Raw genomic sequence first — 57,671 nt, forward strand, 5'->3', positions numbered from 1 at the left:
AACTTGAAAGTGGATGGTCACATCCAATCAGATATGATTATTATGAAGGTGAACAAATTTACATTAAATTTAACAAGGAAGCAGCAACGGCAATTAATACTGAGTGACTTAAACAAAATTTAAAATTAAAGTTGATTCCGTATAATAGTAGTTCATCACAAGCACAAAAAGAAGAAAAAGAATTAATTTCAGTTACAGAATATAGTGAAAAACAAGAAGGTCAATTTAATTCAAATCTCACCCTTTCAGACCTAAAGTGAGATCCAAATACACTCACTGCTAGTTTAAAATTACAACCTAAATCCCTTAAGTCTGTAATTGGAGCTTGAGTTGAAATTACTATTAAAAACACAAATAACTACCAACAGGACCCAACTCAAAGTTCAATTAGTTGAAATAGTAACTCTTCACTACAACAGTCAATTTCATTTAAACTTACAACACAAATTGCTATTGTTACTCCAATGCATGTGGATTATATGAATATTGGTCTAATGGGATTCACTTATGCAGTTTATGATCCACAAGACTTAATTCAACCAACAGGAAGACATTATAATGCTTTTGGTTCTTTTCCACACTTAACACCTTATAATGAACAAGATTGACTAAAAGTTATAAATAATGATGGAAGTGATAATATCAACAGTGATAATGCTTTAATTACTCCTGATAGAACAATGTTTGATTCTCCTAGTTGATCTTCAAGTCCACGAATCCTACGAATCCCTGGTGATCCAGTTGCAATCCAAACAAAACTAGATCTGCCTAATAAAATTAAATATGTGACTCTTTATTGAAGAATTAATTCTGATACTGAAAATTTTCAGATTCCTGATGAATTTAAGAATGGTAAAAAACTTTGGTACCCTGCAGGGCAAATTGTGTCTTTACCAATTTCTTTGCAATTTAAAACAAATTCAAAAGACTCAGTTAATTCAACTTATGCTGTTGCTTTTAAGTCGTCCTATGGAATACCAGGATTTATTATGCCTTATTCTAAAAGCAACATTCCTCACAAAACAGAATCAATAGTTAACAACATTAATAGACATAATGAATCTTTGCTAGGTAAATATGAACATTCTGTAAACTTAATCCCACGGATAACTAAGTTTGAAAAAGATGTTAGCAAAATATTTTGAGCTGCTAAATCACCTGAGTGAACAACTCATGATGATGCTTTAAATTATATTTTTTACCAAAATAGAGCATTACCAAAAATAGAGCGCAACAATACCTGACTCACTCAAGTTGGAATCGGAGGGGCAGGCGGAACATACTACAATTCCCCTGGTTTTAAACTAATTTACATTAAAGAAAAAGAAAACAAACAAGCGCAACCAAGTATTGGTTCAGCCGATGTAAATTGGGATTGATGATTACAACATGCAAAAACTAGTCAATATTCATATAAAAGTGGGAAATCATCTTGACCTGTAATGATAGTATCAAAAAATTCAAGTTTACCGATTTTGTATGATCCAATTAATTATTATCTTGAATATGCAGCTTCAGAACCGCCGCAGTTGCCTGATTAATAAGAAATATAACAAAAACTTATAAATTAGTATAGAAAACTTAGACACATCAATAAATGTGTGTCAAAATAAAACATAATAACTTCACAGTTGAAATTTAAATTCAAATATATCAAAACGTTAGGATCTGAAGAGATCAAATGGCAATTTCGCATTTTGCAAATGAGTATAGAAAAATTTATAAAAACAATTAAAAAAGCAAAATACTTCCTATCAAAAATTAATTCTTTTATTTAAAAATACAAATCTAGTTCTTCAAAATTTTTTAAAAATGAACATGTTAGAAAAAATTAAAAAAAGAGTTTGTCTTAAAATCATAGAAAAAATTAATTGCTTGAATTTTTTTACTAATTTACTTAAAAAAATACCTTATTTTTTCTTAAGTGTAGGTGAATTTTGAACTTGTGGGTCTAACCACTGATTATTGTTTGTTTTAGGGTCGAAAATAAAAACATGACCACCTGATACTCTATTAAAAGCACCAACTTCTGGGTCTTTAACAATATTTAAAATTTTTTGTAACTCATTTCGCCAGTTTTTTCGACTTGTGGATGATCTTGCCATTGAAGGATAAAAATGGGCATAATTATTTTCCCAAAAGTCATATAAATAACCTGCTTGTTTTTCAGTGATAGGATTTTTCGGGAACTTTTCTTTAAACATTGCCATTTGGTTATTAGAAGTAAAACGGTATTCATAAAGTCTTTTTTTTGCTGCTTTTCACTTTTCTAAGTCTTTTCCGACTGGATTTTTTATTAGAATTTTTAAATCTTGCTCCAAACCTTTAACGATTCTTTCAACTGTTTGTTGACTAGTTTCTGACCCAGAAACCTTTGTAAAATCAATAGGATTTTCAATTTCTTGATTATTTTCAATCATTTTTTCTTCAGGTTTTGGTTGATTTTGAATAATAACCTCAGGGATTTCTTGTATTTTAGCAACCTCAGGGATTGTTTGGGGTTTACTATTTTTAGGAGTTGCTTTTGAATTGGAAACAATAGTTGAAATAACAGAATCTGGTTTGTTAGACTTGTCTTTTTTTGATTTTTTTTCAATTGGTTTGTTAATTAAAACTACTTTTTGAATAATTTCTGATTTTTTAGGAGTAGAATCTGAACTTTCAGATTTTTCAGGAGCTATCACTGAAATTGTGTTTTTATTTTGTTCATATTTTTTTACTAATTTTTCCTGAACATTGTTATTATCTTTTTTTGACTGTGAGGATTTAAAATTATTAGAAGAAGAATCTAATAAAATTTTACTCTCTGTTTTTGAAGCTGTTTTTGAGGAAATACTTTTAATGTTTTTTGAAAGCAAAATATTGCTTGAATCTATTTTTTTAGAAGTTTTTTCCAAATTATTGTTTAAATTACTATCAACTAGATGTTTTTGAGTATTTTGCACATTTGGTTTTTTATTTTCTAATTTTTCACTATTTTGATTGTATTGACTATCTTGAGAACTTGAAATGGGTGAAACTCTTGTTTCAACTACTATTTTTTGACGACTCACATCAACTTCACTCAAATTAGAAATTGAATTTTTTGAAGTTAAATAAACTACAGTTCCTGCAGAACCTGCAATAACTGGAACCAAACCCACTATTAATTTTACTGATCTTCGCATAGCTTACTTTCACCTTTTTGTCAATAAGGAATTAAAACATCTAAAAAACAAAACAATTTCAAACTTAAAGAATCAATAAAATTTTTTATTTATTTAAATGAAATATAATTATATCACAAAAACTTTAAAACGCTTATCAACATTGCTTTTCCATTTTTTGCAACTTAAATAATTTACTAAAAAATGTCAAGATACCAATTTACAACATTCAATTGTGAAGTCAGTGATTTTTTCATAGAAATTTTCAATTTACTTAATGTCAAAACCAAAATTTGGTTTTGTAAACTTTCTCAAGAAAAGTTTTAAAAATTTCTTTTTAGAAAAATATTTGTTTTTTAAAATTTTTGTGCTAAAATTCTATCAACAAAAAATAAAATGGAGGGAAAAGTATGGTACGAATTCGACTTAAACGAATGGGTTCAAAGTTTAATCCGTTCTTTAAAATTGTTGTTGCTGATGCTCGAGCGCCACGCGATGGAAAATTCATTGAAGCACTTGGGCATTATAATCCCCAGAAAAAGATTGCAGTTGTTAATCTCGAAAAAACTTTTCGCTGATTGCATTTGGGAGCGCAAACAACAGACACAGTTCGCACAATTTTTACAAAAAAAGGCATTATTGCAACCTTTTTGAAGCAAAGAATTGGTGAATAAGCTCTTTCAAAACTAGAAAATGAAAATTAATGTTTTAACACTTTTCCCGCGTTATTTTGAAACTTTTTGCGCTGAATCAATTGTTGCTAAAGCAATCGAAAGTGGAAAAATTGAAATTAATGTGGTCAATTTTCGTGACTTTAGTGAATATAGGCACCAAAAAGTCGATGATTATGTTTATGGTGGTGGTCCTGGGATGCTTTTGCAGGTTCAACCAGTTGTTGCAGCGCTTGAAAAAACTACTGGTTTAAGAATTGCCCTTACTCCTCAAGGCAAAAAATTTAATCATAAAATTGCCAAAAAATTAGTAAATGAGCCTGAAATCACATTGTTGTGTGGCCATTATGAAGGTTTTGACCAGCGAATTATTGACAATTTTATTGACCTTGAAATTTCACTTGGCGACTTTGTTCTTACTGGTGGAGAAATTCCTGCGATGGCGGTAATGGACGCGATTATTCGTCTTAAGCCTGATGTTATTAATCCAGAATCATTGCAAAGTGAAACTTTTGATGAAAATTTGCTTGATTATCCACAGTATTCTCGCCCGTCAACATTTCGTGGTTTAAGTGTTCCTGAAGTTTTAATTTCTGGAAATCATCAAGAAATTGAAAAGTGGCGATATGAGCAAAGAAAAAAAATAACTAAAGAAAAAAGACCTGATTTATGGCAAAAATACTTGAAAACCCAGGAAAATTACCAGAAAAGTAGTCAAAAAGATTTGAAAAACAAACAAAAATTTACTAGCAGCGCTGACAGTTTTAAAAAACGCTTTTATTCAAACAAATTTAAGATTAGATGAGCTTATAAAAATGGTCTAGGAAATTCTCAAGAAAGTAGAAATTCGGAAAATTTTTCTTCTACTAATAACCTAGAAAATTTGCAGAAGAACAATAATTTTAGAAATTCGTGGCAAACTACTAATTTCAAGAGGCCCTTTCCAAAAAGAGACTTTAGACCTGGTATTTTTCCTAGGTATTATAGAGAAGGCGAAAACAGTCAGGATTGGTCAAATTCAAATAAAAAATATGGTGCACAAAATATTCAAAGCACCCGTAATTATGATAATTTCAGAACCTTCCAACCTAAAAGTACTTTTAAAAAGTATCAAGATGCTGGAGATTTTAAGTCCTATCAGTCATTCAAAAAGGACAAGAAAACTAAGGATTTTAGACATTTACAACCATTCAAGAGAGGATCAAAATATGCAAAATAAATTAATGCAAACTGTTGAATCTAGCCAAATTAGCCAACTTCAACAGTTTTTCCCTGGTGACAATGTTCGTGTTCACGTGAAAATTCAGGAGGGAAACAAATCAAGAATTCAGATTTTTGAGGGACTTGTAATAAAATTGAAGAAAAATGGCCTTTCTTCTAGTTTTGTTGTCCGGAAAATTTCCCATGGTGTTGGAGTTGAGCGAACCTTTTTGACTTATTCACCACTTGTTGACAAAATTGAAGTTGTTCGTGCTAACAAAGTTCGCCGTGCGAAATTATATTATATGAAAGAACGTTCTGGAAAATCAGCTCGTCTTAAAGAAATTAGACGCAAAGAATTAAAAAATTTGAACTAATTGAGGTTCGTTGTGGAAAAGCTCGTTATTGTTGAATCGCCAAATAAAATAAATACAATTTCTTCCTATTTGGATTCATCTTATAAGGTTACTGCCTGCGTTGGTCATATTGCGAATTTGGCAACTAGTGGAACATACGGATTAGGAATTGATATTAAAACCTGAACGCCTACCTATGTTTTGGATAAGGGTAAAAAAACTGTGGTTGCTGACCTAAAAAAGGCTGCAAAATTAGCATCAACTGTGATAATTGCAACTGATGCTGATCGCGAAGGTGAAGCGATTGGTGCTTCACTTATTGATTATTTAAAAATTAGTGATAAATATCAGCGTATTAAATATAACGAAATTACCAAATCAGCAATTTTACAAGCGCTTGAAAATCCACTTTTAATCAATCAAGATTTGGTAAATTCACAACAAACACGTCGTATGTTGGACCGAATTATTGGTTTTCGTCTTTCAAATTTGTTAAAAACAAAAATTAAAAATGCGCCAAAAATTCCTGCCGCAGGACGTGTGCAATCTGTTGGTCTAAAGTTAGTTGTTGATCGTGAAGCTGAAATTGCCGCCTTTATCCCGGAAATTTATCATAATTTAACTCTTAAAATTGCTGATGATGCTTCTCAACAATTTGAAATTACTTATCATAATCCTAATTTGGAAGCAAAAAAAGTAAATTGAATTGTTTCAAATGAAGAATTAACCCAAATTAAAGCTGAACTTGAAAAGAATCCTTTTGTTAAATTAGTTGAAATTAATAAATCTAAGCGTAAAGATCCGAAAATTAGCCCGCTAAAACAAGCAACTATTTTTAAAAAAATGTCTCAATATTCAGCTTCTTCTGTGTCAACATCGTTGCAACGACTTTACGAAGGATTCGGTGAATTTGGTTTAATTTCTTATCCTCGAAGTGATTCAACAAGGCTTAGCGCTCACTTTATTGATCTTGGGAAAAAATTTGTGATCGATAATTTCGGTAATGATTATTTTGCTAAAACAATTAAAGGTTTTGCTGGTGAGCAAGATGCCCATGAAGCTGTTCGGCCAACCAATTTGGAACTTACACCTAAATTAGCCAAGGAAAAATACCAACTTACTAGCATTGACTACCAAGTTTATGAATTAATTTATCAGACCACTTTAGAAGCCTTGATGGAAGTACCAATTCGTGAAAATTATCGTTTCACTTTTCAAACTTTGGAAAAAAAATACCAATTTGTTTTCAGTGGTTCAAAAGTTCTTTTTGATGGTTATTTTCGTGCCAGCAAATTACCAGAAGAAAAATATATTCCTGTAATTAAGGAGAATAACCCTAAAAACCCACAAAAATTCCCAATTTTAGAGCAGAATTTTTCCAAACACCAAACTAAACCGCCTGCTAGATTCAATGATGGTTCTCTCATTGAAAAACTTGATGATATCAAAGTTGGTCGACCTTCAACTTTTGCTGTTTCTGTAAAAAGACTCAAAGATCATATGTACGTCACAAATGAATCAAAAGCACTAATTCCAAGTGACTTTGGAAAAATTGTCTATGAAAATCTTCAAAAAATTTCGCCACCAATAATCAATATTGATTTTACAGCAAAAATTGAAGAGCAACTTGATTTAATTGCGCAGGGAAAACAAGATTATAAGGAATTTTTAAATAAATTTTGAGTTGAAATTGAAGAAATTATTAATTCGGCTCAAGCAATCGAAAAAGTTGTGATGGAGGTTGAACCAACTGGAGAAATTTGTCCTGAATGTGGTTCAAATTTAATTTATCGTTACAATCGTAAATCAAGTCAGAGATTTATTGGCTGCCACAGCTTTCCATCTTGTCGGTTTTTAAAACCTGATCCGGATGCAAAGCAAGTTTTCCGTTATAATCGTCGTTTCCAAAAGAAAAAGTAGGATTTCACTTTTGGAAAATTAATTTTTTAACATGGTTGATATCAATTTAATTGTCGTTGTCGGCATTCTCGCACTTTTGATTATTGGTTTTTTAGGTTATGGCTTCATTTCGAATCGCCTAAAAATCAAGCGTCTAAAAAAAGAAAAAGCTGATTTAAAGCAGCTAGCTAATAAAACTTTAGCAATTTTTTTGGCAAGAATTTTAATAATAATCCAAAAAAATGATGATCTAGTGAGCAATTTTGTTGTCGGATCAAACAAAATGAAAATGTCTGATATTAATAATCTTGCCAAAATTCATCTTCAAAAGATTCAGCAAGATCCTGTAATTACTAATATTTTAAAATCAGGTTACGAAAGCGAACAACTTTTCTTTGAAAATCTTGAATTTTTAGCAAAATCAAAGTCAAACCTATGAAAAAAACGCAACATTTCCCAACTTGATTATTTTTCAAGTTTTGCTGATTACATTAAGGATTTTGATCTTGCAATTCTTGGTCTTTTTAATGAGGAAAAAGTTCGCTTTCTTAAATATTACAGACCAATAATTCAGGATTTAAAGCAAGGAATTATTACAATCGAACAGGTTTTTGAAAAATCAGAAGATTATTTTCAAGCCAATCGAATTCCAATTACAACTCCTGCACTTCCTTTTTGAAAAAAATGAAAAAAAAATTAGATTCTGCAGTAAAGCTCAAATCCTTTTTTGTTAATTTCCTTTCACTTTCGCGCATTTTTTGTGCCTTAGTCATTGGCATTTTAACCTATTTTTTTGCAAATTCAAATTCACAAAATTTTTCACTTTTTTTTGCAGCCTTCGCAATTTTCATTTGCGCCAGCCTCACAGACTGGCTTGACGGTTTTTTAGCACGAAAATGAAAAGTTGTAACTGATTTTGGCCAAGTTTTTGACCCTATTACTGATAAAGTTCTAACAACAACAACCTTTTTTTGCTTAGCCTTTTTAAAATTAACTCCTTGATTTTTAGTATCAATTTTTATTTTGCGTGACATCATTGTTGATGGTTTACGCATTTTTTTAGCAAAAAGAAACATTAAAATTGCTGCAAATTTTTGAGGAAAAGCAAAAACTGTTGCCCAAATTTTGGCAATCACACTGATTTTTGCTTCCTATTCAATTGATCCAAAAATTTTTTTAGATCACTATTATTATTTTAATATCAGCGTAATCATCGCAGCAATTTTGTCACTTTTTTCCGGTCTTACTTACTTAATTCCAACTTTGAAACTAATTTTTTAACAAACTATTTTTTCATTACTGTAGTTAAAAAACTATCAAATAAAGGGTGTGAAGCAAGCGGTCTAGTTGAAAATTCAGGATGAAATTGCACACCAACATAAAAAGGATGTGTTTTTGATTCACAAACTTCAATTAATTCGCTTTCAGCATCTTTGCCACTAAAACTAAAATCAGAATTTTCAATAAGCTTAGCATAACTTTTGACCACTTCAAAACGGTGACGATGGCGTTCAAATGCAGCATCTTTACCATAAATCTTTGCAATTTTTGAGTTTTTTGCAAAGATTACGCGATACTGACCAAGTCGCAAAGTGCCACCGATTTGCAGTTTAGAACCATTTTTTTTATTATAATCAAAAATACTTGTTTGCTTTGGAACATCAGCAATAAATTCAGCAGAATTTGCGTCCACAATCCCATTCATGCGTGCTTGTGCAATTGTCATTGCTTGCATTCCAAGGCAAATTCCTAGCGTTGGCAAATTATTTTGGTAAGAATAAATTGCTGAATTTACTTTGTTTTCAAAACCACGGAAACCAAATCCTGGTAGAATTACAATTCCGGCAAAATTACTAAGGATTTTAGGGCAAAAATCAGACTTATCCGTTTCAATATATTCAATTTCTAAGTTAATATTTTGCCATGCAGCAGCAATTTTCAAGGCTTCAGAAATCGACTTGTAGGCATCTAAAAATTGAGTATATTTACCAAGTGCTGCAATTTTGTAAGTTTTCTTTCAATTTGTTGTTAGCAAATTGGTAAATTTCTCCCATTTTTCAAGCTGGGGCTGGCGATTTTTTATTCCAAAATGCGTAAAAATTAGTTGAAGAATCTGCGATTTTTCCAATAAAAGTGGCACTTGATAAATGCTAGTTAAGTTCGGAATTATAATCACATTTTCATAGGGTAAAAGGGCAATTTTTGCTACTTTTTGGGCAATTTTTGTAGCAACTTGCTCGCTTTCAAGGCGCAAAAAAATTGCATTTGCACGAATTCCAAAAGAATTTAGACTAGAAAGGGAAAATTGAGCTGGCTTACTTTTAAATTCAGCAGAAGCTTGCAAAAAGGGGATAAAAGTGGTGTGGATGAAAAAAACTTTTTTGAAGTTGGACTCAGCAGCCATTTGCGAGGCTGCATAATAAAATGGATTTGATTCCATGTCGCCAACAGTGCCACCAATTTCAACAAGCACAAAATCACTCTGATATTTTCCAGCTACCTTTTTAATTCGGGCAATAATTTCATCAATAACATGCGGAATAATTTGAACGGTTTTTCCCTGGTAAAAGCCTTTCCGTTCCTTTTCAATGATTGAAAGTAAAATTTCACCACTAGTACAATTAGCATCTTTTGAAAAATTTTGTTCCACAAAACGTTCATAATGCCCTAAATCTAGATCAGTTTCGCCACCATCGGCAGTCACATAAACCTCACCATGTTCATAAGGTGATAAAACTCCAGGATCAACATTAAGATAAGGATCAAGTTTGAGAATGTAAACAGAAAAATTGCAGGCTTTCAATAAGTTGGCAAGTGAAGCGACTGAAACTCCTTTGCCAATCCCTGATAAGACACCACCAGTAACAAAAATAAAATTCGACATTTTTTCCTTTAATAAATACAAAAATTATAGCAAAAAACCCTAATTTTTCACCAAAAAAATATGGTTTTTTGTAATTAATTTTTAAGATTTTTAGGTTGAATTATTTCAAAAATTATATCCTGTACAAATAAATTAGTATAAAAAATTCATATGTATCAAGAAAGGCGTGTCAAAATGAAACAATATAAATTCACTGTTAAATAGAAAATTAAATACATCAAAATTGCTGAATCTGAAGAGTTAAAACGGCAATTTCACATTTTGCAAAAGAGTATAGAAAAATTTATAAAAATAATTAAAAAAGCAAAATGCTTCCTATCAAAAATTAATTCTTTTATTTAAAAAATATAACAATCTAGTTCTTCAAAATTTTTTTAAAAATAAACACGTTAAAAAAATAAAAATAGAGTTTGTCTTAAAATTATAAAAAAACTAATTGTCTGAATTTTTTCTACTAATTTACTTAAAAAATAGAATTTTGTTGCAAAAAAAAAAAAAAAAGTATAATTTTGTATTGGCAGAAAACTGTAAAATTATTTGTGATTTTACGTTTTTTAAAATTTAACCGTTTGTTTAAATTCTGCCAAAAAAGGACTAATCAAATATGAAAAAAATAAAGTCAAAAAACCTTACAATTGGCTTGACCACCGCTGCTAGTTGTTTAGGTTTTTTTGGTCTTGTAGTCGGGCTTAGTACAACAGCAAAATATAATGCTGAAAATCCACGTAAATTTGCTAATGATCTTGCAGCTAAAGTCACTAATTTAGCCTTTAGTTTGGAAGTTCTTGAGCAAAATTCTGATTACAAAACAATAAAATCAAAACTTTTGGATAGTAACAACAGAATTAAGGATCAAGAAAATACTGCCAAATTTTTTTCTTTTTACACCAAAAATAGTGACCAATTTGAAAAAATTAATACCATTTTTGGTGAATATGCTACCAAAAAAGTTGATTTTCAAATTGTTGAAATTATTCCTGATGATGTCAACAAAAATTTCAAAATTAAATTTCAAGTAAATCAAGTTTTGGAAAATGGTGAAATTGCAAAATCTGATATTTATCAGCAAACTGTTGCATTTGCAAAGCAATCTAATTTATTGTTTGCAGATTTTAATTTTGCTCTTAGAAAAATCAAGGATTTTTTTATCACAAGAATTACAAATTTTTCTCAGAATCAAAATGCAAAAGTTGATCCTTCAACAATTAGGGCGATTGATTTTCAAAGTTCTTTAAATAAAGCATTAAATTCAGATGAATTATTAAAAAAAATAAATGATTTCTTTCCTGATTTTTCCAAAATTTTTGAAAATTTAAATCTTTCAGTTGAAAATAAATTATCAAATAATGGTAAAATCTTTGATTTTTCATTCATTAAACAACCTTCTTCCAATCAATTTGTTGATCTTCAGGATGATATTCCAACACTTTTTTTAGAAGCAAGATTCACAAATGAAGCACAACAAATGCTTGCAGATCCATCGCTTAAAATCCAACCAATTGTTAGTGTTATTAAAATTCAAAAAGGTGAGAAATCCTATTTTCTTGATGTTAACAATTTTCTTTCAAACTTAAAAATTAAGGATCCAGAAATCACTGAATTTAGTGATTTAACCAGTAAAAACAAGACGGCTTATGAGTTTTTGACAAAAATTAAATCTGGATTTTTTCTTGATGAGAAATCAAGGTCAGAAAATACACAAACTGAAATTAACAATATTTTGAAAACAAAAAAACTTGAACTTAATTTTGGCAATTTGGAACAAAAATTTGCCAAAAAAGACAAGGAGAATGCATTTGAAATTAATTTTCACGCCCAAAGAGCAACTTTAGATCCAGAAAATAAGCAAAGTGTCATTATCCCTTACACAATTAGTGTCGCCAATGATTTTTTTGGCTCTCAACTGAGTGATAAAAACCAAGTTTTAACAAAAACTGGAGCGCTAAAATTATCAGGATTTAAAGGTTTAGATTCCAAAAAGTCTGATTTAAATCAGCAACAAAATTCAAATTTACCACTACAAAACCAGGCAATTTTTAGTCAATTTTCTTTACCATTTTTTGGAAAAGGTAAAGAAAAGCAATCACTTTTTGCTTTTGGAACCAAGCTAAGATCGATCTTTCAAAAAATTGCTCAAGAGGAAGTGGATACACTTTTTGCAAATACAAAACCAACAAAAAACCTTGATATTCAACAGTTTTTGACTAACAACTATGATTTTGAATTCACACCTTATTTTTCTTTGCTTAAATCTTGAACAGGCCAACTTGAAAAGCCAGGAATTGCTGAAATTCAAAATTTTACAATTGACAAAACTGAATTGCCAAAAAAAGAAAAAACAGCTGTCCTAAATTCAAAAAGGTTTTTTCATAATGGACACCAAGTTGCTAGTTTTTTTCAAGATTTGCTAACAAAAGATCAAAAAACAATCATTAAAACTCTTTTTGAATTAACAAAAAAATGGCAACTTTTGTCAGAATCAGCTCAGATTCCCGATAGCCTTTTGCATGCAAATGACAACATTTTCCAGGAGGCTGACAAAATTAATTTGAACCAAAATTCACAAAATAACATTGAAAAGCTTTCTTTTAATAATATTTGAAAAATGCAAACAAGCGGTTTTGGTTTTTACGGAATACTAATTTTACCAAGTGAAATCAAACAGCTTTTGACAAAAAAATCTGATAAAGAAATTTTCAAAGAACTTAAAAAACATAGTTTGCTAAATGGACAAGGAGGTTTTCAAGACTTTTCTCAAATCAAGGACAAAAATTTACTTATTGGTACCAAGTTTGAAAAATTTGGCGATGTTCTTAAGGCTTTTTTTCTCAAAGCAGCACAATTTGACAACTTTCATGCTTGAGCAAAATTAGATGAAGGGCTTAAATACGCTTTGGAATTTGAAAAGGGCGAAATTATCAATAAGGCTGAAGTTGACAAGAAAATCGAAGAGTTAGCAAACAAAATTAAGCCTGAAACACAAGGAGTAGCAGTCTCAATACCTTTGGACGTTTCTGAGCAAAATAAAACTGAAAATTCTAAAAGTTATTTGCCAATTAATTTTAAATTTAGAATTCAGTACTCAAGACAAGGTATAAATTTTGATTTGTTGACCCCGGAAACAAAATTATTTTTGGAATTAGAATCAAAAGCAGATTTTGCAAAACGCAAAAAAATCAAAGAATTAGATAATGCAATTTTGTCAATTCCACATGAATTCAGTGAAATTGACTTAGAACAGCAAAAATTTGCAGATTTGACCTTTCCAAAAACAACTCAACCACCTAATTCAACTTCAGTTTCAAGTTACCTTGAGGACATAGGTAAAAAAATTGAGAACTTTTTGAAGGAAAAGTACAATGATAAATTTGAAACTGTTGTTGATTCAATCGATTTTGCCATCAACAATCAATTAGAAAAGCAACTTTTTTTTCGATTGAAATTGAAAAAAAATGGCACTGAAATCTCTAGCCAGCAAGATTCAGAAGAATATTTTTCAACCCTTAAATTTAAAATTAATATTAAATGAAGTGCAAAACCTAGTTTTGCTACTGTCAGGAAAAACCTAAAAGCAAATAATTTAGCAATAAAAGTTGCTTAAAATTCTTTAAAAAAGGCGGACTTATGAAAATTTTTAAAAAACCATCCTTAATTTTTATTAGCACAATTGGAGCAACTATTGCTTTGAGTGCAATTGTTGGAACCACAGTTGGAATTAAATCTTATTGAAATTCTTATTATTCGATTTTGAATAAAAAACCAGCAGAATATGATGTAATTGCTAAATCTGCAATTTCAAAAGAAGATTTTGAAAAAATAGTTAGCAATTTGCAAATTAAACCTAATTTTGCAAAAATTTCTGCAAAAACAGCTTTAAATTTTGCAAAAAACAAACTTTATCAGCTTGATCTTAGTTCGGCATTTGATTTTGGCGCTTTACAAGCAAAAGGTTACAAAATTGCTTTTGATTTTTCCGATGCAATTGTTGATGGACAAACAATTAAAAATGTTGTTATTTTTGCAAAATCAGATAAAGATTTTGTAACTTTTTCACATTCAGTTGTGCTAAAAGGCTTTGCAATTACAGACAAATTAGATGGTGACTTAAACAAATTTTTGCTTGATTCTTCAAAGTCTTTTATTGATGTTTCAAAAGCAAAACTAACACAGCTAGAGTTCAAAAAACTTTTAAATGAAAAATTTAAGGCTGCAAACCGGATTGATTTATTTTTGAAATTAAGTCAGGCATTGATTGATACAAATTCTTCACTTTCACTTTTTAACTCACTGGATGTGCCAGTTTTTTTAGGTGACAGTCATAAACTTGAGCCAATTTTAAATGAACAAAATCAAGAATTAACCTTTAAAAATAAGGAAAATAAGTTGTATCTTGGACTTAAATTGAAGGATTTAGTCAAAAAAACAAGTTTAGATTTAGATCTGGAAATTCGTGGTTTCATAAGCAATCAAGAAATTGCCTCTGAACTAGCGCTTTGGTTTGAAACAAATTTAAAAAACAAAATTGACCTTAAACAAGAAGTACAAAGCGCTTTAATCAAAGATAAAATTACACTTGAAAAATATCTTTATGGCAAAAAAACCTCAGCAACTAATACAGAAACTGTTGTAAAAAATAAAAATTTTGCTGATATTTTTAATTTAAGAACACAAAAAAAATTCATTGTTCCAACTAATTCGGTTGGTACCTTAGATGTTGATGTCACTTTTTCACTTGCAAATGATACAAAAATTGCTGCAAATGATAAGGAAAAATTATTGGCAAACAAAAAAATTCGTTTTGAAATTAGAGCCAATATTAGTCGAAACCAAATCGAAATTGCCAAAGAATTGCCGATTTTTGTTGATTTAAACATTGAATTTAACAAATATGAACAAGTTCTTGATTCAATTTTTGGCATTTCAAGCGATTCAAACACTCTAAATTTGCAGCCAAATGTAAATAAAGTAAAAGTCTTTTCAATTCCAAAAAAATCTGGTTCACAACCTTTGTCATCTAATGAAATCAGAAAAATTATTGCAGAACTTTATCAATTAGCTGAAAATCCAGGTAATTTAGAGAATCCAACCGATGAAGTAATTAGCAAAATTTATTTGCTAGACAATGGTAAATACCCAAATTCAGCTGAAAAAGAAGCTGCAAAAGCAAAAATAAAAGCAGCAATTGCTGAAGCCAAAAAAAATTCTTTTTTTGCAGAAAAACCAGCAAATAATTCAGAAACAATTGCAAAAGACAAGCAATCCAAACCTTCCACAGAAAAGAATAATTCTAATCAAAACACCGAAACTAAGGTAACAAATGCAAAAAATGTTACTGTAACTTCTTTTTCAGATCCAGCGACTTCTACTATACAATCTCAAAATAATTCTGCTAATTCTGCCATTGGAACTAGTATTTGAACAGCAATAAACGCACCAAAAATTTATAATTTTAAGGATGCAGTTACCAAATATTCAATTGATTTTAAAAATACAGATTTAGTAATTAATTTTCAAATTGTTTCACTTTCTGATACAACAAAAGTGTTGGCAAGCTCTCAATTTTTAATTAATAACACAATTTTATCTGAAAAATCAGCTTATGATGTAATCAAAAAATACAATCCTTCTGTTTTTCTTGAACCAAATTCAGTTCAATTCAAGGAATACAAGGGTAGTGAATATAAACAACTTGCTGATTACCTAAACAGAAAAATTATTTTTAAGTCAACAAATGTAACTAAAACTTCTGAAGGTTTGGAAATAAAAAAAGCTCTTAAATTAGAAGAATCACCAATAAGAAGAACTAGCGGTTCTACTTCAATAACGCAAAGTCGTCCTTCACTTTTGAACTCAGGTGCAATTTATCTTGCCTTTAGTGCTAAGGATATTTCTGATAAAAAACAACACTATATTTTGTCAGATAAGTATGGAAAAGGGATTTTTATTCAAAAAATGACAACAAAAAGTTTGGGTAATAAAGACTTTTTTGTAATTGGCATGGACTTTAAACAGGTAAGTGGATTTTTTAGCCTTAGAAAATTAAGTAATCAAAGTGAATCTGAAAAGAAGAATGGAAATTTGTTTATTCCTTTAAAAAACTTTAAAACAAAATATCAGCAACAAATTTTAGTAACTTCTGGTTTCCCAAAAAAAACCGCAGAAACAACTTCTTCAAGCAGTACCACCCATACACAAACTAGTTCTTCTGACTCAATTACAAATTTCATTGTTAATCCTCATTCAAATTTTTATGCTCACGGAATAATTTCAACTTCAGGTAGTGAAAATTCAGATAATAATGCTGAAAAAACGCCAAAAATGTTTGATTTTGTAAACAATATTTATTTTAGACAAAATGCTTATAGTCCAAAAGATGTGTTTGAAACTGTTGACAATGAATTTAGCCAACCAATTGAGGAAAATGCTAACATTTTGCTTGAAATAATCAAAACTCCTTATTCAATCAAAGTTAGTTTGTATTCATCAAATAGCAAAAATCCAAAGAATTACAAGGAAGTTGGTGAAGTCTTTTATAATATTGACAACACTGGAACTTGAAGTCCTTTTCCTAATTTCTTTGATTTAGATTGAAATCAAATTGGTCCAAACCCTTCAATTGAACCTGTTGAAAACAACGACGCCCAAAACCAAGGAAAAAAAGCCGAAGGCGCACAAAATCAAGGCAAAAAATCCGAAGGAGCCCAAAATCAAGGGAAAAAATCTGAGGGCGCACAGAATCAAGGCAAAAAGTCCGAAGGTGCCCAAAATCAAGGGAAAAAATCTGAGGGCGCACAGAATCAAGCAAAGCAAACTGATGAACTTTCAGATAAATCTACAATAACCTTAAAGGCGTTTGCTGCTTTTAATGATCCCAAATTTACTACTAGCGATTATGAAAAAAGTCGTGGTGAAATTTTAGATGCATTCATTAAATCTTATATTGAAAAATAGGTTTAATATAGTACAATTAATATTGCTTGAGTTTTCAACTATTTTTTATTTTTAAGACTTTGCCTAAAAATAAAAAAGCAATAAAAAAGATATTGTATAATAGTTAAATTAGTATAAAAATAATCGTCTGAATTTTTTATACTAACAATTTTGTGACAAATTTTTTTCAATTTTTCAATCATCTACCTTTTTAAAGAATTACGAAAAATCAATTTGTTTCGCATAAAATCTTGGTTTTCTAAATAATAAAACAACTCTGAGCATTCAGAGTTGTTTTATTATTTAGAAAAATGAATTTGATTTTTTGTGTGCAATTTTATTTTTATAGATTTTACTGTATTTTTCTGCAAAATGCAAAATTGCAGTTTTAATTATTCTGATTCAACTGCTTTTGAATTCACTCTGATGTGATTTTAAACTAATTTTAACCAAATCTGTATGAAAAATGCAGATTTGACATGAAAAAATCAACTTTTTGATTCTTTTTAACGACCAAAATTACAAAAATCATGAATTTTCAGTACTTTCTTGAATTTTGGTTTTATTCATAATTTAATAATTTTTAGGTGCTTTTGAAATGGATTTTTGATAAGTTCTACTTTGAATTTCTGCTGGTAGATCAACTGTTTTTTTATCCTTGAAAGTATCAATTCGAGTAGATTCGCTAAAACCATTTGGAAACAAATTAGTTTTTAAATTTTTGTTACCATACAATTGCAACATTGCATCAAAATAAGATTTAAATTGATTTTTTGAACCATAAATTAGGTCATAAGCAGGTAAATTATACTTGCCATAGTAGCCCTTGTAGTCATATCCGTAAGAACGAAGCGCTAAAACCATTGCAGCAGAAGCAGTTTTATCGCTAGCAAACAAAAGCCCATAAACTTTTTGGTTTGAGTCACGGATTGCAGTTCCTGAAACACCGCCGCCAGAAGAAAAATTATCAATTAAAAAACCTTGCCCAGAAAGTAAATATGGACTTTTGTCATATTTACCATCTAAAGCCGCATGGTCAATACCAAAATAATTTTCCCCCAAAGTCGGGTTAGAAATAAGATAATCAGTAATTCCAGGAAGATTTACAAATGAACGGTATGAACGCGTTCAAGAAAACTCACCACCATTTTTCCAACGGGCATCACTTGAATCTTTATTGAAAAAAAGAGATTCAGACTTATTAAATCAAGGTGAAACCGAAAATTTTCTTGCATTAAATTCGCGTGAATTTTCGTAGCGATCAAGTGTTTTTTCGTGTTCATTTTTGGTTGAAGGCCAACCAAAACCATAAAAATCAGTTGGATGAATTTTTTCATATTCTTCTTTTTCAAGGAAATTTTCAGGGCGAATCGAAAATTTAATTTTGCTATTTGACTGATTTTTAGTTTCATTGTAATAATCTTCAGTGATTTTTCGTGCCTGAGCTTCATTGTCAAAATTAACTTCGATAACAGCAAAATCAAGCACTTCTTCAACATTTTTGTATCTTTCTTGGTCAGAAAAATCCTTTGGCGAAGACTTGAGTGCATTAGTACCCATCACAATTGTACGCACATTTAAGGGTTGTTTGGGGGTTTTATTAACAAGTTCAACATTACTACGTGCTTCTTTGCCTTTTCCATCATTGAAAAGTTCACCATTCAATTCCTTGACGCGAATGCTGATTTGATCATAATAATTGTTGTAATTTTCACCAAGAGAAGTTGGAATTTTAGCAAAAACAGGGGTTGATTTTTTCAATTTTGTCAATGCAATCGATCAAGTGTTGTACTGACGGTATTTTTCTGAATAATTTAACTCATCACGACCTCAAACTTGATTTGAATCCGAAGGCGAATCACCAGCAAGGCGTAAAGCGCCGGCAACATGGGCGTTTGTGATGAAAAATCACTTCAAAGGATAAGAATTATCATCCTTTTTTTCATAGTCCAAAATTGAAACTGTTCCGTAGGCGGGCGAACTTTGAATCACCGGTTTTTTATCATCCATATTTTCGTAAGGATAATCATCACCACGAACGCGACCGTTGTGAATTATGAAAGAAAAAGAATTTTTTGTTAATTCCTTGTAATTATTATTTGGTAAAACACGTGGAAGGCCATTTCTGTTAGGCCCGCCAGTCTGTTTTTCTGGCCCCCAATAAGCCGGAACACCCAAAGGTTGCTCAAATTCATTAATTTCAAGACCAACTATTTTTCCAGTTTGATCATATTTTGGTAAGGAAAACGCCCGGAATTGAGCGTTTTGGTAGTAAGGCTGATTAGCTTCTTTTGCTTTTTGATTTAGCTGCTCTAAAATTGACTTTTCAACTGGATCAAAACTTTCTGGATAAAGTTTGAAAAAACGGGGACGGTAAGCGCTATTGGTCTGTGTGCTTATTGTATTTAAACTTTTATAATAATTAAGTTCTCTTTTTGGATCATCAAATTGGTATTGATCCTCAACGATTCGCTTGTTGTTTTTACTATCCCATTTTGAAAAAGTTTGTCCTTGAGGCGCGAAAGATGCTGTAACTTCAGGAGGGTCTGGAACAATTTTTCTAGGTGGCGCTGGTTCTGGTGCCGGATTTTTTGGTGCTTCCTGTTTTTCTTGATCCTGTTTTTCAACAGTATTTTTTTCCTTTTCAACAATTTTTAGAAGATTTCCAAAAACCGTTTTAAATTCGGTGTTTTTTGTAAAATCAGCAAGATCTTGATTTGAAAAATTCTTTAATTTAGTAAGCAAATCTTTTGTTTTACTTTTGAAAGCAATTGCACTTTGGTCTGATAAAATGTTTGTTAAATTTTCCAATTGTTTATTGATATTATTAAAAAAATTTTCAAAATTTTGGCGATTTTGATTTGATTTAGCAAAATTTTTTTCTAAATCTTTTAAATTTTGTTCAATTTCAGCGATTTTTTCTGATGGTGTAACAATTTTGCAAGCAATCAAACTTGTTGTTGCTGCAAAAATTGGTAGCATAAATAAAATTTTAAACTTGAATTTCTTCATTTTCAGACCCACTTTCTGGGTTATTTTCGCCGCCTCGCGCTGTATTAGAAAGTTTTTTAACTTCAACTAAAGTGTGGCCAACTTTATTACCAAGTTGATTTCTGATACTTTCAGATTCAACGTAAATTTTTGTAACTCTTTTGCCACCGCCTTGATTTACTGCTCTCATAAAGGTTTCAAATTGCATTTTTGCATCGCCTTCAAACTTGTCACCTTGTAAATAAAGCGGAATTCCGTAGACTTCTTGGCCATTCTTCATGAACTGAATTTCAGTTGGCGGTGGTGGCGGATCCTCGAAGGCAAGGCGCTGTGCAAACTGTGCGCCATTAAAATCGGCAATTTTTACAATATAAGAAGGGTTTTGTCCCACCATATCAGGTTGGAAAATCATTCTTTTAAATTTAAGCGTCCTGTTTCCAACATAATTTTCTTTGGCATAAGGATCATCGGGTCAATTTTCGACATTAACATTGTAAACACGATTGAATTCATCAAACCAAATGCCCTTAATTGTTTTGATGTTAGTATCAGAAAAATCAAGAAAAGAAGGTCAACCACCCTTACCACCAAAGTTTCCTTGAAAAACTCTTTGGTTAATTTTTGAGTTAAAAACAATCTCAAAACCTTCGTTGATTTTCTTCAAATCATCACCTTTGTCAAAGCGAATTGTGTTAAAAGTGATTGAAGAAGGGACCTTTTCATTACCAGTCCGGATCACATCAGCCTGTGAGGCATAATCGAAACTAATGTAATCAACGTTTTTTAGGGCATTAGGATTAATTGCCCAGTATTGTGAACGAGCGTTGCTATCTGAATAAAGTTCAAGTTCTTTCAACTTGATATTTTCCAAACCACGGAGACCACGAGTGGCCGCAGTGTTGTTCAAAAATAATGATAGTTTTACCACAGAAGGCGGAATTGCTTTCAAAATTGGGTCAATATTTTGCAGGGAATTAAGTGAACCCACATTTTTGAGCACTACTGCTTGAATTTTACTATCTTGTTTAATTGCTGCTTGCATAATTTGCTGAAATTTTTCAAAAGCATTGTTGTCATCAGCATTCAATACAATCGCTTTTAGTGGTTGGCGGTTCGACAAATCCGGATTGTCCTTATTTGGCGAATATTCATAAATTGTTACGGAATTATTGTTAATTCCGTACTGCGAAAAGATACTTTGAAATTGTGAAGAAACATCTTTTTTATCCCAACCTGGATAATCAAGGCTTGAAATTGCATTTGAAACCCGCGAATAATATCCTGGAATGTTAAACACACGGTTTAAATTATTTCTTTTAAGTACATTTAAAGTCGGATTTTTTGCCTCATCATCGTAACCTCAAGCATAAGGATTGTCAACGACAGGAAGCAAACCCTGCTTGAGCATTTTAATTTCCTCTTGTGTCAACGGTTTAGGATTTTGCGCTTCTTTTTTTAGTCTTTCGAGCTCAGCTTTGTTTTGATCAAGACGAATTGCCGGACAATCAATGCTTGGATCACAAGAATAAAGCTTCATTTTGCGAAATTCTTCCCATTCTTTGGGTGGAATTCGCGAAGGATTGTAATGATCATTATTGTATTCTTTATCATAAACGCGGTTAATTTCCTTAACCTGCATGTCCAAATAAGCAATTCTTTGGTCTAATTTTTTGATTTCAGCTGCAAGACCAGAAGCTTTACGTTCAAGTGCAAGTTTTGTTAGCCTATCGAGGGATGAACCTTCAGATAAATTTGCACCATCACGGGCAGTTGAAGGAGCAAATTTTGGCTTAATTATTGGTGCTGTAAGATCAGGTGAAGCTGTTTCTTTTTCCTCTTTTTTCTTTTCATTAGGCGTGTTAACAATAATAGGTGCCTCGGTATCCTTAATTTTTTGCGCATCATTAGGTTTTTTTTGATCCTTGGCGTTGACTAAAGCGTTTGTGACCGGGGAATTAAACTTTAAAGAACTATCAATTTTGCCCTTTGCAATTGTTGAAGGACTTGAATTTAAATAACTATTTTCACTTGAAGAAAAATTGAGTGTAGTTAAATAGTTACCAAGTGCAATTGCGCCTGGCACAAGCAACAAAGGTGTGGCAATCAAAATTATGACTTTTTGTCTTTTTGTTATGCTTAAAACCATTTTTCAACCCCTTTTATTTTCCCATGTTTGACATTATTTTACCACTTTTTTTTTTTTTTTGGAGAAGAAATCTGGCAAATGTTAGAAAATAGGACATATTTTTTTACTTTAAAAAATTAACCAATAAAAATAATTAGTAAACTTTAGCTGAAAAAATTTTTTTGTAAATTTTTAGTTTCTAGTTGACAATTTTTTAAAAATTAGTGTTGCTTTTATTTTTCGCCAATTTTTGAATTGCGCCACTTAAATATAATTTAGGAAATTTGTTAAAATGTGCAAAGAAAATGAAAAAACTTGAGAAAATCTAACTAATTTTCCCCTCTTTAAAATTAAAGCATTAAATTTTTGCTTTTCATAATAACAAACCACAAATAAAAAATTTTAAAAAAAATATATTTTTTTTCAATTTTTAGCAAAAAAAATAAAAATTGTTAATTTAGTATAATTTTGGCACACAAAAGGGTAAAAAATGACCTAAATACAGTACTTTTTTGCATTTTTTTTAATGCAAAAAGTGATTTTTTAAAATTAATTGATTCTTACTAAAAATTTACAATTTTTTTGTCAGTAAAAATAATTTTTTCCATTAGTTTTTGCTGACAAAACGCTGAAAAAATTATTTTTTTGAGAATATTTTTAGTTTTTAATTCACAAAAATTCCCGGAAATAGGACATTTTTGTGAATTACTTGTTTTTTTAATAAAAATAAAATAAAAAAAAAAACTTTGAATTTTAACAAATGGTGTATAATTGTGGAAGATAGTGGAGAGAAACGGAAATGTTTGGAACTATTTTCAGAGTATTGGATGAAAAAAATAGAATTGTGATGCCACCTGCTTTTCGAAATGAACTTGATGGCGACTTCTATATTTCAGCCAATTTAGAAAAAATTCTTGAAATTAGAAGCCAAGCTGAATTTGACCTTATCGCTCAAAAAATCGGAAAAGCGAATTCACTTGATCCAAAACTTCGTGATTTTGCAAGGTATTTTTTTGGCAACACAGTCAAAATCTCCGTTGACAAACAAGGAAGATTTTTGATCCCCAAAAATTTACTTGATCTTGCTGCTATCGAAAAAAAACTATATTTAATTGGTGTTAATAACAAAATTGAAATTTGACCTGAGCAAAAATATGATGAATTTTATGCCAAATTTTCTGACTCTGAAATGACAAAAGATCTTGAAAAAGAACTATTAGAATCAGGGGTAGAATTATAAAATGCACTTACCTGTTTTGCTTAAAGAACTAATTTCAGCCTTGCAGATTAACCCTAGTGGATGCTATGTTGATTTAACTTTAGGACGTGGCGGCCATTCAAAGGAGGTTTTGAAGAAATTAACAACAGGAAAATTAATTGTTTTTGATAAAGATTTTGCAGCTTTATCCAAAACGAAAGCAGAACTTTTAGCAATTAGCCAAAATGTTGAATTTATTTGAGCTGATTTTTGCAAGTTCGATTCCTACTTAAAAAATCTTGGAGTTGAATTTGTTGACGGATTTGTTGTCGATTTAGGGGTTTCCTCGCCGCAAATCGATAATCCCGAACGTGGGTTTTCATATTCTAAAAATGGAATCTTGGACATGCGTATGGATCAAAGCCAAAAAATTAGTGCCCTTGATGTTGTCAATGAATACTCATTTGCAGAATTAGCAAGAATTTTTACTAAATTTGGCCAACTAAAATTTGCAAAGCAGATTTCTCGAGCAATTATTGATTCTCGACCTTTAAAAACCACTTTTGAACTTGTTGATTTGGTCAAAAAGGTAATTCCAGCCGCAGTGTTGGCTAAAAAGAATCTTTTAAAAAATGTTTTTCAGGCTGTGAGAATTGAAGTCAATAATGAACTTGAATCTTTGCATCTTTTACTAGAAAAACTGCCAAAATTTCTAAAAAATGGATCAAAAGTTGCAATAATTAGTTTTCATTCACTTGAAGACAAGATTGTCAAAAATGCCTTTTTAAAACTGGTTAACAAAGCAAATAACGAGTTTTTTAAAAAAGGCAATCCAGAATTTTCCTTAAAAGTTTTTCGACCAAAACCAACAGAAATAGCTGCAAATCCGCGAGCAAAATCAGCAAAACTCCGAATTTTAACTAAAAATTAGTGACAATTTAAACATTGAAGGCGAGGAAAAACAATGGAAAATTTTAGTAAAATCATGCTAATGGGACTAGGTGATTTTGGATCAAAAATCGTTGAATCAATTAATTTTGGTCAAGCTAATTTTCCAAAATTTTTCATTAATTCACGCAATGAATATTCAGACTTCAATTTTTCAATAAATCAATCATTAATTATCGAAGAATCAGGTTTTGATTATGATTGACGCCAATCAAGTCAAACTGTTTTTAAAGAGAGTCAAAAAATTCAAGATGTTCTTTCAAACGTTAAAATTTTGTTTTTAGTTGTTGGCCTTGGTGGCGCGACTGGTTCTGGTGCAGCAGAGGCAGTCGCCAAAATCGCCAAAAAAATGGGCAAAATCACTATTGTCATTGCCACAAATCCATTGGAAAATGATTCAAAAATTCGACACCAGACAAGTTTTGATATCATTGAAAACCTAAAAAAAGTTGTTGATTCATTGATTTTAATTTCAACTGAACAAATAAGCCTTAATTATTCAACTTTATTTCTCGACGATGTCACAAAATTAATTATTAGTAACATTGAGCAGAAAATTTCTTTAATGATTAAAGCAATTTTTCAAAAAAATGCTTTAGTGCGAATCAATAGTTCAATTATTGAATCAATTTTGGCAAATAACAACTTCATTTTTGTAGCTTCAGGAGCAGCCAGTGGTGAACAACGGGCAACAAAGGCAATTGATCTTGCACTCCGTAATCATTTTGTCGATTTTGACCTTTTTTCCTCCCAAGAAATGCTAATTACAATTAATTCAAGCGGAACGATTTTACAAACTGAAATCAACCAGATTCTCAAAAAAATTCGAAAAAATTTCAATTCGGACCTAAAATTTAGCTACGGTGTTTATTTTGAACCAAGGCTCAATGACCAAATCGAGGTTGGAATCATTGCAAGCCAAAAAAAACACAGTTATGAAACTGCTAGTCAGGATAAACAAAACCTTATTTTCGCTAAAATGAGCATTTTCTAGTAAAAAAAGCAATAATTAAATCAATAAATATAGAAACAAAAGGTTTAAAAATTATAAAAAAGGCGTCCTAGTTTGTTTAGGGCGTTTTTTTATAATTTTTAAAAGCTTATAAAAAACGCCAAATGCATTTTATAGGTTATTTCTGAAAAGCTATTAAATTGTCAATACTTTTTTTTAGTGAAAATCACTAGAAAAAAGTATTGACCCAAAAAGCACATATTTTTAGCATTTTTTGGGTCAATAAAGTCATTTAAAATTTTAAAAAGTAGAAAAATATAGAAAAAAATTTGTTTTTCATGCAAAATCTGACATTTTTTGTACACATTTGGCCAAAATTCAACATAAAACTATTATCCATTAATAAAACCAAGTAGCTTGTAACTTTTATTTATTAAGTTTTTCATTGAGTTTGGTCAAATTATTTTTAGATTTTGCAGAAATCTGCAAACAATCAAGTTGCAAATTTTGACACTCTTTGGTAAGTGAAGCACGTTCTGACTGGTTTGTTTTGTCAATTTTGTTTGCTAAAATTTGAATTTTTAAATTTTGCAATTTTAAAAATTCAATCATTTTAAGATCGAGTTGACTAAAACCAACTTTTGCATCAATAAGTAAAAAAACAAGAACAATGTACTGATTTTTTGTAAAAAAATCATAAATCATAACTTCGATTTGTTGTTTTTTTTCCTTCGAAAGGCGTGCATAACCATAACCAGGGAGATCAACAATCAATTTTTGCTGAGTTGTTCTGTAAAAATTTAATAACTGAGTGTGTCCAGGTTTACCAGAAACACGAGCTATTTTTGCGCCTGCCAAAGCATTAATCAGAGAAGATTTACCAACATTTGAGCGACCGATAAATACCAATTGCGGCTCAAAAAAACAGTTTTCTGGGCATGAACGAAGGAATTTTCACATTATTTTTCGCTTTTTCTTACTTTTTTACCAAAATGTGGTAAAAAAGTAAGAAAATAATTTAGTTATAGACCTCAAACCTTCAAGGCGTTTTTAGCAATCAAGAGTTCTTCGTTTGTCTTGATCACAAAAATTTTAAGGTGTGAATTAGGAGCAGAAATTTCTTCAATTTCTGAAAATTCACTTGGTTTTCGTGAGTTTTTTGACTCATCTAAAATCAAGTTTAAACCTGGTAAGGTAATTTTTTCAATAATTGCATGCCGAATCCGGGCTGAATTTTCACCAACACCACCAGTAAAAACTAGTGCTTGAATTTTTTTACCAACTTTATTTATGTAATTTACAAGGTAGTCAACAATTTTTTGCACATAAACTTCAAGGGCAAAACGGGCATTTTCGTTGCCATTATCAGCAGCTGCAATTACATCACGAAGGTCTGATGAAACACCTGAAAGACCCAAAAGCCCAGACTTTTTGTTCAAAAGTTGGTCGATTTCAGCAATAGAAAAATTTGCTTCTGTTGCTAAATAAGGAATAATTGACGGGTCAACATCGCCACTACGAGTTCCCATTGCTACACCAGCAAGGGGTGTAAGTCCCATTGAAGTGTCAAGTGAAGCTGAATTTTGTACAGCGCAAAGTGAAGCGCCATTGCCAATATGCATGTTGACAAAATTAACTTGATTTGACCCAAAAATTTTTTCAACTTGCAAAGTAATAAATTTGTGCGAAATTCCGTGAAAACCATACTTACGGATTCCATATTTTTCTCCAACTTGAAAGTCAATGGGATAAGTATAGTTTAATTTTGGAATACTTGCATGAAAGGCAGTGTCAAAACTAGCTGCTAGTTTTGCATTTGGCAAAAGTTTTTTGATCGCTTTGATTGTGGCAAGCGCACCTGGATTGTGAAGCGGTGCAAATTTGGCAGCTTCAGCAATTTTTGCGATTGCATTTTCATCTAAAATTGAAGGAGCACTAAAACTTGCGCCACCATGAACAATGCGAAAACCAGCAAGAACAAATTCATCAAGGTTTTTTACTACATTTTCTTTTTTTCACATTGAAAATTGGGTTTCAAGTGCTTGAGCATGATCAACAAAATTGCTATCAAAATCAAAATTTTGACCCTTAAAAGTCATTTTGATTTTACCATTTTGAAGCCCAATTCGCTCAATGAGACCAACAGCAAGCAATTTTAGATTTTCTTTTTCAAAAATTTGCCACTTAATTGATGAAGAACCAGCATTGATTACCAAAATTTTTGCATTCATTAGTTTTCCTTTTTAACCTGAAGTGCGCTAATTAAAGCAGTGTTGAAAATATCTTCAATCGTTGAACCACGTGATAAATCATTAATTGGTTCAGCAATTCCGGTGATAATTGGTCCAATTGCGCCAAAATTTCCCAATCTTTGAGCAATTTTGTAGCCAATATTTCCTGCATCAAGATTTGGAAAAATTAAAACATTGGCATTAGTCGGGTCATTTGTTTTATATTTTTGTAAGCGAACTTCACTATCAAGCGCAGCATCAAACTGGATTTCCCCATAGGCTTCAATTGGAGAATTAGCATTAAACATTTCAGTTGCACGGGTGACAAGTTCAGATTGTGGTGATTTTGCTGATCCTTTTGTTGAAAAAGATAAAAATGCAGGTTTTGGTTCAAAACCAAGTTGCAAAGCAAAATCAACAGCATTTTTGGCAATGTCAACAAGTTGTTGCTCATTTGGCGCGATATTTACAGAAATATCGCTAAATAAGTATTTTTGTGATTCTTTGTGTACAATCATCACTGAGGAAATTGTTTTGATGTTTGCTTTTGGACCAATAACTTTAAAAGCTGCCCGCAAAATTTCAGCAGTTGGGTAATTTAGGCCACCAATTACGGCATCAACTTGTTTAGTTTTTAACAACATTGCCCCATAAAATGCAGGTGATTCAAATTGTTTTGAAGCAGATTCAAAAGTTTCTTTACCCTTGCGGAACTCAACAAATTTATCAATAAATTCAAGTTTCATTTTCGGGCTGATTTCATGCTGCTCAATACTAAGATTAGGGTCGATTTTGCTAACTAGCAAAATTGGTTTGATAAGGTTTTTTGCTTTAAGTAATTTTGCTGCTTCAACTGCTCGTGAATCAGAACCATCAATAATTAGCACTGATTTTAGGCCACTTTTTTGATTTTCTTGCTCAAGGCGAGTTTGTAAATATTCTTGATATGTCATTTTTTTCCTTATGTTTAATTATGTAATTTTATTAATTATTTTTAATTTTTATGTTAAAAAATAAAAATAATTAAATTTTCAAGTTGAAAATTTTGTTTCCAAGGCGAATATATTCATTAATTTTTTTGTCAAGCATTGCAAAGGCTTGTTCATAAATTTTTGGATCAGCCAAATCAACACCAGCTTTTTTTAAAATTTGGCTTGGCCAATCTGAACCACCTGCGGAAAGAAATTTTTCAATGTAATTTTCAAGTGCTTTTGGTCCCTCAGTTTTGTATTTTTCAAAAAAGACACTAGCAACAATGTAACCAATTGCGTATTTGTAAACATAGTAACCATAATAAAAATGGGGCACAATAACACTATAAATTAAGGGTTTTTCGTCAGGCATATTCAAATTTGCCTTGTATTTTTCCAGAATTTGCTTATAAATTTCTGCAAAACTTTGATAAGAACTAATTGGTTCACCTGCATCGATTTTTTTATATAAAAAGGCTTCATAATCAGCTCAAATAACTTGACGCTGAACGGTACCAATGAAAGTTGAAATGCTTTGCGAAAGAATTTCAAAACGGAAATTCTCATCTTTTTGACTTGCTAATAAATAATCATCAATCATTAATTCATTAAAAATTGAAGCAATTTCAGCAAGGAAAATCGGGTAATAGCTATTATGGAAATCCTGTTTTTTATCAGAAAAATAAGAATGGAGCGAGTGCCCAAGTTCATGACCTAAAGTGTGAACTGAATTAAGTGTAAAGTCAAAATTCATTAAAATGTATTTTTTTTCAAGACCATAAGAACCACCAATTGAATAAGCACCACTGCGTTTTGATGGTACATAATGATAGTCAATTCAGCGTTCTGAAAATGCTTTTTCAACAATTTTTAGATACTCATCTCCTAGTGGCTCAACCGCTTTTAGCACGATTTTCTGGGCGTCCTCAACTGAATAATTGTCCTTGATTTCAACAAGTGGTACGTTGCGATCCCAATAATTCATTTTGCTACCAAACTTTGCTTCATAAAAAGCTTTGTGAGCTTGCGAAAACTTGTTAAAAATCGGTGCTGCTGATGCAACATATTCAAATAATTTTGCCAAACTTCCTTCTTCAAACCGGTCAGGATCAAGACTTGATGCAATCAATGAAGGAAAATTGCGCATTTTGGCAGCAACTGAATTTGCTTTGATATGTTGATACAAAAGATTGGCAAAAGTGTTTTTATGACTAAGATAGGCCAAATGGTAATTTTCATAAGCCTCTTTACGAGCTTGTGGTGAACCTGTTTTTAAATAATTAAAATAATTAGTGCTATTTAGGGGCAATTTTTTGCCATTTTCATCAGTAATATCGTTGAAAATGGTCTCTGAATTTGACAAAATTGTGAAAAAATTGTAAATTGAAATTTCACCAAAAGCTGATTTTGCCAAATATTCTTCAACTTGATCATCTAATTTGTGTTTTTTATAATCAAGTTGATAATTAAGGTCTTTTAGGTAAGGTTTGACAATTGGATCAGTGATTCAAGAACGGATTTTGTCCTCATTTTTGTAAAAAATTACATCAGTTGAACCCATTTTTGCTTCATAATTTGCCATCATAAATGCAAATTTGTCATTAAGTTCGCTAAAAATGGGGTCAACAACATTTGTGCTCATGTTGTTGCTGATGTAATTATAAATTTTGTTGTGCTTGATTCCAAAATCAGTTTCAAGTTTTTTGAAATGAACGTAATTTTCAGCACTTTTAAATTGATTGTCTTTGAATTCAATCAGTTTTTCACTTAAGGCAAGCAAATCACTAAAATTCTCTTCAATCGTTTTGCCTTCAAGTAAAACTTCAAGGTCAAAACGATATTTTTCAGGAATTTCCTTGTATTCTTTAAAATCCATAATTCTCCCTTCGTTTTTATTATGAACTTAAATTATATAATAAAAGCTGGTAAATTTTAATACCTTTTCAAGTTAAAGAAAATTGCCGACTTTTTCCTAAATTTTTGCTTTTTTTTGACAAAAATTATGATATAAATTTTAAAATTATTAGTGAAAATTTTGCTTAAAAATACTTGTTTTTTTAAGGCTAGTTTGCAACATTACAAAGGCATTTATCATTTTTTCTTTTGAAATGATTTGTTTATTGTTGTCTTTTTTCTAAAATTCTAGTTACTTTTTATTGATAAATTATGGTATAATTTTGCAATCAAAGGTGGAATTTATGAGTTTAAAAAACATAATTAGGAAGCCTAAAAGCAAAAAAATGTTGTTATTTTTAGGATCAACTTTCGTTGGGCTTGTATTTTTTAGCACATTCACTGGCGTTAGTTTGACAATTAAATACAACGGTAAACACCCGCGTCAAGAAGTAAAAGAGTTTGCAAAAAAAGTTAATTATGTTGCTTTTCGACCAGAAAAAATCGCAACAAATGATGATTTTTTCACAATTAAAGAAAAGCTTTTTATAAAAAATGTTTTAAAAGAAGACTTGAATTTAAACGATTTTTTAGCATTTTACGGAAATGATGAGAAAACAGGGCAATTGGTAAAAATTCCAAGTGAGGGTAACTCTAATTTAATAAGTTTTGAGTTTGTTGAAATAAAATTTGATGATGTAAATCAAAATTTTACTGTCGCCTTTCGTGCAAGACAAATGCAAAAAAATGGTGAATTTGCCTATTCTGACTTGTTTTTGCAACCAATTTCTTTTTATAAAGAAGCAAAATTTTTAGCTGCTGATTTTAGTTTTGCTCTGGAAAAATTAACTAAATCAATCACCGAAAACATCCTTGATTTGCAGCCAATTGTGACAAATTTTGCTAATAATAATCCAAAACCACGGGCAAATAAATTGGTTCGTTCCATCGATTTTGCGCAGGAAATTAATAGTGCAACTACTTCCAATGAAGTAGTTGAAAAAATTGGTGAATTTCTTCCAGAATTAAAAGATTTAATTTCCAAAATTCAAAATTCTAATGATAATAAGATTCCAACAGAAAATTCACCGATTTTTAACTTTGATTTTGTAAAGGACAAAGCAAGTCAGCAATTTACTGTTATCCAAAATGAAATTCCAAGCCTATTTATTAAAGCAAAACTGACTCCTGTTGCAACTAAAATGCTTGAAAATCAAAAAAAAGACCTGGCAAACCGTATTTTTACAATTAATTTGCAAACAAAGGAAAATTCTTCACCCTTCATTTCCGTTGATAAATTTTTTCAAGAAATCAAGTTAAAACCGCTAAAATATGTCACAGAAGAAACTAAAAATTCGCAAAAAACGCCAATCGCTTCACAAAATCCTTTTGATTTTTTTGCCAAAATTAAATCAGCCAGTTTTTTGACCAAAAAAGAATATTCTGTTTATTTAGAAAAAATGATAAATTCAGTTTTAGTTGAAAATTTAAGTCTTGATTTTGGTAAATTTAGTGCTTTAATCCCTAAAAATCAGAATGCTGTTAGTTTTGAATTCGACCCTCAGGGCGCCAAATTGAACGCTGAAAATGACATTTATACCATTGAAATCCCATATAAAATTTCACTTAGTGAATCACTTTTTAATTTTAAGATTGAAAATACTAAAATTATTCAAGAAAAACAGTTATTTTTGCAACTAAAAGGCTTTATGCCGACTGCAAAAATTATTCAAAATCAAGAAAAAAATGGCAACAATTTACTAATTCCTGGAACACAAAAAACTTTAATTTACACAAAACCCTTGCTTTCTAATATAGAAAACAAGGGTTTTGACAACTTTGTTTCCACTTTCGGATACCCATTGAACGCAAAAATGCCTTTTGTAAAAAAAGAATTAGAAGAACTTTTGGCCAAACAAAATTTTCAAAAAATTCAGGAAAAGCTATCATCTTCAACCGGTTATAACTATAATTTTGATGATTTTGAAGCAAAAATTAGGTCTTGGGTGGGAAAAACAAATTTACCAAAAATTTCCCAGTTTGCCAAATTTGAAAAAGAGGAAAAAACTGTTGATTTTAGTGAAAATGAAAATGATAAAAAATTACAAATTGCAACTTTAAATTCCCCTGTTTTTTTCAAAAACCCTTCAGATGTAGCGGCTTTTTTTGCAATTCTAGTTAAGAAACAACCTCACGAGGTTGCCAAAACATTGTTTTTGCTTGCAAAAGCTTCAGGACTTTTCAAAAATAATCGTTCCTTGCTTTCGATTTTTGAAAATAATCAGGCCGATATTTTCCAAATTGCTTCCAAAATTAGAGTTGACAACAAAAAAATTCAGGTTCTAAGCATCAACGATCAGCACCTTGATGTTTACAATCAAGGCTTTTTTTCAACACTTTTTCTACCAAAGTCAATTAAAGACGAAATTGGCGATAAAATTCAGACCTTATCTGATACAGAAATTATCAAACTTTTACAACAAAAACGCATTTTTACTGACACAAAAGTGAATTTTTCCCGTGCACAAATCGAAAATGACTACAAAAATGCTACTCAATTCTTGAATTTAGCAGATATTTTGCTGGCTTTTTACCTTAAAGCAGCTCAACTTGATAATTTTTTGGCTTGATCAAGTATTGATTCTAACATGGATTACAAAATTGTTTTTGAAAAGGGTGGTGAAATTTCCAAGTCTCGCTTTGAAAGCGAAATAAAAAAGGCAACAAATCCAACAGTTACTGAGGAAGTTCCCCTGAATTCTTCTGAAAATTCGAACCAAAACAATGAATTTTTAACCCTTAATTTTTATTATAAAATTGGCAAAATTGGTAACAATAATTCACTAACATATTTTTATCAAAGTCCTGCAAAAAAAATTCTTATCAACTTTACTAATAAAGAAAAAGATGAAAATTTACAATTAAAAAGAAAATTGGATGCTGCAATTTCACAAATCCCATCAAATTTTACAAATTTTCAACTAGAAGATGGCAAATTTAAAGAAATTATAGAAAAATTTGAAAAAAGTACTCAAACTCAAAATCAACCTGAAGTCACAAAAAGTTCTGATTTTCAAGCCTTTTTTGGTCAGAATCTGCCCAATATTGAAAAAATTGAAACTTATTTTTCGGAATTTTTTAAGGAAAGGACGGTTAAATTTTTTATCCAGCCAGCTTTTGAAAACTCGCTTAGCGAGTTTAAAAAGAGTTTTTTGGTCAATGTTGCAATTGAACTTAAAACACAAAATAGCACAGCAAATAATGTGTCTGGAGGAAGTGCAAACCAGCAAACTGACAAGGAAAATTTAATTTTTGCAAATTATAAATTCAAAATTACAATTGAAAAAATTGCGAAAAAAGATAATTAGTACAAAAAAGGATTAAAAATGCAAAAAAATACCTGAAAAACTTGGAAAACAATCATAATTGTTGCTTCAATTACACTAACTGCCACAATTGCAACTGCTGTGCCGCTGGGAATTTTGTCTTACAATCGTTCCTATTATAGCAAACTACACGAAAATCCGGAAACTTTGAATCTTAAACAAACAGAAAACCCTTTTACAAACAACTTTGCAGAATTGACAAATAATCTTGTTGTCAAAGATCAATTTCAAAAATTATCACCAAAAATTGCTCTTGATTTGGCTAAAAGTCAAATTTATAATTTGGACTTGCTAACTTTAGTGAACTTAGAAAAACTTTATCAGAAAAATTACCAAATAAGTTATGATCTTCGCAATGCTAGTGTCAGTGGCGGTGCGATTAAGGGCATTGTCCTTTTTGTAAAAGTAGCAAATACTAACCAGGTTTTTTCAAAAGCTGTGGAAATCAAGGGTTTTTCAACAAAACAAAACCTTGAAACCGACTTGGGAAAATACGAAATTGACGAAACTAAATCAGCAATTGTTGTAAAACCGAAGGAATTTATTTCTTTTCCTGAATTCAAAGAGCAGCTTCAGAATAGTTTTGTGCAATTTTTAGATTCAGAAAAGCAAAAATTTCTAGCATTTGAAAAAGCGCTTTTACAAACTAAGGGTTCCTACAGTTTGATAAATATGCTTGGTTTGCCATCATTTATTCGCCAAGGACAAATTCTTGAACCAAGTTTGCAGGGTAATAATCTCCAATTTTCAACAAAAGATCAAAAACAATTTTTGCACTTTGAACTTCAACAAAATGACCAAAAATCACTTATCAAACTGGAAATTCGTGGTTTGCCGACTCAAGACGAATTTAAAAAAGAAATTACTGGCTGGATCAAAGAAAATTTAGCTGATAAAATTCAATTAAAATCGGCAATTCAGACAGATTTAACAGCAAAAAACTTGTCACTTTCTCGCGCTTTTTATGATGAAAAAGTACCAAATCCACAAAATTTTTCTGCTAAGAATTTTGCAGATTTATTTGACCACATTGAAAAAAGTTTTTCAATAAATACAATTAAATTAAAAAAATACAATGCAATTGTCAGTTTTGAAACACAAAAAATTGACAAAATTGACGGCGAAACCAAGACAAACTTACTCAAAGATGACAAAATTCGTCTTGAAGTCACCGTAAATGTGACTAAAAAAGTTAATTCTAAAACAATTAAAATTGCAGATTTTACCTTCAATTGGGATCTAAAGCCTGATTTAAATGCGCTTTCACGAATTTTTGCCAAAAATTTACCAAAACAAAATGCGCAAATTTTTTCACTTAAAAAGGCCGAAAATTCAATCGCCCTAAGTTCAAATAAGTTAACCAAAATAATCACTGAAATTAAGGATTTATCAAAAAATCTTAATCCTGAAGCGCCTGATTTAAAGCTGGTTGGTCAATTATACTTGCTTGATTTTGGTAAAATTGGTTCTGAAAGTGAAATTTCAAATTACAAATCTGAGCTTATTGAAATCGCAAAAAAAGTGAAAACCGAATTAGTAAATGTACAAAATTTTTCTGAAAATTCAACCGCTCAACAACCAAAAGACGACAATACACTTGGTAAAACTATCTGAAAAGCCTTGAATTTACAGCATATTTTGCTTTCAAATAACGTAAGACCTGATTTTGTTGTTGAAAATAATGGAAACCAATTTAGTCTAGAATTCAACATCATTTCAAACAAAGATAGCAGTAAGCTTGCATCCACAAAAATTATCATTAATGATGTTGTCAGTTCAACACAAAGCAGTTTTGATGTTGCTACCAAGTTTTTCCCAACTTTTTTCCTTGATGGAAAATCAAGTTTTTCCAAAAAAGATGAAGAATCATCTGTCTACAATATTCACGATTTATCTGACAATAATATACAATTTGAGGACAGTTACACTGGCAAAAATAGAGCTACTTTAGAAGGTTTTGAGATTAAAAAAGCAATTAGATTCAAACAAAATAATGAATCAGAACAACTAAAAGTTGCTAGTGAAAAAACCGAACCACATTTAAACGAAGCGCCACTAACTCGCCTGAATTCTGGAGTTATTTACCTTGCATTTCGCCCAAAAAATATAGGGGATTACAAAAAACATTATTTAATTTCGGATGTCGATGGAAAAGGGCTTTTTATTCAAAAAATTCATGAAAGCAAATTTGTAAAAAAATCAAGAATAATTGAAGCTTTTAATAAAGGCAATGATCAAAAAGGTTTTCTTTTACTATCAAACTCAAATACTGCTGAAGGAGAGAAAGAAAAAAAGAACTTAGATTCTTTTGTGATTGGTCTTGATTTTAAACAAGTTGCGAATCTTTCTGCTTTCAAACAATATTTTAAATCAAAAGGAAGTTCATATCTTTCTGCCAATATTTTTTCCAATAGTCTTGTTGATAAATCTGCAGTTATTTTAGGACCTAATTCCTGAAATCCACCGAAAAATTTTGCTGGCGACATTGTTGAAAACAATGGTTCTCCGCCAATTTCTGCATATCGTCCTGAAATTCAAATTGCAAATCGAATTTCTGAAAATCGTTTTTATCGTCAGGAACTGAAAACAACAGTACCAATTTCAGATCTTGATTTACAGCCTATAATTGACCAGGATCAAACAATCATTTTGGAAATTATTAAAACTCCTTGATCAATCAAGGTAAACGCTTTTTCTTCAACAAACAATCAACTAAATTCGCCATCAACTGTCAGTTTGAGTTCACAATTGATCTATAACATCGATCCTTTTACACAAAAATGGGATCCATTACCAAACTTTTTTAATTTGGATTGAGCACAAATTGGCCCAAATCCAAATCGCAAATCCAAAACTATGCCGACTAGAGTTGCCAGTGAATCTAGCCAAGAATCTTCTCAACAAGACTCAAATTCATCAATAATTCTGAAAGCACTTGCAGTTTACAATGACCCTCAATTGACAAATGAATCTAGTTCTAGTGTGCGCGATCAAATTAAAAGTAGTTTCATTGATGCTTATTTAAAATAAAGATTTCTGAATGTGCAAAAAAAAAAAAAACTAATTTAGACCAAGATGTAGCATTTTTTTATTTGGCTACCAAAAATTTATTGATGATGCTAAAAATCTAATTGAATTTTATAAAACCAACAAGGAAAAAATGTACGCAAACACGAGCGCAATCAACAGCATTTGGTACAAAAAGTTCGCTAACTTTTTGCAAAATTTGCGCCTTTAAAAATTTTCAAGCAAAATCGGCCTTTTCTATCCACAAAACTTTGCAATCAAGAATTTTTTCAAAGGAATTTAGATCAAACCAAACATTATAAATATCAAAACTAACAAAAAGACCCCTAATAGTCCGGCCGCTTGCTACTTTTCAACAAACGGGCCCGAGACATCTGGCAGCAGAATTTTCAATTTGATGGTTCACTTGCATTTCTAAATCGTCTCACAATCAAACGATGTCACTAATACTAATTATTTTTGATCAGAACAATCTTGCTAACCACCTTTTGGCTGCAGTTATTTTGAAAACTAGCAAACACAATCTTGCCAGCCAAATTGAAAAATTTTATCTTGAATATCACTGATTTTTCGGTCACTTTTTTAGCACAAATCTTGGTATTTTCATACAAATTTGGGCTAAAATTTTAATGTTCAATTTTTTTGGCAATTCATCTAATTAAAAACATTTTTTTGCTTGTCGATTCCATCCGGAAAAAGACTAGTTTTAAAATTTGAAGCACTTTTGTAAAGCGAAGAAAGCGCTGCTCAATAGGACTTTTTTTGAGTCGCGGTGCTTGAGGAATCACCATAAATTAAGTCATATTTTGGAAGATTATACCCGCCATAATAACCAGAATAATCTTGACCATAGGAACGCAAATTCAAAGTTAAACTTGCTGAAGCAGTTGAATTCGAAGCATAAACAAGACTGTAAATTTCGCCATTTTTAAGAAAAACAGGACTTCCAGATACTCCGTTTGTGGCTGTGAAATTATCAATAATTGTTCCTAAACCTGCGTTTAAATATTTTTTTGTCTTTCTTTCATTTGAAGATTGATCAAAATAGTGCAACTTTGCGTATTCGTTTTCAAAAACTGGCGCTGAAATTAAAAAATCACTGAGCCCAGGCAGATTTACGAAACTACGAAATGACCTTGATCAAGCAAATTCAGATCCGCCGTTAATTAAAGGATCAGTTGGATTAGTTGAACTAAAAAGGCGGAAATTCTTGTTAGTTCAAGGTGAAACACTGTCATTTCTTAGTTCAAAATCGGCATTACTATCAACTGTTGAAACTGTAGGATCGCCAGCGGTGCCACCGTAACCTAGAACATAAAAAGGTGTTTTTTCAATTTTTTCGTATTGATTTTTTTGCAAAGGATTAAGATTGACAACCTTTAAGTTTGAACTTTTCATTTTTTCGTAAAAATCACCAGTGATTTTTTTAGCACTTGCTTCATCAGAAAAATTAATTTCTATAACTGCAAAATCAAGGAGATCACCGAAATCCTTAAATTCTGGTTGTTTGCTATAAGTTGAAAATTTAGTGTTAAACATGTCAGATCCAATTACAATTGTGCGTACATTCATTGGTTTTGTAGGGGTTTTCCTATCAACATGACCATAATCACTATCTTTCCCGATTGAATCAGGTTCGACAATTTCGCGCCCGGTGTTGTATAAGTTACCTTCAGTTTCTTTAATATCAATTTTAACACTGACGTAATTTTCACTATCGTTTCCACCACGACTAGTTGGTAAAACCGAATTCAAAGGAATTTGTTTTTTCAATTTTGTGAGCATGATGCTTTTTGTGTTTAAGCGAAGATCTTTTGTATTATAATTAGAAAAATCGCGGCCAGCGATTTTGTCACTGGAAGTGTCATTGGCAATTTGCAAATTATTTGCAACATGAGCATTTGTCAAAAAGAACCATTTTAGAGGGTATTTTTGCGGATCATCAGGAATTTTGTAGTCTAAAATTGCCGCAGTTCCGTAAACTCTTGATGAAACAACAGCATAATTATTATTAAATTTTTGGCGTGAATCATTAACAATTAAGTTTTCAATTCTAAGCGAAACAACGTTGTCAATCAGATTTTTGTAATCTTCTGAAACAATTCGTCGTGGTAATCCGATTCGATTTGGACCACCAAAAGTATAATCACCATCTTCACTAGCTTTTCACCAAGCCGGAGTGGCAAAACCACGCTGGTAATTGTTGAATTTTATTCCGGTAATTTGACCAGATTGGTCAAAATCTGGTAGCGAAAAAGTGCGAAATTGAGCATTTTCATACAAAGGTTGATTAACTTTTTTAGCTTTTTCAGCCAATTTTGCGCTAATTTCCGAACTAATTTTTGGAAATTCTTTTGGTTTTTCAGGAATTTGGCTTTTTTCACCAAATTTAAGCGAATTTGCTGAAAAATTTGAATTTAAACGGTACCAATTTCATTCTTTTTGGGGAAAATCATTTTCATACTGATCAAGAATTATGCGAGTTCCGTCATTGTTAAAACGACTAAAATTTTGTCCAGAAGGACGGGAATCATTGATAGCATCGTTGATTTTTGGATCTTCTGGTCTTGGATTTTGTGGTGGATGTTCAATTTTTGGCTTTTTTTCCTTTTTGCGAAAAAGATCTTTAAGCGAACCAAAACTAAGTTTTACAACATCTTTTTGCTTATTTAAATCAAAATTTGCCCTTTGGGCAACTTTAGTTATTGCACTAAAAATATTTTCAATTTTTTCAGTTGTTTGCTGTTTTTCAATAGGATCAATTGTTTCTTGACTTAGCAATTCATAAATTGTTTTTTTGGAATCTTCACTAAATTTTTCAAAAGATTTTTGGTCACTTTGACTAAACAGAGTTTCCAAATTTGCCTCTAATTTTTGAAAAACAAGTTCTTGGCTTGAGGTTAAAGTTCCTGGCTTTTGCTCCTGATTTTCATGAGAATGGTCTGAATCTTTCTTGGAAATTTTAGTTTCAGCAGCATTTTCAACTTTATTACCACAAGAAATTATTGCAAAAGGAATTAGCAAAAATGGGAAAAAACACCTGATTTTCATTAAACATCTCCATTATAGCCGTTTTGCACTTGCGTAGTTCCACTATTCTTCTTCACTGAAACTTGTACACCAGAAAAACTACCAATTTGTGACAAAATACTTTGATCTTCGACATAAACATTACCAACAAAGCGATAACGGGAATTTGCTGCCTGAATAAAGGCTCTAATTTCATCAATTGCATCACCTTTTGGTGTCCCTGATAAATAAATACTTGCTGGTTTTGAACTTACATTGCCACTTTGGTCACGAAACTCAATTTGCGCTCCACCAGGTTCGTCAAAAGTAAGACGTGAACGAAGTTGTGCGCCATTAAAATCATCTCAATTTGCAACAAAATTGTTGCTTGCATCAAGTCCGAAAGTTAGTTTTTTAAACTTTAATTTGCGAAAACCACGGTAATTTTCATTGGCATAAGGATCATCTTTCCAATTCTTAAGATGATTGTTAAAAGTTTGATCATGTTTTTCAAAATTAATCCCTTTGAGTGATTTAATTTTTAGTGACCGTGAAAAATCAAGATTTATAGGTCAGCCACCTTTTCCACCAGAAGATCCTTGAAAAATTCGTTGGTTAATTTTTGAATCAAAAACGATTGAAAGCCCTTCTTCAACTTGCTGGATACCATCATCTTTGTCTCAAGAAAGGGTGTTAAAAATAATTGATCCTGGGATTTTTTCATCGGCATTATTACGATGAAAAGTAGCAGCATTGTTGTAATCAAAACTAATGTAATCAATATTTTTTAATGCATTTGGGTTGATTGCCCAATTTTCTGAAAGGGTGTTAATGTTTGAATAAAGTTCAAGTTCATCTAACTTTAATTTTTCAAGCGGTCGCAAATTCGCAGTTGCATTATAATTATCTAAGAAGAGTGTTAATTTTTTGATTGAAGGCGGAATTGATTGTAAAATTTTGCTTACATTTTGTGTAGTATTTTTGTCACCAACATTTTTGAGAACAACAGCTTCAATTTTTCCATCTTTTTCAATTACTTTTTTAAGAATTTCCTGAAATTTAGCAAAAGCATTATTGTCATTTGCATCAAGAACAATGACTTTGAGCGGTTTTCGGTCTCTTTCTTCATTTTTATCATTGGGGGTATAATTGTAAATTGTCACCGATTTACCAATTGAATCATCAATTCCATTGAACTCACTTGAAACATTATTTCGGTCTCAACCCTCATAAGTTAGGTCAGAAATTGTCCCTGGTGAACGCGAATATCAAGATGGAATGTTCAAAAGCCGTCTTTTATTTGCCGATTTTAGACGATTCAAGGTCGGATTATCAGCATCATTTTCATAACCCCAAACATAAGGAGACTCGATTGAGGGCATCATCCCTTGCTGAAGTCGCTTAATTTCGTCCTCAGTTAGAGATTTTTTTGTTCTTTTTAGATCCTCAAGCAATTTTAAGTCTGTTTGGGTTTTTTCAAGTTGATATTCAGGCGCGTTGGCACCAATGAAAGTACGTAATTTTTGAATTCGGAAGCTTTCTCAAGTAACTTTGTCAACACGGTTAACATTGTATGCAGGGTTGTCAAATTGGTCATAAAAACGATTAATTTCGGCAATTTCGCTTTTGAATCCAGCAATTTTGTCTTTTGCAATTTTAATTGAATTATCAATTGCCTGGGCAATTCGGTTAAGTGCCTTTGGTAACCTAAAAAAATTTGTGATTTAAGATCCTTTGAAAAAAGGGTCTTTTTTTTATCCAAAAACAAAATTAGGAGTGAATATGCAAAGAAATAATCTTGTAAATGTTTTGATTAAAAAAACACCACGTGGTGATTCGAAAAACTCTGATTTAATTCGAGATTTTAAAAAAGTTTATCAAAGCAAGAACTTTCTTGATTATTTAGCGCGCTTATCAGCAAATATTTGTTTGGATAGTGCAACTTTGCATGAAGCGTGATCATTACATGTTTATTATGAAGATCAAGAAGATGGATTTAAAAAATTTCTTAAAGGAATTTTAAAAGAACAAGAATTAAATCCGCAAAAATTTAAACCAAAACTTTTCCAAATTTTGGGCAAAGATAAAACTGCAATTGTTGATTTAAAAATTGCTAAAAAACAAATTGGTGAAGTTAAGCAAGACCAAGCAGTCTGGCCATACCTTGTTAGTTTTAAAGATTATCAACTGATAACAAAAAACAAACTGCTAAGTTTAGAGGATTATGCAAATTTTATTGCTCCCGAATTAATTAAATGACTTAAAAAAAACTTTTTAGATATTAACAATTTAAATATTTATGGTGGAGTACATTTCGACACCGCCCACCCTCACATCCAACTTTGAATTTCTGAAAAAAAGCCGAGTTTGAAGCATGACAAAACAGTTAGATTTGATAGAAGAGATAAATTTGATATTAATAGGCGCGATTTTGAACTTGAACTTGAAACCAAACTTTTACAAGGGTTTAAAAATAATAAACTTAAAGCTAACGAAGAAAAAAATGATGATAGTCAGAAAAATTTTGACAAACAAGTTTTAAATCTTCGTTCTTCAAAATTAGATTATTTTGAAGAACTTAAAAAATTTAAACTTGACAAAATTAAAGAAACCAAGGAAATGAAAATTGCTGGACTAACATTTGAAAACCAAGATTTATATTCAATTGTTGAAAAAGCACGAAAGGCAAAACTAATTACAAATTTAATGTTATCTACTTCGGAAATGACCGAAATCATCTCTAATTTGTCACGGGCTGAAAAAGAAATTTTATTTAATTCCAATTCGGCTAAATATTACAAATACTTACAACCAAATCAAAAAAAAATTATTGATGATATTTATGAACGGGTCTTGGATTCTGATTCGATTTTGAAATCGAAGAAAAAATATTTTGAAATAGTTTTAAACCAAGTTAAAAGTTTTACCAAAAGTGAAAACGAAGTTGTTGCTAATAAAGCAAAAAATATTTCGAGAAAAGAAGAAAAAAACTTATTTTTATCAAGTAGAAATTTTATTTTAAAAGAAATAAGGAATTTTTATGGTCTAGATAATAAAAAAACACACAAATCAAGACGAAGTCAAAAATATGTTCAACCAAAATACGATCCATTAATTTTTTATGTTTTTAAAAAGTGAAAATATAAACTAACAAGATAAGGAATTAAAAATGTCAGTAAATTCAAAAGAAATTAAAAAATATGATATTGATTTCATCAAAAATGAACTTAATTATTTAAAAAAACACCATAATAAAAAATTTACAAAAACTTATGAAATTTATAAATATAAATTTGGTAATCCAGAAAATTATGGTGAATATCCAAGCGCTTTTGCTGAGTTTTTAGCAAAAAATGAAAATAATGCCTTTTTTCACTTTCAGACCCAAGAATCAATTTTTACTAGTTACTCAATTTTAAATCAAAAGTTATTTTTCCCAAGTAAAAAAAAAGAAGTAGAAAGATTAGATAGTAAAACAATTCAAAAATGAATTAATAGATTAGGCTCCAGTAATTGTGATTTTGATGGTAGTTGCGAAAGTAAATGAATTAGTTTAGATCAGTATCAAGAGCAAATTTATTACAAAGAACAAGATATCGATAATCTAAATGATAAATATGCTGAATTTGATTTTAATATGCCCGAAAAAGAAATGGATGAAACTACTAAAAAAGCCCTTGAAGAATATTTTGAAGCATCAGAAAAAATTATTGATTATTACGATGTAAATTTAGAAAATGAAGAAAAAATCTTAAAAAATAAATGAATCAAAATTCAAAACGGTATTCTTGATTTTGAATTTGGTGAATATGCCAAAAATGATGCCGAGTGTTTGGAAAAAATTTTGTTAAGTAATGAAAAAATTATCAAAGGTCATATTGATACTGTCTATTCGGCATTTTCGCGTCTTGAACCTTTATCTAATTTTAATTTAGTCGACAACATTATCCAAAAGAACTGAAAAGATTATCCAAACTTTTTTGAATTTAATAACGGGGAATACGGATTTGAAAAACTAGCAACTGATGTCATTACTGGAAAATTAAAAACAAATGAAACAGAAATTTTGGGTTTTAGATCAGAAACCGATACTTTAAGCCAAGTTCAAAAAGAAACTAAAAAATTAAAAATGAAAATGTAAAAATGAAAATGTAAAAATGAAAATTAAAATCAAAAAATTACCAAAATGGGCTCAATATTTAGTTATTGGCTTAATTTCCTATTTAATTTCTTTTGGATTTACTTTTTTTATATGACCCTTTTTGTTAAAATACGATATTTCAAACATTTTTAAAACTTTTTCTAATCAAATTCAAGATAGTTTGAGAATGGTTTTTATTATCTCGGCAAGTTTTTTAATCCAAATTATCGTTTTTCCAATAGTTTGATTTTTTACTAATTTATCAAATAATAAATATTCAAGTGAACTTAATAGCGATTTTGTTTTTTATGATGAAGTCGAAAAAAAAGGTTCAAAAGGTAAATTCGAAAAACTATTTTTAGCAACTGACCAAAAACAAGAAGCAGGTTGGGTTATTAAAACTAGTTTAGTTGAAACGAAAAATAAGGAAATTAAATATTACATCTTGGCTAACTCTCACGCGTTCATTTTAGGCGACACAAGGTCCGGGAAAACACAAAAATTTATCATTCCAACGATAAAGTATAACATTCATATTGAAAATCCTGATTTACGGCCGAATTTAATGATTGTAGACCCAAAAGGCGAATTATTTACATCTTTAAGCCAGGAAATGGAACAGCAAGGATATGAAGTTGTACTTTTAGACTTCCAAAATTTAGGTAAAAGTCGTGGAATAAATTTTTTAGCACCAATTTGGGATAAATTTCATGAACCATACCAAAATGAAGCCGAAAAACTGCAAAATTATGATATTGCGTCTAATTGATTGGAAAAAGTAATCGAATCTGTTAACGAATGAGATACTGATGGGAAAAATAACTTTTGATCTTCACAGGCGAAAAATATTCTTTATGCTGTTGGCTGATACCTACTTTTATATTCTAATTTGGATAAGACTTTCACGCGGGAAAAATATGTTTTTTCTAATTTTGTCTATTTCTTATCGTTTGAAACTTTTACAGGCGGAGCATGAATTGAAGTCTGCAAACACACACAAGATAAATTATTATTTACTTTTTGCCAAGAAAAAATTACTCCGCTTGTGAACACAAATCCAGAAACTTTAACCTCAATTTTGGTAAACGCTTACGGAGCAGTTTCGAAATTCAACTCACTTGGTCTAAAAATGTTTTCTTCAAAAGATGAAACCAATTTTGATAATTTAGTCCAGCAATCAGACATTGATTTTAAAGATAAATTTAATGATAAGATCAAACCTTTTGCAGTTTTTATAACATTCCAATTAGACAGCAATATCGGTCAATTAATGATACCTTCAATTATAAATAATTGCTATTCTTCTTTAATCACAATTGCAAGTTCTAAACCAAATCGGAAAAATTTTCGCCCTTTCCTATTTTTAGGAGACGAATTCGGAAACCTACCAAAAATATGACAAATGGCAACGAAAATGTCTACTGCTGCATCTTATGGAATCTATTTTGGTCTAGTTTTGCAAAATATTCAACAATTAGAAAAATACGGAAAAGAGTCTGATACTATTCTTTCCAATTCGGCACTAAAAATTTATTTTAGATCTAATGATTTGAAAAGTTTAGAAGCTTTTGCAAAATTTGCAGGGAAAAAGCCAGTAATAAAAAAATCTTATTCAAATTCTGAAAAAAAAGATAAATCCGAATCAGTTTCGGAACAACTAATAGAAGAGGATATTGTAACTGTTAATAAATTAGCCCAAATGCCCCCTGACGAATCTTGAATCTTTATAACTGGTCTAAAACCGATTCATATCAGATCTGATTTTGCTTATCAAATTTGGCAAAATCCGCAAAAAAGTTTGGAAAGCTTCTATTTTGATAAAAAAAGCAATTTTGATTTTGAGTTTATTGAGTTTAATTTCGAAAACAGTTCTAAACTTTTAAACCCTGATTTTCAAGAACAAGAGAATGAAAAAAGAAAGGAAAAATGAGAAAACGATAACAAACGAAAAGAAAAAATACAAAATTTAATTTTAAAAAGAAAAACAAAATTAGGTGAAAAAAAAGATGAAAAAGGAGATTTAGATAAAAGCAAAGAACTAATTCTAGAAAAATATTTAGAAAAAAATAAACAAAATAACTTATTGCAAAAGGAAATAATCAAATTAGTTAGAGAAACGGAGTTAGCTCAACAAAAAAAACAAAAAGAAACTGATAGTGTGCTTTTGGAAAATTTAAATGCTTATATTAATCAAAATCAAAACAAAATTCAAAATTTATATAAAGAAATAAAAATAAAAAAAGAGCCAATTAAGGCTCAAAAACAAAATTTATAATAGAAAGGTGCCCGATATGGACATAAGTAATTATATCATTAAAACCAAAAAAATCAAAAAAAAAGTAAGAAAAATTTTTTGTTCTAACTCATCTTACCTTTTTTACGTTTTTTGGACTATTAGAGATTTTTGATTTAAAAAGAAAGGGGAAAAATGTAGATTTTTAGAAATTAAGCAAATTTTGGAAAAATTACAAACAAATTTTGTGTCTTATAAATGGAATATGAAAACTATTTATAAAGTTGTAAATTATTTAATTCACGAAAATATTATTGAAGCTCAAATAATTAGCAATAAATTAATAATCACTACTGTTCTGGACTTAAAAAAATACTATATTCCTAAAAGAATTCTAGAATTAAGTTCGCTATCGAGAACATTAGTTTCAGCAAATTATTTAAGAATTTATCAGTATTTAAAGAACTTGGCAATTAGCAATTTTAAATCTAGCAAAAATGCAAATGAAATTTTTGAAAGCGAAAATTCTTATGCTTATTTTCAAAATTTAAAATTAGATAAAGAAACAATAATTGCTGGTCTTAAGTGAATTAGAAAAAATAATTTATTAATTGAATTTGAAAATAAAACAATTTCAAAAGAATTTATTAATCATATAAATTTAGATAAAAATAAGTTTTTTAAGGGAATCAAATACCAAAAAGAGTTAATTACTATTAAACTTAAAAATATTGAAAAAGTTTTATATCGGCAAATTGATCAAAAAGTAGTTTCTTTTTATTCAAAAGTTAAATTTATTTGAGAAGTTCAAAAAACGGTTATTAAAAAAATCAAGAAATTTTTTGAGTATTTTATTAAGAAACCTTGTTATTTATTGAGAAAAGTAAAATCTGGCTGAATTTATTCTGCCTGTTGGTGCAAAAACAACGGTATTCACTGAGAAATAAACCGCGAGGTGCCAAAATATAAGTCTTTTTATCGGGATAAAAATTTAATTATACGGCGGCAAGGCCAAAGATCTTTTTATAAGTTATTTAATAAATTAAAACACTTTCAAAATTCTTGGTTCTTCAAATTTAAAATTATGCACTAAAAAATGAAAAATCGCCGCGACCTAAGAATTTTTTTAACTTGTCTCCAAAAATCGACTTATATATACTTTAGAAAAACTATAAATAGTTTTAATATACAAAATAAAAGGAATATAAATGAAAATTAAAAAAGAAAATAATTTAAATATTTTGCAAGAAAAATTGAAAATTTTACAAGAATCAGATACTGATACTTTAAAAGAATTAAAAAAATTACTTTTATCTGAATTAGAAGCTGAAATCTTAACACGTAAACAACAAATTGAACTTATAGATAAGCTTATTAAAAATAATGAAAAAACAAAATAAAGGAGATTTAAAATGGATTTAATTAGTCTTTTTCAAGAAAATGGCCTTGAAACGATAAAAAGCACAGTTGACAATATTTCTTCAAACACACTTAATTTTTTAACAATTATTTTTGGCTCTTTAGTCGGACTTATAGGCGCGGCAATGATTGTGTTTGTTATTACTTTACTCTTGCAAGCCAAATTCGCGGGACTTGAAAAAAAACAACAGATTTACAAACGACTAAAAACAGGAATTGTCATCATTGGGGTAATTGTAATTTTGCTAATTGCTGGCACAGCAATTACTGCAACATTTAAAAATTTATGGAGTAGTTTTGGTAATGGACTCAAAAAAATCGCAGCTCCAAGCGCAACTCAGGCAATAATCGAAGAAATTCAGAAGTTTAAGTTTTAATAATTTAAGGTAAAAAAATGTTTGGTTGACTGATTAATCAGATTGCTTATGGATTTTTCGCGGCGGGTTGATATATATTCTGCTGGTTTCCTTTAGTAATAATTAAAGTTATTACTACTTTATTTGGGTCAATTAATTTTAGCTTACTAAAAGGAATTTTTTTTGGCCAAGAAGGGTTTGAAATTAACAAAATCCCAGTTTCTTTCTGAATTTTTGTTGGTTTATCTGCTGGAGCGCTAATTTTTTTGATTTTATATCGGCTTTTAAAAGGGTTGTTTTATGGTAAGGACAGTCAAGGAAGAACGAGTGAAGGGGAAGTTAAAAACATAATTTTAAAAACAATTTCAGCAATTTTCTTTCCAATTCTGTTTGTTGCATTTCTGTTTATCATTTTAATTGGTGCAAATATCACAATTATGGCGATTAAATCTAGTCTGAATTACAATTACGATTTAAATGTTTCGTTAATTCGCGGTGCCAGCGGTGATTTAAATTTAAAGCCAGAACAAATTACAATTTTGTCAAAAGGCAATGTGATAGATTTTGAAATTTATCAAAATTGGTCATGAGGGCAAGGGCCAAAACTAATTTTGTTAGTATTATTATCAAGTTTGACGATCGCCTGACTTTTAGGAACAACGCTTACAAGTTTAGTTGCGAACATCGCCCAAATGTTTTACCAACTTATTTTGTTACCCGTTTTTTCAATTTCACAAATTAGCGATGACGGAAAACTTTTTAAAAAATATTTAAATGGTTTTTGGGCGAAATTTTGAGTAGTAATTATTTACCAAGTCGCTTTTTTATTTTTCTTTGTTTGAACAGAATATTCAGTTAACGCTTGAGATTTTATCAAAACTAATGATACGGATTACGGCGGAATTGCGAATTGAATATTAAGTTTTGTTTTTTCTTTAATAATGATTTTAGGCGGCGGATTCGCAATTAAAACAATTTCGCAAGAATTCGCAGGTTACTTTGGCGGTGAAGGGTTTGTCAGAAGCCAACAAGAATGAGCACATAAAACTGCATTAGGAGTATCAGCGACTGCCGGACTTTTAGCAGCTGCTCCTGCTTTTGGAAGAAAACAATATCGCAAATTTGCTAAGCTCACAGGTTATTATGATTCTGAAAAAGCACAAATTAAAGATGATTATCGCGCGGGGCGCATTACCAATACGCAAAAGAAATTACGACTTAATGAATTAGCAAATAAAAAAGCACAATTAGGACAAACTTTTCGCCAAGGTTGAGAAAAATCGAGAAGCGAAGGAAAAGGGTTTATCCGTTCCGCCTGAGAAGGTAAAGAGGCATTTAAAGAAAGCAAAGATATGGGGATTATTGAAGGTAAAGGTTATACAATCTCAAAAAATCTTTCTAAATTTGCTGATTGAAGAGCCAAAAGAGCTGAGAAAAAAACTGTTGATACAACATTAGCAAAAAAATATGCAGATAGAAAACAAAAAATCGCTAACGAAAAATTTGCAAAAAGGTCAAAAAATTTATACGATACAGTCCAAATTGGCAACGATGAGGATTATCGTGAAAAAAGTTCTTATAAATCAAGTTATGATAATTTCATTCAGACAAAAATTGAAAAACAAAGGCAAAGAAAAAAAATACAAGACCAAGAAAATCAAGAATTAGATAAACCAAAAGCAAATGATAAAGGAAAAGAAAATAATGAAAAAACAAATTCAGAATAAGGCAATATCAAAAATAAATCTTCACATTTTCAGGAATTTTAATATCTGAGATTTGCTAGTTTTATCGATTGTCATTATTTTTGCGCTTGTTTTTGGTTTCACTATTAATGTTAACTTAAATTTTTTAATCAAAATTTTAATTGTAATTTTATTTTTTGCTTTTGTTGGTCTGCCGCTTTTATTTAATTTCCCTAGTCAAAAAGCACGCGGTTGACAAATTTTAGTTTATTGATTAAGATTTATTTCAATGCCCAAAAAATATTCAATAAATGCAAATGGCTCAAATAATACAAAAAATTTAATTCCTTATATTGGAATAAAAAATGATTTTCTTTTTAATGGCAAATCGTATGTTGGTGGTTTGAAAATTCAGGGAATTGATATTTTTGCTTATGACTTAGAAACGCAGAGTAATATTTTTAATAATTTTGCTAAAATAATAAACAATATTAATAAAAAAATATCAATAATAAAAATCGCAGCGAAAAACGATATTGAGGAAAACCAAAAATTTTTAGATAAAGAATTTACAAACTGCAAAATAAATGCCAATGAAGAAATTTGTGAAGGATATTATGAAGATCTTAATCTAACTTTTGAAGGGCAGTTAAAATTTAACTATTTTTTAGTTGTTTATGATTTTGAAATCAAAGAATTAGAACTGGAATTATTACAAATCAAGTCTCAATTGGCGCAACTAGAAATTGTTGCTGAAAAGTTAAAAATAGAGAATTTACTCGATTTATCGCTAAAAATTTTAAACTCAAACGATGAAGTTGATAAAGATTTCGTAAAAGAAATAGTTAATTTAAATCACGAAATCGAAAATATTCCTAAAAATAAACTAAAAGAAATTGCAAAAAAAACTGGTGAATTAAAAGATAAAATTCAGTCAATTTTTGCACTAGATGAAATTAAATGACATTCTAAATATTTTAAATCTAATAATAAATTTTTTTCTTTACAATCTTTTTCGGAATTACCATTGGAATTACCACCTTTTTGAGCAAATACATTTTTTAATTCTGATTCAAACATTGTTTGAAACATTGAAAAAATGTCTGACAAAGATAAAGAAAAAATTCTTAATAAAGCACATAATATTCTCTCTTTGAACCAAATGGATGAAAACAGAAATATTTTGCTAAAAAGAAAAGGCGAATTTGAACAGCAAGCACTAGAAAACGTTGTTGATGTGGCTGCTAGTGGGCAAAATCTTTTTTATTCAACTTTTTTATTTATTAACTGTGCTGATTCGCGCAAAGAACTAGATAATTTAGAATATACTAATATAAATTTAATTAAATCTGTTAATGCAATTCCTTTTTCATTAAGGTTTAAGCAACTTTTTGCTTATTTAAACATTTTTTTTCGGCAAAATGATAATTTAAAAGAATATATGGAAATGCCCACTAATAATATCACCTGGGGTTTTCCGTTTACTTTACGCGAATTTAATGATAATAATTTTAATGCCTTAGGACTTAATTATTACGATAACACACCACTATTTTTTGATCAGTTTTACCAAAAAGGCTCACGAAAAAACTCGAATTTATTTATTTTGGGAACTTCAGGCTCTGGAAAAACTACAATTACGAAAAAGTTAATTACTTATAATATCTCGCTAGGAAATTCTGTAATAGTTTTGGATCCACAGAACGAATATTGAAAAATAGGTGAGAAATTAGGCGCTAATGTAATTCATTTGAACTCTAGTGGGCAATCAGTTTTTAATCCGCTGCAAATCCGCAAAATTTTTAACCCTTCTGAGGATGATAGAATTATTAATGCTGATTTAATTGCACTTAATTTGTCTAAATTAGAAACATTTTTTCAAATTGTTTTTCCTAATATTAGTAACACGGCTTTAATTGCAATTATTTCTTGTGTAAAAAAACTTTATGATTTAATTGGATTTTACGAAATTGAAGAAGATATTTCCAAACTTGAAAATGAAGACTATCCGATTATCGATGATTTAATTAAAGTTATTAAAGAAAGCGAATTTAGCTATTTACCGGAAATGGAAAAGCAGGTAATTATTGCTAATTTTGAAGCAAGTTTTGATAGTTCTTCAATTTTAGGAAGAATGTTTAACGGGGTTTCAAATACAAACGAAATTAACACTAAATTTAGTATTTTTAATGTCGCGGCTCTAATGAACCTCGAAAAAAGAGTCTATCAAGCAGCGTTTTTCCTTGCTCTTTCATTTATTCAAGGCCAGATTTCTGAATTTTATTTAGAATCCAATCGCAAAATTGTTTTAGTTGTGGATGAAGGTCATAAATTTATTGATGAGTCTAATTTATTTGCTCTTAATTTCTTATTTGATACTGCTAAAACTATCAGAAAATACAATGGTTCTTTGATAATAACAACACAAAATCCGGGTGATTTTGCGATTAGCGGTGAAGCTGCTCGAAAATCAGAAGCAATTATTGAAAACTGCCAATATGCTTTCTTCTTCAATTTAAAAAGCAACGATATTGAAAAGGTTGATAAACTTTTTTCATCATCGGGCGGTCTTACTAAGGAGGAAAAATCATTTATTAATTTAGCCCAAATTGGTGAATTTTTACTAACAGTTAATACTGTTGATAGATTTAAGTTACGAGCTTATTTTAATGATGTTGAAAAACAATATTTTTTTGATAAAGGAAATAAAGCAAATGATTAGTCAAAATAATCAGATGTAAAAAATAATGTGAGGATAACATGGAAGAAGAAAAAGAACTAAATACAAATTTTCAATTTTCAAGTTTGCAATTAAAAAATTTAATTAAATCAGTGGCAGATGGTCTGAATGAAATCAAAACAAAAAGTTCTAAATCTAAAAAACCAAAATCAAACAAAAACAAAACTAAAGAAAAATTTAACGCTGAAGTACCCTCATTTTTATTAAAATTTTCAGAAAAAAATGAGGCAAAAATTATTAATAATTTTCGTGCTCAAGCAAAACTGAAAAAAGAAAATCCAAATAAGTTACTAAAATATTTAATTTTAAATACACTAACTTCAGAAAATACTCTTAAATATTATTCAGCACTAAAAAATGATATTTATTATTCATTAAGAAAAGCTGTTTATACGTCATTATCGCCTTTTTATTTGCGCTTGGAAGAAAATAATATTGTATTTGAGCATAAATACGAGTTAATTAATTCTAAATTAAACCTAATAATTAATCTTTTATTGGAGAATATGCAAAAATCTCAATTCGAAATTGAGCAAAATAAAATGGAAGATTTAGTTTTGTTTAAATCTCTCAAACAAAAACAAGAACAAGAATATATTTTGTTAAAGAAAAAAAATCAAACAAGAAAAAAAGAAATTTATGAAAGCTATAAAAATTATTTATTAACCGAACAAGTTGAAAAAATTATTAATGATGAAGATCAATTAGTAGCTAAACCAACTAGTTTACGCAAAATAAAATCAATTTTAAAAGAATCATACGAGCCTAATTCTAATGATAAAACCCAAGATAGTATGGATTTAGGTCAAAGTCAAGATGAAAAAATCAACCAAGAAAAAGGAGAAGAACAAAATGAAAACTAAAAATAATGTAAATAAAATTTTTTTAATTTTGTTTTCTTTTTCATCAGTTTTTTTGCAATCAGCGACTTATGAAATGCCTATTTATAATCTTGAAGTTAAAAAAGAAACAATTTGAGGTGATTTAACCCCAAAAAACGAATATTCTTTAACTAAAACAAATGATAACTTTAATTTTGATCTCGGACAAACAAATCATGATTGGAAAATTAGCGTTGGACTTAATAGCTTTTATCACGGCTTTACGGGACAAAACGACATAGTAAAAAATTTTTCTAAAGAATGATTCAGTAAAGAAAGAAGTTATTTAAGTGGTACTTGTCATAGTGCGGGATATAATTGCGGAGTTGCTAATTGAAGCAAAACTACAATTCCAGATGGGGTCTATAATTTAAATAACAAACCCAATGATTCAATTTCTGATGATAACTTTGAAATTGAGCTTGAAGATGTTTTATACGGTAAAACCTTGCAAGATTCAGATCAAAAATTTACTGATTTTTTTAATTTGTTTAATATTTCGCTTAGAAGCGGTGATTCTTATTATAAATATTTTTATCATGAAGGAATTGATCGTTTGGGTCAGGAATTCACTAAATTATTTAATACGCCCCAAACTGGTCAATTTAATTTAACAAATATTAAACTAAATTTTGAATACACAGTTAAAGACAATAAAATTACAAAATTAGCTGTTACAATTCGTGCCTTTGTTGAATATAAAACTCAAATTGAATTTGAAAATAAAGAAAGCTCCAAATTGAGAGATTATTTTTCAAATCTTCGTAGTTCTTTTAATTTTGAATTTCCTAAAGGTTATGAAATTTCAACTGATTCTGGTGCTTCTGGAGGCCTTTTTACCGAAAAACCTACTAAAACTCATACAGATACAAACGCTAATAATTTAAAATCAAATAAAGAATATTTTGAAGAAAAAATTAATCAATGATGAAATCAAAACAAAAAGCAAAATAGTGATGAAAATCCTTATAATGTAAAATATAGTTACAATACTTGGTCTACTTCAAAAAATCCAGCAGATTTTTGAATCGAATTTGACCATCCACTCGATAAAAATCGCCAAAAATTTTATATTGTAAATTACGACACACCCGATAAATTCCCAACTTTTTGGAAACCAACACCCTTTTTATTGCAAAAAGAATTTTCTTCACGTCTTGAACTAATTCCTTCGCAAGTTTGAAAATATGACAGCGACCTTAAAGGATTGGTAAAACAAAAAGCTGAACGTAAAAAGGATGAAGAGGCGAAAAAGGAAGAACAAGAAAAAAACCAGGGAAACAACATTTATGGGGGCAAGTTTGAATTTGTTGGTGATGTGAAAGTTAAATTTAATGCTGCAAAAGATGAAAGTGAAGTTTTGTTTATAAATGGGAAAAAAGTAGATGTATTAGATAATCAATTTGAAACAACACTTCAAGATTTAAGATTAGAAAAAAAAGAAAATGGTGGAACTAATCAATATAGAATTGAAATTAAAAAATTTAAACAAGACAAAAAAGAAATTGAAAAATCTTATTCAATCGATTTAGTTACAAAATCAGTTGTTAACATACTTCAGGGAAAATGATTTGGTTGAGACCCAGAAAAAAATTTAAATCAGAAAAAATTAATATCCCAATATCTTTTAGACGATTCAGGAAATCCAATTATCGGCGAAAACGGCGAAAAATTAGAAAATCCAGAATATGATCCAAATATTGACCCACAAACTGGAACAAAAAAACAAATTTTATGGGTAAAAAACAACGGCTCTGATTTAGCAGATAATATTTTTTATAAAGACAATGCTATTAGGGAAAATGGCTTTATTGCCGAGGCCGCAGTTGCTGGAAAAGGGATTAATTTAATATTTTCGCAAAACTTCCAAGATAATAAAGCAACAATTAAAAAATTTAAAATTAATCAAAATCAGAAAAATCAATTATCACTAGCAGCAAACACAAGTCAATATTCTAGTGATTCCTCTGGCAAAGAAATAAAAATCAATAATAATGAAAATGATTATTTTTCGGATTCTGGACTTTGACTTTTTCGGGTAGGATATGAAAGCGACCAGCAAGCGTTTAAATTATTTTTAATTGGTGATAATGACAATACTAAATTATTTTCAGATATTGTTAATTCCAATATATATATTCCTTTTTGGTATTCAGTTGCTGGAAAAAATTTAGAAAAATATTTAAAACAAATTCGCGGGTTTAACCAAAAATATATCAAAGATTTATCATATGAAAAAATTATGGCTCATTGAAAATCTTATATTAATTATAAACTAGATAAAGGCGAAATTCTTGACCCAGTTAGTCAAGAAATTACTAAAAGAATTGACAATGCTCTTGGGAATTATTTACAAAATTTAAATTCACTTAATTTTGATAACAACCAAAAAATTCAGCTAAAAAATTTAGATTTTAAAGATTTAGAAAAATATTTAAATCAAGAACAGAAAGATAAATTAAAAGAAATTGAATTTAGCCCATTTAAATATAACAATAATTGAAGTTTTGAAATTAATTCTGACTTAGCAAAATCACTAAATTTGCCAAATTCGCATTTTGAATTTCCTGGATTAAAAACCCAAAACGAACTTGAAGAATTAAAGAAAACTAAAACTGAAATTGAAATTCCTGATTTTGAGTCAAAACTAAAAGATTTAATTGATAAAAATGCTTTTGATAATCCTGATAATTTGGTAAATAAAGTATCAGTTTTGATAAATTCAGAAACAAAAAATCCAAATATTGTTCTAAAAATCGATTCAACAAAAAGTGGCGAGCTAAAAATTAAACTTTTAACTGATGATAAGCACTTTATAAAAAAAGACCAATATAAATTTAATTTAAAACAAATGCAGCAAAGTGCTCAAGATAATTACGATATTTTTAATGTTTTGCCAAAAAACTTTAAAATTAATTTAAACGGAATAACCGATCCGATAAAAGCAAGCGATTATATTAAAGAGCAAATCGAGAAAATTTCGGCCGGAAAACTAAATTTTGGTGGTAATTACCAATTTGACCCAAAACTTTTAAATCAGCCAGAACTTTTTAAAATTTTTCAAGGTGATTTAAAAACTGCAAAAAGCCAGGGAAATTTAGCGCTATCAGGAATTAGCTTACCAGGATATATTAATTTAGAAATTGCAAATGTTGTTCCGAATATTAGGAACCCAAAAGAGTCTAATTTGTCAAAAATTAAGCTCGAAAATATCAAAATTAATTCTAAAGACCCAAAAATAATTGCAGAAGAGTTAAAAAAACAATTAAATAAACAACTAGCGCCTTGAGGACTTAATTGAGAAGAATACTTAACTCCACTAGAATTTGATAATATTCTCACAAAAATTAGGCATAATAAAATTTCGGAAATTACTTTTAAACCGGGGAATTTTTTGACTCAAGGAGATTTAAAATTCAAAGTTGAAAATTTTGATTTTGAGCCTTATAAATTCGATTTAGAAAATTTAGAAAATAGTAAAAACTTTCTGGAAAATCCCAAAAATCTTTACTGATTTATTCCTGTTAGCGTTGTTGTTTTAGGAATTTTAAGTTTTGGTATCTGATTTTTAATTCGGAAAAAATTCAAAAAGTTTAATTAATAAAAACCACCCAAAAAGGTGGTTTTTATTAACTTAACTTACTTTTGTTTCTTTTGGAAGTTCTTCTTTTGTTTCTTTTGTTTCTTTTGTTAGTTTTTCTTTTTCAATTTCTTTAGTTTTTTCTGGCTTTACTACCGACGAATTTGATTCATCATAATATTCATTGTCGATTTCAGGATCAGCTTTAAATTGGATTCCGTATTTATCTTGATAGTTTTTTAGTCACTGCCCTCAAGCTTTTTGCCCAGCTTTTTTGGCTCCTTGGCGTGCTTTTTCTTTAAGTTCTTCAGAATAATTATTGCCAATTTTTGCATCTTCTTGAGTTGGTAGATCTTGAATTTTGGGTAAAAGGGGTTGAAGGTAGGTGTTGAAATAGTTACCAAACTGAATTTTTTTTACTAATTTGGTTAAAGTGTCTAATTTGTTATCAGTTCTTTTTAAATTAATTCTTCAAATAATCGGGGCAATTTTTTGATTGTAGTACTGAATCAAGTCGGCAATCAATGATTGATCGTCTTGGTTATTTGAAGCGTCAATATTAAAAACTAAGTCTTTTCTTAAATTTAAATGGTTTTTTGGGTTTAAAAAATTAGCAAGTAATGACACAAAAGAAGCAATTGGAAATCTCAACTTACCAGCAAGTTGTTGTCCAATATCTTGATTTTTGTCATTGATTTCAAAAAGGTATTTTTCAATTGAACCCACAAACTCTAAAACTGATCTTGCACTATCAGCAGCTTGGTGAATTCGTTGCACCCGCATCATAAATCAGCCAAGTTCATATCATAATTTTTCAGG

37 protein-coding genes (2 of these 37 running past the window's edge) are annotated in these 57,671 nt (G+C 29.9%); 25 read left to right on the forward strand and 12 right to left on the reverse strand.

The features are described 5' to 3' along the window. Positions 1 to 1,541, forward strand: the final stretch of a protein-coding gene (locus IM807_RS01225) for a hypothetical protein (protein ID WP_196362764.1). It extends 9,961 nt beyond the left edge of the window; 1,541 of the gene's 11,502 nt are visible here — the last part of the coding sequence; the start codon falls outside the window, past its left edge; it ends in the stop codon at positions 1,539 to 1,541. 369 nt (positions 1,542 to 1,910) lie between these two features. On the opposite strand, the gene IM807_RS03625 is transcribed toward IM807_RS01225, so the two are convergent. After that, positions 1,911 to 3,167 carry a hypothetical protein gene (locus tag IM807_RS03625; RefSeq protein WP_230861151.1) on the reverse strand — a complete coding sequence of 419 codons (1,257 nt, stop codon included), beginning with the start codon at positions 3,165 to 3,167 and terminating at the stop codon, positions 1,911 to 1,913. 389 nt (positions 3,168 to 3,556) lie between these two features. On the opposite strand from IM807_RS03625, the gene rpsP reads away from it, so the two are divergent. Genes rpsP through pgsA form a run of 6 tightly spaced genes read left to right on the forward strand, consistent with a single transcriptional unit; the run spans position 3,557 to position 8,553 of the window. Continuing rightward, positions 3,557 to 3,820, forward strand: a complete 264-nt coding sequence (gene rpsP / locus IM807_RS01235; RefSeq protein ID WP_196362765.1) for a 30S ribosomal protein S16 — start codon at positions 3,557 to 3,559, stop codon at positions 3,818 to 3,820. A gap of 19 nt (positions 3,821 to 3,839) precedes the next feature. Beyond that, positions 3,840 to 5,036: a tRNA (guanosine(37)-N1)-methyltransferase TrmD gene (gene trmD / locus IM807_RS04445; RefSeq protein WP_196362766.1), complete on the forward strand. Its 1,197-nt coding sequence runs from the start codon at positions 3,840 to 3,842 to the stop codon at positions 5,034 to 5,036. After that, entirely contained in the window at positions 5,026 to 5,394 is a 369-nt protein-coding gene (gene rplS / locus IM807_RS01245) for a 50S ribosomal protein L19 (RefSeq protein WP_196362767.1), read from the forward strand. Before trmD ends, rplS begins: the two co-directional genes overlap by 11 nt. Positions 5,395 to 5,406: 12 nt before the next feature. Beyond that, complete coding sequence (topA, locus tag IM807_RS01250; protein ID WP_196362768.1) at positions 5,407 to 7,293, forward strand: type I DNA topoisomerase; 1,887 nt, start codon at positions 5,407 to 5,409, stop codon at positions 7,291 to 7,293. Positions 7,294 to 7,324: 31 nt separating this feature from the next. After that, a complete protein-coding gene (locus tag IM807_RS01255; RefSeq protein ID WP_196362769.1) occupies positions 7,325 to 7,972 on the forward strand; it encodes an MHJ_0274 family protein in 648 nt (215 codons plus the stop codon). Beyond that, on the forward strand, positions 7,957 to 8,553 hold the full coding sequence (gene pgsA / locus IM807_RS04200) for a CDP-diacylglycerol--glycerol-3-phosphate 3-phosphatidyltransferase (RefSeq protein WP_196362770.1): 597 nt from the start codon (positions 7,957 to 7,959) through the stop codon (positions 8,551 to 8,553). Before IM807_RS01255 ends, pgsA begins: the two co-directional genes overlap by 16 nt. Positions 8,554 to 8,557: 4 nt before the next feature. Here pgsA and IM807_RS01265 read toward each other — a convergent pair whose 3' ends face one another. Continuing rightward, positions 8,558 to 10,156, reverse strand: coding sequence for a CTP synthase (locus IM807_RS01265; RefSeq protein WP_196362771.1), 1,599 nt, complete (start codon positions 10,154 to 10,156; stop codon positions 8,558 to 8,560). Between the two features lie 604 nt (positions 10,157 to 10,760). On the opposite strand from IM807_RS01265, the gene IM807_RS01270 reads away from it, so the two are divergent. After that, positions 10,761 to 13,757, forward strand: a complete 2,997-nt coding sequence (locus IM807_RS01270; RefSeq protein ID WP_196362772.1) for a P97 family adhesin — start codon at positions 10,761 to 10,763, stop codon at positions 13,755 to 13,757. Between the two features lie 23 nt (positions 13,758 to 13,780). Then, on the forward strand, positions 13,781 to 17,107 hold the full coding sequence (locus IM807_RS04205; RefSeq protein WP_196362773.1) for a P110/LppT family adhesin N-terminal domain: 3,327 nt from the start codon (positions 13,781 to 13,783) through the stop codon (positions 17,105 to 17,107). Between the two features lie 552 nt (positions 17,108 to 17,659). Here IM807_RS04205 and mip (IM807_RS01280) read toward each other — a convergent pair. Both mip (IM807_RS01280) and IM807_RS01285 read right to left on the reverse strand, forming a co-directional pair. Next, complete coding sequence (gene mip / locus IM807_RS01280) at positions 17,660 to 20,098, reverse strand: Ig-specific serine endopeptidase MIP (protein WP_196362774.1); 2,439 nt, start codon at positions 20,096 to 20,098, stop codon at positions 17,660 to 17,662. Continuing rightward, positions 20,079 to 22,223, reverse strand: a complete 2,145-nt coding sequence (locus IM807_RS01285) for a putative immunoglobulin-blocking virulence protein (protein WP_196362775.1) — start codon at positions 22,221 to 22,223, stop codon at positions 20,079 to 20,081. Before IM807_RS01285 ends, mip (IM807_RS01280) begins: the two co-directional genes overlap by 20 nt. 778 nt (positions 22,224 to 23,001) lie before the next feature. Between IM807_RS01285 and mraZ the strand changes: the two genes are divergently transcribed. Genes mraZ through IM807_RS04210 form a run of 3 tightly spaced genes read left to right on the forward strand, consistent with a single transcriptional unit; the run spans position 23,002 to position 25,342 of the window. Further along, positions 23,002 to 23,442, forward strand: a complete 441-nt coding sequence (gene mraZ, locus IM807_RS01290) for a division/cell wall cluster transcriptional repressor MraZ (RefSeq protein WP_196362776.1) — start codon at positions 23,002 to 23,004, stop codon at positions 23,440 to 23,442. A 1-nt stretch (position 23,443) separates the two neighbouring features. Next, positions 23,444 to 24,331, forward strand: coding sequence for a 16S rRNA (cytosine(1402)-N(4))-methyltransferase RsmH (gene rsmH, locus IM807_RS01295; protein ID WP_196362777.1), 888 nt, complete (start codon positions 23,444 to 23,446; stop codon positions 24,329 to 24,331). 33 nt (positions 24,332 to 24,364) lie between these two features. Further along, positions 24,365 to 25,342, forward strand: coding sequence for a cell division protein FtsZ (locus IM807_RS04210; RefSeq protein ID WP_196362778.1), 978 nt, complete (start codon positions 24,365 to 24,367; stop codon positions 25,340 to 25,342). A gap of 384 nt (positions 25,343 to 25,726) precedes the next feature. Here IM807_RS04210 and yihA read toward each other — a convergent pair whose 3' ends face one another. The 4 genes from yihA to pepF all read right to left on the reverse strand — a co-directional run bounded on the left by yihA (position 25,727) and on the right by pepF (position 30,378). Then, on the reverse strand, positions 25,727 to 26,260 hold the full coding sequence (gene yihA, locus IM807_RS01305) for a ribosome biogenesis GTP-binding protein YihA/YsxC (RefSeq protein ID WP_196362779.1): 534 nt from the start codon (positions 26,258 to 26,260) through the stop codon (positions 25,727 to 25,729). Between the two features lie 62 nt (positions 26,261 to 26,322). Then, positions 26,323 to 27,531, reverse strand: a complete 1,209-nt coding sequence (locus IM807_RS01310; protein WP_196362780.1) for an acetate/propionate family kinase — start codon at positions 27,529 to 27,531, stop codon at positions 26,323 to 26,325. Beyond that, complete coding sequence (locus IM807_RS01315; RefSeq protein WP_196362781.1) at positions 27,531 to 28,484, reverse strand: phosphate acetyltransferase; 954 nt, start codon at positions 28,482 to 28,484, stop codon at positions 27,531 to 27,533. Before IM807_RS01315 ends, IM807_RS01310 begins: the two co-directional genes overlap by 1 nt. A 70-nt stretch (positions 28,485 to 28,554) precedes the next feature. After that, positions 28,555 to 30,378, reverse strand: coding sequence for an oligoendopeptidase F (gene pepF, locus IM807_RS01320; protein ID WP_196362782.1), 1,824 nt, complete (start codon positions 30,376 to 30,378; stop codon positions 28,555 to 28,557). Between the two features lie 364 nt (positions 30,379 to 30,742). Here pepF and IM807_RS01325 point away from each other — a divergent pair, with 364 nt between their 5' ends. Then, positions 30,743 to 33,763 carry a P97 family adhesin gene (locus IM807_RS01325; RefSeq protein WP_196362783.1) on the forward strand — a complete coding sequence of 1,007 codons (3,021 nt, stop codon included), beginning with the start codon at positions 30,743 to 30,745 and terminating at the stop codon, positions 33,761 to 33,763. A gap of 18 nt (positions 33,764 to 33,781) precedes the next feature. Further along, complete coding sequence (locus tag IM807_RS04215) at positions 33,782 to 36,811, forward strand: P110/LppT family adhesin N-terminal domain (protein ID WP_196362784.1); 3,030 nt, start codon at positions 33,782 to 33,784, stop codon at positions 36,809 to 36,811. A 97-nt stretch (positions 36,812 to 36,908) separates the two neighbouring features. On the opposite strand, the gene IM807_RS01335 is transcribed toward IM807_RS04215, so the two are convergent. After that, the gene (locus IM807_RS01335) at positions 36,909 to 37,220 is read right to left on the reverse strand and encodes a hypothetical protein (RefSeq protein WP_196362785.1); all 312 of its coding nucleotides are present in this window, start codon (positions 37,218 to 37,220) and stop codon (positions 36,909 to 36,911) included. Positions 37,221 to 37,245: 25 nt separating this feature from the next. Here IM807_RS01335 and IM807_RS01340 point away from each other — a divergent pair, with 25 nt between their 5' ends. Continuing rightward, complete coding sequence (locus IM807_RS01340; protein WP_196362786.1) at positions 37,246 to 37,470, forward strand: hypothetical protein; 225 nt, start codon at positions 37,246 to 37,248, stop codon at positions 37,468 to 37,470. Here IM807_RS01340 and mip (IM807_RS04220) read toward each other — a convergent pair. Further along, positions 37,463 to 39,859, reverse strand: coding sequence for an Ig-specific serine endopeptidase MIP (gene mip / locus IM807_RS04220; RefSeq protein WP_196362787.1), 2,397 nt, complete (start codon positions 39,857 to 39,859; stop codon positions 37,463 to 37,465). The two genes, IM807_RS01340 and mip (IM807_RS04220), sit on opposite strands and share 8 nt — an antisense overlap. Further along, the gene (locus tag IM807_RS01350; RefSeq protein WP_308699298.1) at positions 39,859 to 41,541 is read right to left on the reverse strand and encodes a putative immunoglobulin-blocking virulence protein; all 1,683 of its coding nucleotides are present in this window, start codon (positions 41,539 to 41,541) and stop codon (positions 39,859 to 39,861) included. Before IM807_RS01350 ends, mip (IM807_RS04220) begins: the two co-directional genes overlap by 1 nt. Before the next feature lie 58 nt (positions 41,542 to 41,599). Here IM807_RS01350 and IM807_RS01355 point away from each other — a divergent pair, with 58 nt between their 5' ends. The 10 genes from IM807_RS01355 to IM807_RS01400 all read left to right on the forward strand — a co-directional run bounded on the left by IM807_RS01355 (position 41,600) and on the right by IM807_RS01400 (position 56,873). Further along, positions 41,600 to 42,976, forward strand: a complete 1,377-nt coding sequence (locus IM807_RS01355) for a hypothetical protein (protein ID WP_196362549.1) — start codon at positions 41,600 to 41,602, stop codon at positions 42,974 to 42,976. Between the two features lie 10 nt (positions 42,977 to 42,986). Continuing rightward, the gene (locus IM807_RS01360) at positions 42,987 to 43,958 is read left to right on the forward strand and encodes a hypothetical protein (RefSeq protein WP_230861137.1); all 972 of its coding nucleotides are present in this window, start codon (positions 42,987 to 42,989) and stop codon (positions 43,956 to 43,958) included. A 16-nt stretch (positions 43,959 to 43,974) separates the two neighbouring features. Further along, positions 43,975 to 46,233, forward strand: coding sequence for a type IV secretory system conjugative DNA transfer family protein (locus IM807_RS04225; RefSeq protein WP_196362548.1), 2,259 nt, complete (start codon positions 43,975 to 43,977; stop codon positions 46,231 to 46,233). 223 nt (positions 46,234 to 46,456) lie between these two features. Beyond that, positions 46,457 to 47,284 (forward strand): hypothetical protein, encoded by an 828-nt coding sequence (locus IM807_RS01370; RefSeq protein WP_230861136.1) that lies wholly within the window; start codon positions 46,457 to 46,459, stop codon positions 47,282 to 47,284. A 115-nt stretch (positions 47,285 to 47,399) separates the two neighbouring features. Then, positions 47,400 to 47,591, forward strand: coding sequence for a hypothetical protein (locus IM807_RS01375; protein ID WP_196362547.1), 192 nt, complete (start codon positions 47,400 to 47,402; stop codon positions 47,589 to 47,591). Between the two features lie 12 nt (positions 47,592 to 47,603). Then, positions 47,604 to 47,987, forward strand: a complete 384-nt coding sequence (locus tag IM807_RS01380; RefSeq protein WP_196362546.1) for a hypothetical protein — start codon at positions 47,604 to 47,606, stop codon at positions 47,985 to 47,987. Between the two features lie 17 nt (positions 47,988 to 48,004). Further along, positions 48,005 to 49,693 carry an Mbov_0396 family ICE element transmembrane protein gene (locus IM807_RS01385; RefSeq protein WP_196362789.1) on the forward strand — a complete coding sequence of 563 codons (1,689 nt, stop codon included), beginning with the start codon at positions 48,005 to 48,007 and terminating at the stop codon, positions 49,691 to 49,693. Then, a complete protein-coding gene (locus IM807_RS04230) occupies positions 49,671 to 52,373 on the forward strand; it encodes an Mbov_0397 family ICE element conjugal transfer ATPase (protein ID WP_196362790.1) in 2,703 nt (900 codons plus the stop codon). Before IM807_RS01385 ends, IM807_RS04230 begins: the two co-directional genes overlap by 23 nt. Before the next feature lie 38 nt (positions 52,374 to 52,411). Then, positions 52,412 to 53,254 carry an Mbov_0398 family ICE element protein gene (locus IM807_RS01395; RefSeq protein ID WP_196362791.1) on the forward strand — a complete coding sequence of 281 codons (843 nt, stop codon included), beginning with the start codon at positions 52,412 to 52,414 and terminating at the stop codon, positions 53,252 to 53,254. Next, on the forward strand, positions 53,244 to 56,873 hold the full coding sequence (locus tag IM807_RS01400) for an Mbov_0399 family ICE element protein (protein ID WP_196362792.1): 3,630 nt from the start codon (positions 53,244 to 53,246) through the stop codon (positions 56,871 to 56,873). Before IM807_RS01395 ends, IM807_RS01400 begins: the two co-directional genes overlap by 11 nt. Positions 56,874 to 56,906: 33 nt before the next feature. Here the strand turns inward: IM807_RS01400 and IM807_RS01405 are convergent, their stop codons facing one another. After that, positions 56,907 to 57,671, reverse strand: partial view of a hypothetical protein gene (locus IM807_RS01405; protein ID WP_230861153.1) — the final stretch only. The gene runs 906 nt beyond the window's last position; the window shows 765 of its 1,671 coding nt (coding positions 907-1,671); its start codon lies off the right edge, out of view — the gene reads right to left on this strand; its stop codon occupies positions 56,907 to 56,909.

Source organism: Mycoplasma sp. 'Moose RK' (assembly GCF_015708155.1).
GTDB lineage: Bacteria > Bacillota_I > Bacilli_A > Mycoplasmatales > Metamycoplasmataceae > Mesomycoplasma.